General features: G+C 67.8%; 40 protein-coding genes, 1 tRNA gene and 1 pseudogene. 16 read left to right on the forward strand and 26 right to left on the reverse strand.

Annotation, left to right across the window (positions count from 1 at the left end):
* Nucleotides 1-59 precede the first annotated feature (59 nt).
* The 9 genes from AC1RQF_RS26295 to AC1RQF_RS26335 form a co-directional block, all read right to left on the reverse strand.
* Nucleotides 60-1094, reverse strand: a complete 1035-nt coding sequence (locus tag AC1RQF_RS26295; RefSeq protein WP_273996403.1) for an alpha/beta hydrolase family protein — start codon at nucleotides 1092-1094, stop codon at nucleotides 60-62.
* Between the two features lie 36 nt (nucleotides 1095-1130).
* Nucleotides 1131-1499 (reverse strand): VOC family protein, encoded by a 369-nt coding sequence (locus tag AC1RQF_RS26300; RefSeq protein ID WP_273996404.1) that lies wholly within the window; start codon nucleotides 1497-1499, stop codon nucleotides 1131-1133.
* A gap of 164 nt (nucleotides 1500-1663) precedes the next feature.
* Nucleotides 1664-2773: a glycosyltransferase family 4 protein gene (locus AC1RQF_RS26305; protein WP_273996405.1), complete on the reverse strand. Its 1110-nt coding sequence runs from the start codon at nucleotides 2771-2773 to the stop codon at nucleotides 1664-1666.
* Between the two features lie 68 nt (nucleotides 2774-2841).
* Nucleotides 2842-3594, reverse strand: coding sequence for a hypothetical protein (locus AC1RQF_RS26310; protein ID WP_492873293.1), 753 nt, complete (start codon nucleotides 3592-3594; stop codon nucleotides 2842-2844).
* 580 nt (nucleotides 3595-4174) lie between these two features.
* The gene (locus AC1RQF_RS26315; RefSeq protein WP_492873294.1) at nucleotides 4175-5095 is read right to left on the reverse strand and encodes a DMT family transporter; all 921 of its coding nucleotides are present in this window, start codon (nucleotides 5093-5095) and stop codon (nucleotides 4175-4177) included.
* Nucleotides 5096-5156: 61 nt separating this feature from the next.
* Complete coding sequence (locus AC1RQF_RS26320; protein ID WP_492873295.1) at nucleotides 5157-6077, reverse strand: AEC family transporter; 921 nt, start codon at nucleotides 6075-6077, stop codon at nucleotides 5157-5159.
* A gap of 142 nt (nucleotides 6078-6219) precedes the next feature.
* Nucleotides 6220-7104 carry a LysR family transcriptional regulator gene (locus AC1RQF_RS26325; protein WP_273996410.1) on the reverse strand — a complete coding sequence of 295 codons (885 nt, stop codon included), beginning with the start codon at nucleotides 7102-7104 and terminating at the stop codon, nucleotides 6220-6222.
* 101 nt (nucleotides 7105-7205) lie between these two features.
* Nucleotides 7206-8000 (reverse strand): family 1 encapsulin nanocompartment shell protein, encoded by a 795-nt coding sequence (locus AC1RQF_RS26330; protein ID WP_273996411.1) that lies wholly within the window; start codon nucleotides 7998-8000, stop codon nucleotides 7206-7208.
* The gene (locus tag AC1RQF_RS26335) at nucleotides 7993-9030 is read right to left on the reverse strand and encodes a Dyp-type peroxidase (protein WP_273996412.1); all 1038 of its coding nucleotides are present in this window, start codon (nucleotides 9028-9030) and stop codon (nucleotides 7993-7995) included. The genes AC1RQF_RS26330 and AC1RQF_RS26335 overlap by 8 nt, the downstream gene beginning before the upstream one ends.
* 270 nt (nucleotides 9031-9300) lie before the next feature.
* Here AC1RQF_RS26335 and AC1RQF_RS26340 point away from each other — a divergent pair, with 270 nt between their 5' ends.
* Nucleotides 9301-10044, forward strand: coding sequence for a GNAT family N-acetyltransferase (locus tag AC1RQF_RS26340; protein ID WP_273996413.1), 744 nt, complete (start codon nucleotides 9301-9303; stop codon nucleotides 10042-10044).
* Between the two features lie 44 nt (nucleotides 10045-10088).
* Here AC1RQF_RS26340 and AC1RQF_RS26345 read toward each other — a convergent pair whose 3' ends face one another.
* Together AC1RQF_RS26345 and AC1RQF_RS26350 are read right to left on the reverse strand one after the other, a co-directional pair.
* A complete protein-coding gene (locus AC1RQF_RS26345) occupies nucleotides 10089-10862 on the reverse strand; it encodes a CDP-diacylglycerol diphosphatase (protein ID WP_492873296.1) in 774 nt (257 codons plus the stop codon).
* A 283-nt stretch (nucleotides 10863-11145) separates the two neighbouring features.
* Nucleotides 11146-11316, reverse strand: a complete 171-nt coding sequence (locus AC1RQF_RS26350) for a hypothetical protein (protein ID WP_252985715.1) — start codon at nucleotides 11314-11316, stop codon at nucleotides 11146-11148.
* On the opposite strand from AC1RQF_RS26350, the gene AC1RQF_RS26355 reads away from it, so the two are divergent.
* From AC1RQF_RS26355 to AC1RQF_RS26370, 4 genes are all read left to right on the forward strand, one after another.
* The gene (locus AC1RQF_RS26355) at nucleotides 11315-11572 is read left to right on the forward strand and encodes a YjhX family toxin (RefSeq protein WP_273996415.1); all 258 of its coding nucleotides are present in this window, start codon (nucleotides 11315-11317) and stop codon (nucleotides 11570-11572) included. The genes AC1RQF_RS26350 and AC1RQF_RS26355 overlap by 2 nt on opposite strands.
* A gap of 196 nt (nucleotides 11573-11768) precedes the next feature.
* On the forward strand, nucleotides 11769-12284 hold the full coding sequence (locus AC1RQF_RS26360) for a GNAT family N-acetyltransferase (RefSeq protein WP_273996416.1): 516 nt from the start codon (nucleotides 11769-11771) through the stop codon (nucleotides 12282-12284).
* 90 nt (nucleotides 12285-12374) lie between these two features.
* The gene (locus AC1RQF_RS26365) at nucleotides 12375-13577 is read left to right on the forward strand and encodes a multidrug effflux MFS transporter (RefSeq protein WP_273996417.1); all 1203 of its coding nucleotides are present in this window, start codon (nucleotides 12375-12377) and stop codon (nucleotides 13575-13577) included.
* A 60-nt stretch (nucleotides 13578-13637) separates the two neighbouring features.
* A complete protein-coding gene (locus tag AC1RQF_RS26370; RefSeq protein WP_492873297.1) occupies nucleotides 13638-14399 on the forward strand; it encodes a class I SAM-dependent methyltransferase in 762 nt (253 codons plus the stop codon).
* Between the two features lie 643 nt (nucleotides 14400-15042).
* Here AC1RQF_RS26370 and AC1RQF_RS26375 read toward each other — a convergent pair.
* Complete coding sequence (locus AC1RQF_RS26375) at nucleotides 15043-15198, reverse strand: hypothetical protein (RefSeq protein ID WP_273996419.1); 156 nt, start codon at nucleotides 15196-15198, stop codon at nucleotides 15043-15045.
* On the opposite strand from AC1RQF_RS26375, the gene AC1RQF_RS26380 reads away from it, so the two are divergent.
* Together AC1RQF_RS26380 and AC1RQF_RS26385 are read left to right on the forward strand one after the other, a co-directional pair.
* Nucleotides 15197-16789 (forward strand): S53 family peptidase, encoded by a 1593-nt coding sequence (locus AC1RQF_RS26380; RefSeq protein WP_273996420.1) that lies wholly within the window; start codon nucleotides 15197-15199, stop codon nucleotides 16787-16789. The two genes, AC1RQF_RS26375 and AC1RQF_RS26380, sit on opposite strands and share 2 nt — an antisense overlap.
* Nucleotides 16790-17302: 513 nt before the next feature.
* Nucleotides 17303-19177: an alkaline phosphatase family protein gene (locus AC1RQF_RS26385; protein WP_492873298.1), complete on the forward strand. Its 1875-nt coding sequence runs from the start codon at nucleotides 17303-17305 to the stop codon at nucleotides 19175-19177.
* A gap of 397 nt (nucleotides 19178-19574) precedes the next feature.
* On the opposite strand, the gene AC1RQF_RS26390 is transcribed toward AC1RQF_RS26385, so the two are convergent.
* The gene (locus tag AC1RQF_RS26390; RefSeq protein WP_273996422.1) at nucleotides 19575-20504 is read right to left on the reverse strand and encodes a LysR substrate-binding domain-containing protein; all 930 of its coding nucleotides are present in this window, start codon (nucleotides 20502-20504) and stop codon (nucleotides 19575-19577) included.
* Nucleotides 20505-20614: 110 nt separating this feature from the next.
* Between AC1RQF_RS26390 and AC1RQF_RS26395 the strand changes: the two genes are divergently transcribed.
* From AC1RQF_RS26395 to AC1RQF_RS26410, 4 genes are all read left to right on the forward strand, one after another.
* Nucleotides 20615-21787, forward strand: coding sequence for an acyl-CoA dehydrogenase family protein (locus tag AC1RQF_RS26395; RefSeq protein ID WP_492873299.1), 1173 nt, complete (start codon nucleotides 20615-20617; stop codon nucleotides 21785-21787).
* Nucleotides 21788-21856: 69 nt separating this feature from the next.
* On the forward strand, nucleotides 21857-22708 hold the full coding sequence (locus AC1RQF_RS26400) for an HTD2 family dehydratase (protein ID WP_273996423.1): 852 nt from the start codon (nucleotides 21857-21859) through the stop codon (nucleotides 22706-22708).
* 8 nt (nucleotides 22709-22716) lie between these two features.
* On the forward strand, nucleotides 22717-23907 hold the full coding sequence (locus tag AC1RQF_RS26405) for a CaiB/BaiF CoA transferase family protein (RefSeq protein ID WP_273996424.1): 1191 nt from the start codon (nucleotides 22717-22719) through the stop codon (nucleotides 23905-23907).
* A 3-nt stretch (nucleotides 23908-23910) separates the two neighbouring features.
* A complete protein-coding gene (locus AC1RQF_RS26410; protein ID WP_492873300.1) occupies nucleotides 23911-24762 on the forward strand; it encodes an HpcH/HpaI aldolase/citrate lyase family protein in 852 nt (283 codons plus the stop codon).
* A 106-nt stretch (nucleotides 24763-24868) separates the two neighbouring features.
* On the opposite strand, the gene AC1RQF_RS26415 is transcribed toward AC1RQF_RS26410, so the two are convergent.
* From AC1RQF_RS26415 to AC1RQF_RS26425, 3 genes are all read right to left on the reverse strand, one after another.
* Nucleotides 24869-25630 carry an IclR family transcriptional regulator gene (locus tag AC1RQF_RS26415; RefSeq protein WP_492873301.1) on the reverse strand — a complete coding sequence of 254 codons (762 nt, stop codon included), beginning with the start codon at nucleotides 25628-25630 and terminating at the stop codon, nucleotides 24869-24871.
* 33 nt (nucleotides 25631-25663) lie between these two features.
* Nucleotides 25664-26533 carry an IclR family transcriptional regulator gene (locus tag AC1RQF_RS26420; protein ID WP_273996427.1) on the reverse strand — a complete coding sequence of 290 codons (870 nt, stop codon included), beginning with the start codon at nucleotides 26531-26533 and terminating at the stop codon, nucleotides 25664-25666.
* 343 nt (nucleotides 26534-26876) lie between these two features.
* Nucleotides 26877-28028 carry an acyl-CoA dehydrogenase family protein gene (locus tag AC1RQF_RS26425; protein ID WP_273996429.1) on the reverse strand — a complete coding sequence of 384 codons (1152 nt, stop codon included), beginning with the start codon at nucleotides 28026-28028 and terminating at the stop codon, nucleotides 26877-26879.
* Nucleotides 28029-28271: 243 nt separating this feature from the next.
* Here AC1RQF_RS26425 and AC1RQF_RS26430 point away from each other — a divergent pair, with 243 nt between their 5' ends.
* Both AC1RQF_RS26430 and AC1RQF_RS26435 read left to right on the forward strand, forming a co-directional pair.
* The gene (locus AC1RQF_RS26430) at nucleotides 28272-29147 is read left to right on the forward strand and encodes a MaoC/PaaZ C-terminal domain-containing protein (protein WP_492873302.1); all 876 of its coding nucleotides are present in this window, start codon (nucleotides 28272-28274) and stop codon (nucleotides 29145-29147) included.
* 23 nt (nucleotides 29148-29170) lie between these two features.
* Nucleotides 29171-29920, forward strand: coding sequence for an SDR family NAD(P)-dependent oxidoreductase (locus AC1RQF_RS26435; RefSeq protein WP_273996431.1), 750 nt, complete (start codon nucleotides 29171-29173; stop codon nucleotides 29918-29920).
* Between the two features lie 234 nt (nucleotides 29921-30154).
* On the opposite strand, the gene AC1RQF_RS26440 is transcribed toward AC1RQF_RS26435, so the two are convergent.
* Complete coding sequence (locus tag AC1RQF_RS26440; protein WP_492873303.1) at nucleotides 30155-30985, reverse strand: oxidoreductase; 831 nt, start codon at nucleotides 30983-30985, stop codon at nucleotides 30155-30157.
* Between the two features lie 94 nt (nucleotides 30986-31079).
* Here AC1RQF_RS26440 and AC1RQF_RS26445 point away from each other — a divergent pair, with 94 nt between their 5' ends.
* The 3 genes from AC1RQF_RS26445 to AC1RQF_RS26455 all read left to right on the forward strand — a co-directional run bounded on the left by AC1RQF_RS26445 (nucleotide 31080) and on the right by AC1RQF_RS26455 (nucleotide 33707).
* Nucleotides 31080-32051: an AraC family transcriptional regulator gene (locus AC1RQF_RS26445; RefSeq protein WP_492873306.1), complete on the forward strand. Its 972-nt coding sequence runs from the start codon at nucleotides 31080-31082 to the stop codon at nucleotides 32049-32051.
* A 295-nt stretch (nucleotides 32052-32346) separates the two neighbouring features.
* Nucleotides 32347-33033, forward strand: a complete 687-nt coding sequence (locus AC1RQF_RS26450; RefSeq protein ID WP_273996433.1) for a hypothetical protein — start codon at nucleotides 32347-32349, stop codon at nucleotides 33031-33033.
* Nucleotides 33034-33104: 71 nt separating this feature from the next.
* A complete protein-coding gene (locus AC1RQF_RS26455; RefSeq protein WP_273996434.1) occupies nucleotides 33105-33707 on the forward strand; it encodes a hypothetical protein in 603 nt (200 codons plus the stop codon).
* A 247-nt stretch (nucleotides 33708-33954) separates the two neighbouring features.
* Here AC1RQF_RS26455 and AC1RQF_RS26460 read toward each other — a convergent pair.
* From AC1RQF_RS26460 to AC1RQF_RS26500, 9 genes and pseudogenes are all read right to left on the reverse strand, one after another.
* Nucleotides 33955-34050 (reverse strand) — tRNA-Sec (locus AC1RQF_RS26460).
* A gap of 25 nt (nucleotides 34051-34075) precedes the next feature.
* A complete protein-coding gene (gene selB, locus AC1RQF_RS26465) occupies nucleotides 34076-35998 on the reverse strand; it encodes a selenocysteine-specific translation elongation factor (protein WP_492873304.1) in 1923 nt (640 codons plus the stop codon).
* Entirely contained in the window at nucleotides 35995-37452 is a 1458-nt protein-coding gene (selA, locus tag AC1RQF_RS26470; RefSeq protein WP_492873307.1) for an L-seryl-tRNA(Sec) selenium transferase, read from the reverse strand. Before selA ends, selB begins: the two co-directional genes overlap by 4 nt.
* Complete coding sequence (gene fdhE, locus AC1RQF_RS26475; protein ID WP_273996436.1) at nucleotides 37449-38390, reverse strand: formate dehydrogenase accessory protein FdhE; 942 nt, start codon at nucleotides 38388-38390, stop codon at nucleotides 37449-37451. The genes selA and fdhE overlap by 4 nt, the downstream gene beginning before the upstream one ends.
* Nucleotides 38391-38536: 146 nt before the next feature.
* On the reverse strand, nucleotides 38537-39163 hold the full coding sequence (locus AC1RQF_RS26480) for a formate dehydrogenase subunit gamma (RefSeq protein ID WP_252987206.1): 627 nt from the start codon (nucleotides 39161-39163) through the stop codon (nucleotides 38537-38539).
* Complete coding sequence (gene fdxH / locus AC1RQF_RS26485) at nucleotides 39160-40074, reverse strand: formate dehydrogenase subunit beta (protein ID WP_273996437.1); 915 nt, start codon at nucleotides 40072-40074, stop codon at nucleotides 39160-39162. The genes AC1RQF_RS26480 and fdxH overlap by 4 nt, the downstream gene beginning before the upstream one ends.
* A gap of 10 nt (nucleotides 40075-40084) precedes the next feature.
* Nucleotides 40085-43156, reverse strand: coding sequence for a formate dehydrogenase-N subunit alpha (fdnG, locus tag AC1RQF_RS26490; RefSeq protein WP_273996438.1), 3072 nt, complete (start codon nucleotides 43154-43156; stop codon nucleotides 40085-40087).
* A gap of 743 nt (nucleotides 43157-43899) precedes the next feature.
* Complete coding sequence (locus AC1RQF_RS26495; protein ID WP_492873305.1) at nucleotides 43900-44868, reverse strand: ABC transporter substrate-binding protein; 969 nt, start codon at nucleotides 44866-44868, stop codon at nucleotides 43900-43902.
* Nucleotides 44868-45713, reverse strand: a pseudogene (locus AC1RQF_RS26500) (amino acid ABC transporter ATP-binding protein); the annotation flags it as partial. The gene AC1RQF_RS26495 and the pseudogene AC1RQF_RS26500, both read right to left, overlap by 1 nt.

The following is a 45713-nucleotide window of genomic DNA, read 5'->3' on the forward strand; positions in this document are numbered from 1 at the left end:
TTCGGCGGCTCGCGGCCGGCGGACCGAAGGTCCGCTGCCTGCCGCCGCCGCGCGGCCGCTCAATCCGCGAACCCGCGTTCGCGCAGCCAGGTCGTCATGTCGGCGGCTACGCGCGCCATCTGGCTGACGCCGTCGGGCCCGCGCAGGCGATGATCCAGCCCGGGGTAGACCACCAGGCGGACGTTGTCGCGCCCCGCCCTCGCGAGCGCGACGGCAAGTCGCCGTGCGGCGGCCGTCGATGCCGCCTCGTCCTCCGCGCCCTGGATCAGCAGCACGGGCGTACGCACCTCGCGCAACACAGCCAGCTGATCGGTGCCGAACACGGTCCGCCACCATGCGACGCCGTGGCCGCTCATCGCGGGCACCGGCTCGCCATCCGCGATCGACCGGGCCAGCGCACGCATGCCGCCGACGGCCTGGGCGCGCTGCGCGGCAGGCAGATCGGAGACTGCGATGCTATGCAGCACGTCGTCGAGAAACCAGCGGCCGCCGCCTCCGAACGCGATCGTCGCGTCGACGAGCGTCGAGCGCGCCGTCAGCAGGTTCGCGACGACCCCGCCCTCGCTGCCGCCGATCGCCACGACCTTCGCGTATCCGTTCTCGGCCGCCAGCCGCGCAACGACCGCCGCCGCGTCGCGCGCGCGCCGCATGGGCGTGTCGTGCTCCACATGGGCGGCCGGGCAATCCGGCCGGTCCGGGTCCGCGCTGTAGGGCAACGCCGCCGTGATGCCGTACTTCTCGATCGTCAGCAGATCCGCGTCGGGCAGCACGCCGGCCAGATCGCGGCGGATCGCCTCGACTTGCCTGACGCTGTTGCAGTCCGAACCCTGCAGCACCACGAGCAAGGTGCCGCCGCGCGCGGACGGCGCGCGGCGTTCGAGGTAGTAATCGATGCGGCTGTGGTCGTCCCGTTCGATCGGAAACGGCGACAACAGCGCCTCGGCCGACGCGGCGGGCGTCGCGGGTAGCGCAATCGCCGCGCCGAGCGCGCCGGCAAGCAGCCAGCAGGCCGCACGCCGACGCAGGCGCGCCGCGCCGCCGCCCACGCGCGGCGCGGCGTCGCCCTGTTGTCGTTGCCCCACGTCGCCCTTCATGCCACGCCTCCTGGTTCGATGTGCACGCCGGCCGTGCTATTTGTCCGGGGTGCAGACCCGCAGCCGGTGCCCGTCCGGATCGAGCGCGACGAACGTGCGCCCGAACACCGCCGCCATCGGCGCCTGCTCGATCGTCACGCCGAGCGCGCGCCATGCCGCGTGGAGCCGGTCCACCTCGGCCTCGGTGTCGGCCAGGAACGTCAGTTCCGAGCGATGCCCCGTGCCGCCCGATACGAAATTCTCCGCGCGCGTCGACCACAAACCGAGCTGCAAGCCGTTGTCGAAGGCAAAGGCCACGTAGGTCGGGAATACGGCCGCCGGCGCGCGGCCGGACAGTTTTTCATAAAATCCGGCGCTGCGCAGCGGATCGTCGACGTAAAGAATCACGAGATTGGGTGCGGTCATCGTTGTCCTCCTGACACGAAAATGACGACGCCGATCCTACGCGTCGTCACTGTCAGAATCTGTCAGCAGAGTGCGATGAGGTGAGGCGAACGGGAGATCGTCATCGAATCGCCTGTTGAGAACGGGCCTGTCCGTATCCAGCCCCATTCATTCCGTCCAGCGGACTAGGCGAGAACGGCATCCAGCCAACCGACCCAGGATCCCGCCAAGGACGGCCAGGAGAAACGTTGACGCACGGCTTCGATACGCGCCTGCCGTCGGATCTGACTCGCCTCCGGCTCCGCGAGATCCCTCTCGAGGCTGTCGATCACGAGCGCACTGTACAGAGGCGCCCATTCCCGATGATCCGAGGGCAGGTCCATGAACGCTCCGTACTCACCGAACAGGGATGGCAGCGCCCCCCAGTTGGTGGTCAGCAAACTTGCGCCACTGGCCAATGCCTCGGCCGCCGCGATGCAGAACGTTTCAGCGAAAACGGACGGATAAGCCAGAGCGGCGCATTGCGACAGTTCTTTTGCCAGCGCCGGCTGGCTGATCGCGCTGACATACGTGACGCCCTCCATTCGACGACAACGTTCATAAATGTCCTGGTACTCATCCTGCTCAGGAGCGACGTTGTAGACGGCCATACTGGAAAAGACCTTCAGACGAACATTCGGAACCGCATCGCGGATGGCCGGAAACGCGTCGAGGAGATGGGAAAGCCCCCTGAAGGGCGTGCTGGTGTACGCGAGTACGGGATCGCGTCGCCCGGCATACCAGGGCAAAGAGACGGCTTCGGAGGCGAACGCAGGGGCGATCCCGTTGTGAATGACCTTGCCCTTGTCGGGCGGGATCGAAAATGCCCTCTGATAGGCGGCGGCCTGCCACTGGCTGACAAATGCAAAGCCCCGCCAAGCCGCGCGCTCCTGACTCTGCCGCAGTTGCGCCACGGCTTGCTGGTCGGACGCATGGCCGGTCCACAAGACAAGGGGGACTTTGATTCCCAACGTGTCTCGCAACGTGTTGCCGACAGCCAGATTCAGCACAATGACCGCATCAAAGCCGTTCATCAGCGTCGTGTCCTGAAGCGCATGAAGATACGAGAGAATTCGTACGCCATTCGCATCTCGCCCCGGCTCGCTGGCGCCGTTGATAATCGAGACGTCTTGGCCCTGCCTGGCCAGCTCGGCCGCCAGATAGCACAAAGCCGATTGCGAGCCTCCGAGTGGACGGAGCAAGGGCGTCTCCGTGTCGTAGTCCCAAGACATCGGATCCAGAAAAGCCAGCTTCATTGAAAAACCCCCATGTGGCGCCGCCCACGCCCGATGTCGATATTCCAGATCCCTTCCACGCCAAATGATCAGGATAGCGACATAATCGACGGAAAATCCCCGATGAAATCGCATGTCCCCGTATGAACGACATTGGGCCACGCGCATCCATAGACCGTCCGGCCGTGCTCCCTCACGAGATTGCAGAAGTAGAAATCCTCGCCGACGAGCCGGTCGTCGATGACTTTCTGGCTGAAGAATTCATGGACGGGAAAGTCCGTCGCGCCGCCGGGTTTGGCGCTGGGAATATTCTGTTGCGCCAGATGCTCAAGACACGCACGCGCAATCAGCATGATGCCGGTGCCGGTTTCGCGCACCGGCATCGGCGCGTCGAGCGCGCCCGCCGGCGTATCGCCTTCCCGCAGGAACGTGTGCATGCCCCCGTACTGGCCGGCTATCTGCGGCAACAGCGCGGGGTCGATCTCCGGATGCGCCAGTACGGCCTCCTTGATCCGGGTCCAGTCGATCTCCTTGCGTGGATACATGGCGGCCACCACGTCGTATTGATGCCAGTCGAGCATGCGCATGATGTCGTCGACATTGAAGCCCATGTCGTCGTCGAGAAACAGCATGTGGCTGTAGTCGGTCTTGTAAAGAAAGAAGCTCGTAATGATGTTTCTCGCCCGGTCGACCAAGCTCTGATTGGTCAACGTCAGGAGTTCGACACGTATCCCGCGAGCGAGGCAGGCTTTCTGGAGCCCCCAGACGCTGCGGACATAGGACGTGGTGAAGAGCCCTCTATGCGAGGGCGTGGCGACGGCAAGCGAAAATGTGTCGGACATGAACGGTTCCTTGTTCTCCATGTGAGCGGGAGGCGCCGCCGTCGGCGCTGCGCGAACGGGCGCGCCGACGGATACCTCGTCCGCCGCGCGGCGGCGGATCGGGATCGCATGCTCCTGTGCCCGACAGCATACCGCTCATCGGAGCGATCGAGTTCGATGTGCTGACGATCCGCTTCTTTTCCTTACAATCGGAAAACCATGCCTGTCGGTACGCGCAGGCAAAGCGCGAAAACGCCGAAGCCGTCCGCGTCGCTTGGGTGGAAGCGCCACCGCGGGCTCCACCCGGACAGGGAACCGCGCCGACCGCGGCGCGGGTTGCAGTCGCTCGCGCTCGCGTGTTGCTGGATCGGTTCTTCCGATTTCACCAGCCGGCCTGCGCCGCGCGTGACCGAAACCCGGTAGGTCCGCACTGCGCCGGCACCTCGGAGGCAGCACCGCTGCCGACAATCGAATGGGCGCGCGGATACGCGGCGACGGCTCAAAGCGGATTCGCGTTGCCTCTCCCGCTCCCGCCCGACGGCCGGCCACCGCCACCCGCGTCGCCCACGCTCCGCGCCGCCTCAGCGCGCCCCGCGATTGGTCAGCGCGCTCCGCGATTGGTCAGCGCGACCCCGGCGATGACGAGCGCCCCGCCCGCGAGCATCGACAGGCTCAGCGTCTCGCCGAGCAGCCCGACCGCGAGCAGCACGCCGAACACCGGCACGAGATTGGTGAAGACCGCCGCGCGCGCCGGCCCGAGCGCGCGAATGCCCTGGTAATACCAGACGAACCCGACCACCGTGCCGATCGCGCCGAGGTACAGGATCGCGACCGCCGCCTGCCAGCCGATGCCCGCGCCCTCGCCCGTCGCGGGCGTCAGCAGATGCGCGCCGACCAGCAGCGCGAGCCCCCACAGCGTGGCGTAGGTCGTCGCGGCCAGCGGCGAAAGCCCCTTGAGCGCGTGGCGGCCGATGATCGTATACGCGCTCCAGCTCGCGACCGCGCCGAGCATGTAGCACTCGCCCGCGCCGAAGGTGCCGCGCAAGTCGCTGAACAGCGCGAGCAGGTGCCCGCGACCGATCACGAGCAGCGCGCCCGACAACGCGATCCCGATGCCGATCCAGCGCGTCGCCGACATCCGCTCGCGCAGCAGGCCCGCCAACAGCAGCGCGGTGACGATCGGCGTCAGCGCGACGAACAGCGCGGTGCGGCCGGCCGGCATGCGGGCCAGCGCGGCGAAAAAGCACAGGTTGTAGGCGAAGATGCCGGTCAGCCCGAGCGCGAAGGTCGTCGCGACCTGGCGCGCATCGAGTCGCGGCAGCCCGCCCTCGTACCGCCACGCCAGCAACACCAGCAGCACGGCGGCGACGCCGAAGCGGCCCATCGCCGCCTGCGACGGCGACATCGCGCCGGCCAGCAGGCGGCCGGCGACGAAGGTCCCGCCCCAGAACAACGCGACCAGCGTCAGCTTCGCATAGATGGCGGCGCGCGCGGGCGCATCGGGTGCCGATGACGATGCCATCGCTTGATCGAGGGGAGACGGGGCGGTTCGGGTATGCATGAGATCGAGTCGAGAGGAACAATCAGCGCCAGCCCGGCCACGCGTCGAGCGCGCCGACGACGAGCGGCACGGCCGCCATCGCGGCGAGCGTCTGGAGCGCGGTGATGCCGGCCATCAGCGGCGCGTCGCCGCCGAGCTGGCGCGCCATCAGGTAGGACGCGGAGGACGTCGGCAGCGCCTGGAACAGCAGCGCGACCGTCAGCGCCGCGCCGCCCAGGCCGAGCGCATGCCCGACCAGCCATGCGGCAGCGGGCAGCGCGACGAACTTGCACGCCGAGGCGACCGCGACCGGCCCCGCCCAGGCGCGCAGCGCGCCGAAGCGCAGCGCGGCGCCGACGCACATCAGGCCCAGTGGCATCGACGCCGCGCCGAGCGCGCGCACGACCGGCGCGATCACGGGCGGAAAGCCGACGCCGGCCGTCTGCAGCGCGATGCCGAGCAGGCAGCCGAGCACGAGCGGATTCGCGAGCACATGACGCGTGAGCGCGCGGGCGTCGGGACGCAACGCGCCGTGGCAGGCGAACACCGCGACGCAGATCAGGTTCACGAGCGGCACGATGATCGCCACGCACACGGCGGCGAGCGCCCCGCCCTGCGCGCCGAACAGCGCGACCGCGACCGCCGCGCCGACGTAGTTGTTGAAGCGGATCGCCCCCTGGAACACCGACGTGAACGCGGCTCCGTCGACGCGGACGAGCGGACGCGCCAGCGCGAGCCCGCCCGCGACCAGCGCGGTGGAGCCGACCAGCGTGAGCGCGAGCGGCGCGACCGGCAGCGACGACAGACGCACGCTCGCGAGATGATCGGCGAACAGCGCGGGCAGCAGGAGGTAATAACAGAGCCGCTCGGCCTGCGACCAGAACGCGGCGGTGACGACACCGCCGCGCGCGAGCGCATGGCCCAGCGCGACCGGCGCGAGCGCCAGCACGATGGCGGCGCTCATCGTCGCGCCCCGCTGCCGTGCGGCTCACGATGTGCCGCGATGGAAACCCGCCCTCGGTACGACATGGTGACGCTCGTTGAATGGACGACGTCGCCAAGTTAGCACGTTGAACCCACGGAAATAATGGTGAATTCTCGGGCGATCAATAAGAAATTCTCATGCCAGATTCGGCGACCTGGGCGGCGAAGGCCTGCGCGAAGCGCTGCGCGGGGCGCGACTGGTGTTCGAGCAGCACGACCGGGCGGCCCATCTGCGGCTGCCCGAACGGCAGCCGCGCGACGGGCGGCAGGCGCGCGAGCGTTGCGTCGGGCAGCGCGACGATCGCCGCGCCGAGGCCGTTCGCGACCATCCGGACGATCGTCTCCGCGCTGTCGAGCACCATCTCCTCGCGCACCCGCACGCCGAGCCGACGCAGTTCGGCGGCGATCATCCGGCCCGCCCATGCCTGCGCGTCGAAGCGGATGAACGGCAGCGCCTCGAGCAAGGCGCGCGCATCGCGCGTCGCGTATTGCAGCGGCGCGAGCAGCCAGAAGCGATCTTCGTACAGCGTCGTCCACGCGAGCCCGGCCGGATACGGCCGGACCGGCTGGGTCGTGACGGCCGCGTCGAGTTCGCCCGCCGCGACCCGATGCGCAAGCTCGATCGACATGCCCGCCGACACGTGGATGCGCAAGGACGGATGCGCGCGCCGGATCGCCAGCAGCGCGTCCGGCAGCGGGCCGGACAGCGCCGTCTGGATCGCGCCGACGCGCAGCCGCCCGACCAGCCGCTGTTCGTCGCTGAGCGCATCGGGAATCCGGTCGTACAGCGCGAGCACCTGCTCCGCCTGCGCGAGCAGGATGCGGCCGGCCTCGGTCAGCATCGGCTGCCGCCGCGTGCGGTCGAACAGCTGCACGTTGAATTCGCTTTCGAGGGTCTTGATCTGCAGGCTCACCGCCGACTGCGTGAGGCCGATCGCCTCGCCGGCGCGCGCGAAGGTCTGATGACGGGCGACGGCGACCAGGGTTCTCAGGGCGCGGAGTGACATGGCGGGATGAGGAAGATGCCCCGTGTCCGCCTGCTGGCGGCGCGGGGCCGGAAGAAGGAGCGCGGGCGGCGCGCGGCGGACCGGCCGGCGCCGCGGGCAGGTCAGCCGACCCGGACCGAGGCCTCGCCCGTCAGCATCAGGAACGTGAAGGTTTCGCGCAAGTAGAGCTTCACGAGCTTGTCCGTGTGGCTTTGATATCCGATCGACAGATCCTGGCCGAGATGCAGCTCGAAATCGCCGCCCCGGGTCGACAACACGCTGCCGCCCGTGAGCGCGGGCGCCCACACGATCTCGCCGTTGACGATGCGCTTGATGTGCTCGACGACCGGATAGCCCTGGTCGCTGGCCTCGTTGAGCGCGGTGTACGCATCGGCGCCGAGCAGCACCGAATACGGACCGTCGACGCCCGCGAGCTTCAGCGCTTCGAGCGCGCCGCTGATCGCGGCAGGGTAGTCGGCGACGCTCTTCGGCAGCGCGACCTTCGGATTCGACGCGCCCTCGCGCACGCCGACGATCCCGGCCGCCTTGTAGCCGTCGAAGATCGCCCGGTCTTCCGCGAACGCCAGCGCCTTGGCCGCGTCCTTCGCGGGCTGCCAGTCGGAATCGTTGGAGCCGCGCTCGACATCGTCGATCGCCTCGCGCTGCAGCTCGAACGGCACCGTCAGCTCGACCACCCCGCGATAGTCGCGCAGCCGCGCGCCCACGCCTTGCTGGGGCGCCGTGATCGCACGCTGGTGACCGGTGCCGACGCCCGCGAACGCCGCGCCGTTCGGCCCCTTGACGTCGACCACGCGGCGGCCCGCGACGGAACGCCTGAAGGTGCGCGCGACCTCCTCCTCGATCTGCGACCAGGCGGCGGCCGAAATGGGCGCGAGTTCACGATGCAGGTTATTCATGGTGCGTTCCTTTGAGTGAGCCGATGTTCAGGGAGCCGTCGCCGACCTCGGCAACGGGCGCGTCGGAAGCGGGCGCGGCCGCGTCGGGCACGCGCTCGGCAAGCGTTTCCAGCAGCGTCGCGGACGGCACGAAGAACAGCCCGCCCGTCACCGCGCGGCTGTAGTCGAGCAGACGATCGTAATTGCCGGGCGGCACGCCGACGAACATGTTCTCGAGCATCTGTTCGATCGGCGCGGGCGTGCGCGCGTAGCCGATGAAGTACGTGCCGAACTCGTTCGCGCCGGGGCGGCCGAACGGCATGTTGTCGCGCAGGATCTTGACCTCCTCGCCGTCCTCGACGATCGACGTCAGCGCGTTGTGCGCCCAGCTCGGCTTGGCCGTGTCGTCGAGTTCGATGTTGTCGTGCTTGGTGCGGCCGATGATGCGTTCCTGCATGTCGACGGGCAGCGCGTTCCAGGCGGCCATGTCGTGCAGGTACTTCTGCACGATCACGTAGCTGCCGGCCGCGAACCCGGGATCGTCGGCGCCGATCTCGGTGAAATGCGCGGCCTCGCGGCCGACCGGATTCTCCGTGCCGTCGACGAAGCCGACCATGCTGCGCTGATCGAAATAGCGGAAGCCATGCACCTCGTCGACCACCGTGACGGCGTCGCCGAGACGCGCGAGCAGTTGCGTCGCGAGTTCGAAGCACAGGTCGGCCGCGTCCGCGCGGATATGCAGCAGCAGATCGCCGGGCGTCGCCGCCGCGACGCGCCCGCCCGCGCCGAACTCGCGGAACGGATGCAGCGCGGCGGGGCGCGGCGCGCCGAACAGCGAGTCCCAGGCGCCGGAACTGAAGCCGCACACGCACGACAGGTTGCCGGCCGGCACGCGCGAGCCGACCGCGCGGACCAGCGCCGCGACGTCGGCGCACCAGGCGCGCACGGTGCCGGCCTGGGCCGCGCCGGCGGCGAGGGTGGCGACGATGAAGATGGCGCTGCGGGTGACGGGGCTGGAAACGGCTTGCGGTTCGGGGAGATCGACGGGCATCGGCGCGCGCTCTTCTGGGGGGGCGGGGGGCACTCATTCTTATATGCAGCGTCGTCGATTGTCAACGCGACGCGGCCGCGCGCAGCGTGCGGCGCGGCCCCGCGTCCCGCCTGATCGAGGCCGGGGGAGCCGCCCGGCCGCGGCGCCTGCAAGGCCGATGCGCATCGGTTACGATCGTGTGTCGCTTGGACGCGCCGGACGCGCCGCCGATACCCGGGCGGGCCGCCGGCGGCCCGCGCCCCGTCCATCACGCCACCACCGAACGACACGATGACCGACCGCCCGGCCCCTCGCTTCTCGACCACGATCTCCAACTTCTGGAATGCGTCGTTCCTGAGCGGCGAGATCCTGTACCGCGACGCGCGCTTCACGCTCGCCGCCAATCCCGATCTCGACGACGATTCGCGGGTCATGGTGCTGACGCGCCCCGACGGCCTGGCGATGGCGGTCGTCACGCCCGAGCTGGCCGGACGCATGGGCCTGCGTGAACTGCGCAAGCCGTCGGCGGACAGCTTCCGCCGTCGCCTCGCGGACGCCAACCTCGTCCTGCATGGCGCGGATTACCTGCTCTACTTTTCGGCGGCGGAAAAATACGCGCTGCTGGCGGAGCCCGAGCCTCCCGGCGTGCGCGCGCTGACGACGCGCGATGCCGAGGCGTTTGCCGCGTTCGAGTCGTGCGCATCGGAGCAGGACCTCGACGACGCCTACGTGGAACTGGCGCACCGGGCGGTATTCGGTGCGTTCCAAGGCGAGCGGCTCGTCAGCGCGGCCAGCATGTACGCGTGGGAAGACTCGCGCCTGGCCGACCTCGGCGTGCTCACGCTCGCTCACGCGCGCGGGCACGGCCACGCGCGCAAGGTGGTGCGCGCGCTCTGCCGGCATGCCTATGCGCAGGGATGCGAGCCGCAGTATCGCTGTCAGCTCGACAACGCCGCATCGGTGGCGCTGGCGCGCTCCGTCGGCCTGACCACGTACGGCACCTGGGAAGTCGTGTCGCCCGATTCCGACGTGTGAGCGCGGCGCGCTCGCGCGGGAACGCGGCAGGCGGTGGCGGGCGCTTACTGGTGCGCGGCCGCGCCGCCGACCACCGCGCACGTGAAGTCCTGGATTTCTTCCGCGGAGCCCCAGTTGAAATCCGGGATGACGTCCAGTCGATTCGCCAGCAAGGCCATGCCGCCGTCCCGCAGCCTGACCACGGCGAGGCCGAACTTCGCGATGCTGTCCTCGCGGCGCCGCGCATAGGCGTCGACGATCCTGAACGGATTCTCGCGGACCAGGTCGTCCGAACCGAGGCGCTTCGCCAGATAGACGTGCCCGTTGATCCGCTGCGCGAGCGGCGCCCAGTCCGGGCCGATGTCGCGCTGCGCCCCTTCCAGCAGGTGATAGACCTCGGGCTTCAGACAGGACACGTGGATGTGCAGCTGATCCTGCGAGCGCCCGTATTTCGAGTTGATCGCGAACGACAGATAGGCATCGTCGATCGGCCTGCCGAATTCCTGCGCGAGGCGGCCGCGTTCGTTCCACGCGGCCGCGAAGAAACTCGGCGCGCCGGCCGCCTGAAGCAGCGGCGACTCGATGCCCGTCACGCGGTGGGTCGGCATGACCAGGTCGTGATACGGGCCGCGCAGATCCTTGAGCACCACGTACTGCGCGGCGAGATCGACCTTCAGGCACGGATCGGGTTTGTCGTTCGCGGTCTGGTCCGGCACGCACCGCTGGCTGACGATCTCCCACAGCGCATGGGGATTGCCGCGACCATACAGGAAATACGCCGCGAGAACCGCGACCAGCAGCACAACCGGCACGAGGGAAAACGTGATTTTCCGATTCATCGACACCTCGACAATTGACAGGGCCCGCATCGCAGCACGCATGATAAGAGCGTGACGGGCCGGAGGGAAACCGGCGTCGCGAGCCGTCGCCGCCGAAGCCGTCGCGACGGGACGCCTCGACGCGCGCGACGTCTGCCTTGAGCGCGTGCGCGCGCCTCGCGCCAGCGGCCGCCGGCTTTTCGCTGCGCCGCCGATGTGCTATCCTCCCGACCTCGATATTTCAGGTGCGGCGCTGGCACGTTGCCCGGCACCTGCTGATATCCCGGCCCTCGAAGGGCTTCCTTTACGTTGCATTGAACAAGGCCTGTATGTTGGAGATTGCGGTAATCCGATAACCCAAACCCTGCGCAAGCAAGGTGTTTCGGTTATCGATGGGCAAAAAAGCTTGGCGGGCACCCGTTTTTGGTGCGCGCTGGTTATGCACATTCAGATTACTGCGTTCGAATTCCAACATGAACCTCTCCAGGCCCGAGCAACGGACCCTCCACGTCCTCGCCAAAGGTGGCTGCATCGTGCTGACGCGCGACGCGGCCGGCAACATCACATCCGCCCAGTGTTTCACCCGCGACGGGTACGTCCTGTCCGACTGCACGCTGAGCGTTTTCACCCGGCTCAAGACCAAACGGCTGATCCGGTCCCAGGACGGCCGGCCGTATCGGGTCAATCCGGCCGGGCTGCGCGCCGTGCGTTCGCAAGCGGACAACCGCTGACGCGCGCGCGCCCACGTCGCGACGATGCGCGCCCGATACGCGCGGCGGCCGGCGGCAGGCCCGGAACGGGCCGTCGTCAGCCGCCGGGCTTCGCGGCCCGACCGATCGCGGCCCGACCGACCCCGAACGACGACCCGACACCGACGGAGGGCGCACCCGCCCTCCCTCATTCATCGAGCAAGACAGGCAAACCGACATGAAACACGCATCCATCACCATTCGCCCCGAGCGCGACGCCGACCTCGACCGCATCCACCGGATCACGGAAGCCGCGTTCCGCGATGAAACGCATTCGAGCCATACCGAGCAGTTCATCGTCGACGCGCTGCGACGCGCGGGACAGTTGTCCCTCTCCCTCGTCGCGGAACACGACGGCGCGGTCGTGGGCCACGTCGCGATCTCGCCCGTCGCGATCGCATCCGGCGCAGCCGGCTGGTACGGTCTCGGCCCGGTTTCCGTGCAGCCCGACCAGCAGGGTCGCGGCATCGGCTCGCTGCTGATCACGGCCGCGCTCGACGCATTGAAAGCGCACGGCGGCCACGGCTGCGTCGTGCTCGGCAATCCCGCGTATTACGGGCGCTTCGGGTTCCGGACGCATCCGGGCCTGACGCTGCCCGGCGTCCCGCAGGAATATTTCCAGGCGCTGCCCTTGACGGGCGACGTCCCCGCCGGCGACGTGCGGTACCACGCGGCCTTCGAGGCAGTCGAATAAACCGGCGACGCGGGGGCGCGCCGCGCGCCCCGCTCCGCATACACCCCGCGCGCGGGCCCGATGTCCACGCGCCATTACCGAGATGAATCGATGAATCACCGTTTCTACAGAGTCGCCGTGATCCTGGGCCTGATCTCCGCGATCGGGCCGTTCGCCGTGGACATGTACCTGCCCGCGCTGCCGGTCATCGGCCGCAGCCTGGGCGCGGACATGGGCAGCGTCCAGTTGAGCCTCACCGCGTTCTTCGTCTCGCTCGGCATCGGCCAGCTGTTCTACGGCCCGGTGTCGGACATGGTCGGGCGCAAGCCGCCGCTCTATGCCGGCCTCGCGCTGTTCGTCGTCGCGAGCATCGGCTGCGCGCTCGCGACCCGCATCGAGACGCTGGTCGCGCTGCGCTTCGTGCAGGGCCTCGGCGCGGCCGCCGGCATGGTGATCCCGCGCGCCGTCGTGCGCGACCTGCATACCGGCAACGACGCGGCGCGGCTGATGTCGCTGCTGATGCTGGTGCTCAGCGTCTCGCCGATCCTCGCGCCGCTGGTGGGCAGCGTCGTGATCGCCCATACCAGCTGGCGCGGCGTGTTCTGGGCCGTGACGTTCGCGGCGGTGGCCGGGCTCGCGCTGGCCGCCGGCATGCTGGCGGAAACGCGCAACGCCGACGCGCGCGTCGAAAGCAGCCTCGGCAGCGTCCTGCGCGCCTATGCGCAGCTGCTGCGCGACCGCCATTACCTCGGCCTCGTCTTCATCGGCAGCTTCGCGTTCGCGATCTTCTTCATCTACCTGGCCAACTCGCCGTTCGTGCTGATCGAGCACTACGGCCTGTCGCCCACGCTCTACGGCATCGCCTTCGGCGTGAACGCGGCTGCGTTCTTCGGCGCGGCCCAGCTCAACGGGCCCTTGTGCGAACGCTTCGGCATCGCGCGGGTGATCCGCTTCAGCGTGCTCGGATGCAGTGTCGCGCTGCTGGCCCTGCTCGCGCACTATCTCGCGGGCGGCGACCGGCTGTGGGTGCTGCTGACGCTGTACTTCTTCGCCAGCGCGTTCATGGGATGGATGATTCCCACCACCTCGGTGCTCGCGCTCGACACGCACGGCAGCATCGCCGGCACGGCTTCCGCGCTGCTCGGCACGCTGCAGATGATGACGGGCGCCGTGGCGACCGGCCTGATGGGCCTGTTCTCGAGCGACAGCCCGCTGCCGATGGTGGCGGGCATGACCCTGAGCGCGCTGCTGGCCCTCGTCCTGACGCGCTTCACGCTGGGCGGCCGGGCGGCGGCCCGCGCGTGCGCGCCGTAATCCATCCGGGAAGGAGGCCGAATCGGCTCCCTTCCCGATACTCGACGTTCTTCATACTCCGTGGAAAACCAGACCCTCCTCCAACAACGTATTTTCGACGCGCTGCACGGCGACCTTCCGCGCGAAGGGCCCGGCAGCCTGGGCACCGCCATGCAGGCGCTGACACTGACGCAGCCGCTGCCTGACGACGCGAAGGTGCTCGACATCGGTTGCGGCACGGGCGCGCAGACCGTGGACCTCGCGACGCTGCTGCCGAACGCGCGCATCACGGCGCTCGATTGCCACGCGCCGTTCCTCCGCGCGCTCGAACGCAAAGCCGCGGCACGCGGATTCGCCGAACGCCTCGACGTCGTCCGGGGCGACATGAACGCCCTCGCCTTCGAGCCCGCGAGCTTCGACCTGATCTGGTGCCAGGGCGCCGCGTACGTGATCGGCTTCGAGCGGGCACTGCGGGAATGGCGATGCCTCCTGAAACCGAACGGCATGCTCGCCATCGCGGAGCCTGTCTGGCTCAGGAACGATGCGCCGACCTCCGTGCGCGATTTCTGGTCCGTGTATCCGGCGATGCGAAATATGGATTCCCTGCGGAAAATCGCCGCCGAATGCAATTATTTCGCGCGCGGCGATCTGATTATGAAACCCGAGGATTGGTGGGACGAGTATTACACGCCACTCAGCAGAAAGATCGACGATCTCCGGATTTCATTTATCGATAATCCGGAAGCGCAATTCATTCTTGACGATCATTTTAATGAAATCGGTCTTTATGCCAAATACGCCGATTTCTACGGATATGCATTTTTCGTGCTGGAATCGATCTGACTGCGCCTCGCCGGGATGCGCGGCGCGCCGGTTCGGTTCGGCCCATCATCACCCCGTCGCGCCTCCGATTGCTGCACAGCCACCTCAGGTCCGCACCGGCCCGCGCGCCATGCGATCCGGCGTAAACCACGCCGGATCGCGCACCCGACTGGTACCGCGCGCCGCATCGCGGCCGAATTCTCCGTCTCGACCACCGCGTCACGCCGGCCCCTGGCTTACAGCCCAACTGTCATTGCGTAAGCATGCGGTCATACATCCCCGGCGGCCCTTCCCCGCCTGAAGCCCGCAATCCCCTGAATCAATATATTTCCCGCGAAAATCCCCGCGACGCCTTACAAAAAAATAACCAGACAGAATTGAAAGACAACGTGTCTTCAAGAGCATCTCAAATTACACGCCGCTGATTCCGCCCTACCATTTTTCGCAGTAGATCGTCAAAATTAATTCAATTAGCTTCTAGCCACCGCATCAATTTCTTTTCAATTGACTTACCCAGTCAAAAAAATTAATGCGGCGCAGCAGATGACATTTCGCACCACGAACTTCATGGCGTTTATTTAAAAACAACCAAGCATCATCAGGTGTCTGAACGTAGTCCGTTTGAGAAGTGATTATCCAATATCGCGGCGAACACAATTCGCTCTCAACTCATGAGGTGGCTACTGATGAACCGTTTCGACGATACCAAGAACGTTTTCTCCCGGAAATCATCCGGCCTGGCCAGGACGGCGATCTCGCTCTCCATCGGCATGGCGATGGCATGCGGCTTCGCGGCGACGGCGCAGGCCGCGGCGGTCATGACGCATCACGTGCGCGCCGCGTCGAAGGTGGCGATGGCGACGAGCAGCCTTGCCGAGACGCAGACGATGAAACTCGACGTCGTGCTGCCCCTGCGCGACAAGGCCGGCCTGGATGCCTTCGTGGCCGACGTGACCAACCCCGCCAGCCCGAACTTCCGCCACTACATCACGCCGAAGCAGTTCACGGAGAAATTCGGCCCGACGCTCGCGGACTATGAGGCCGCCGCCCAGTATCTGGTCAAGTCCGGCCTGACGATCGTGGGCGGCAATCGCGACCGCATGGACATCCAGGTCTCGGGCCCGGTCGCCTCGGTCGAAAAGGCCTTCAACGTGAAGATCCGCACCTACCAGCATCCGACCGAGAACCGGACGTTCTACGGCCCGGACCGCGAACCGACCACCGCGCTCGAAAAACCGCTCTGGCACGTCTCGGGCCTCGACAACTACTCGATCCCGCATCCGCTGTACGTCAAGCGGAGCGCGGTCGCGAAGACGCTCGGCGTCACCGCCGACGCCGTTTCGCCGCGCGCGACGACGGGCTCGGGCCCGTCGGCCTCGTTCCTCGGCAGCGACATGCGCGCCGCGTACTACGGCGGCACGGCGCTGACGGGCGCCGGCCAGAACCTGGGGCTGTGGGAATACGAGGGCACCGATCTCGACGACCTGACCACCTACTACAACAACGTCGGCCAGACCAACAACGTCCCGATCACGCTGACCTCGACCGACGGCACCAGCACCTCGTGCACCGAGGACCAGAACTGCGACGACGGCGAACAGACGCTCGACATGACGCAGGCGCTCGGCATGGCCCCCGGGCTCGCCAGCCTGACCATGTACGTCGGCAACACCGACACCGCGATCATCAGCGCGATGACGACCGCCAACCCGCTGCCGACGACCATCGGCTGCTCGTGGGGCTGGACGCCGGCCGACAACACGACGCTGGACCCGTACTTCGAGCAGATGGCCGCACAGGGCCAGACGTTCTTCGCGGCGTCGGGCGACAGCTCGACGTGGTCGTCGTCGAACGAGGCGTGGCCGGCCGACGACGCATATGTCGTGGGAGTAGGCGGCACCGACCTGACGACAGGCTCGGCGGCGGGCGCCTGGAAGTCTGAAACGGCGTGGGTCGACAGCGGCGGCGGCATTTCGCCGGACGGCATCAAGATCCCGTCATGGCAGGCGGCCACCGGCATCATCACCTCGACGAACAAGGGCTCGAAGACGTTGCGCAACGGGCCGGACGTCGCCGCGAACGCCAACTTCACGTTCTACGTGTGCTCGGACCAGACCGACTGCACCGCCAACGAGTACGGCGGCACGAGCTTCGCCGCGCCGATGTGGGCGGGCTTCATCGCGCTCGCCAACCAGCAGGCGGCCAACAACGGCAAGGCGCCGGTCGGCTACATCAACCCGGTGATCTACGCGAACAACGAGGTCAAGGGGGCGCTCAGCACGACGTATAAGTCGACCTTCCACGACATCACGAGCGGCAAGTCCGGCAGCTTCTCCTCCACGACCGGCTTCGACCTCGTGACGGGCTGGGGCAGCCCGCAGGCCAACCTGATCAACGTGCTGACGCAGTAAAGCAGCCGCGCACGTCGCGCACGAGGTCGATCGCCCCGGGTCACCCGGGGCGATCTCATTGGACCTGATGCTTGGCTCGCGCGACGCCGCCCATTGATTCCCAATCCGAAACAAAATCGCCGGCCAATCCGAAGCGTCGATCATTTCCGACTCTTCAATCGTCGCCATCATCGATGCGCTCGCGCATCGTCACCCGGCGTCGCCCCGGAGCGACGCCATACGGCGCGAGCCGCATGCGCCGCCGAGCCAACCTCGCCGACAAGCGCCATCGGGTCGGTTCCACGCACCGCCGTCGGTCGCAATTGGACAGGATTCCGTCGGATCCTGTCGGCACGCCCGCTTTTTGATTTCACACTCTCCAGTTATCCCACCCGCCGCGTCATACGCCACGCGACAGGCGTTCGCTATCGCGTTGTCATCTTAGTCTCATGCAGCACGGCTATCGTCCTGCGTGCCTTCGACGAGCACGATGAAGTCCCCCGCAATCGCTGGATAACTCGAGTCGGACTCCCCATGACCTCAAAAAAACGCCGCGACTTCCTGAAGCTGGGCACCCACACGCTGGCGGCGGCCGGCGTCGCATCGGTGCTGCCCCCCGCGATCCGCAACGCGCTCGCCCAGACGACCCAGCCGACGACGCTGGCCGGCATCGAGCACATCATCGTGTTCATGCAGGAGAACCGCTCGTTCGACCACTACTTCGGCATGCTGCCCGGCGTACGCGGCCTGTCGGACCCGTACCCGACGCCGCTGCCGAGCGGCAAGCCGGTCTGGTATCAGCCGAACCTGTCGTCCGGCAGCTATGCGGCCAAGGACCCGTCGGGGAAGATCGTCGCCAACGTGATGCCCTACCCGCTCAACCCCGGGACCTCGACGCCCGTCAATTACCAGGGCGTCAACCTCGATCACTCGTGGAAGGGATCGCAGCAGACCTGGAGCAGCTGGAACGCGTGGGTGCAGAAAAAGGGCTACTGGACGATGGGCTATCTGAAGCCCGCCGACCTGCCGTTCTACTACGCGCTCGCGAACGCCTTCACGATCTGCGACGCCTACCACTGCTCGCTGTTCGGCCCGACCAATCCAAACCGCCGGTTCCTGTGGACCGGCACCTCGGGCGGCGGCACGATCACCAACCCGCTCTGGAAGCACTACATCGTCGAGAACGACGATCTGTGGGAAAGCAACACCACGTCGGACATCGCGAAGGACAGCGGCAGCCAGAACGGCTGGACCTGGCAGACCTACGCCGACGTGCTGGAAGCGAACAAGGTCAGCTGGAAGGTCTACCAGGGCTACGGCAACTACGGCGACAACGGGCTCGCCTATTTCAACAACTTCCGGCGCGGCGGCGACGCCGGCAAGATCGCGAAAGCGCGCAGCTACGCCGGCAAATCCGGCGACGACGACGCGCATTCGGCCGATGCGCTGATCGCCTCCCTGCAGGCCGACCTGCAAGGCAAGGATGCGCAGGGCAAGAGCACGTTCCCGGCCGTATCGTGGATCGTCGCGCCGTACACCTACTGCGAGCATCCGACCGCCACGTCGAGCGCGGGCGAGACGTTCGCCGAACGCGTGATCAACACGCTCATCGGCAGCAGGGACGTCTGGGGGAAATGCGCGATCTTCATCACCTACGACGAGAACGACGGCTACTTCGACCACGTGCCCGCGCCGATTCCGCCGCTCGCCGGCTACGGCAAGCACAACCTGACGACCGCGGGCGGCGCACCCATCGATCTCGGCGACGAGACCTACGGATCGGAGCCGATCGGCCTCGGGCCGCGCGTGCCGATGATCGTCGTGTCGCCGTGGAGCAAGGGCGGCCGCGTCGCATCGCGGCTGTCCGACCATACGTCGATCGTCCGCTTCCTCGAAACCTGGCTCGCGGCGAAGGGATATCCGGCGAGCGCGGTCCAGTGCGCGAACATCTCGGCCTGGCGTCGCGCCGTGTGCGGCGACCTGACGGAGACGCTCAACCTCGCGTCGCCGAGCAACACGCCGAGCGACACCGACGTCACCGGCTGGAAGATCACGGAGCCGAGCAACGGGCCCAACTCGGTGTACGCGCCCTATCCCTACACGGACGCCAGCACGTTCTCGCCGGGCGTCGGCGCCGGTACGCGGCCGGCCGCCCCGCTGCCCTACAACTACAAGGTCACGGCCAGCCGGAGCGGCACCTCGATCACGCTGAACTTCGACAACTCGAAATCGGCCGCGACGTCGACCTTCATCGTCTATGCCAACGCGCTGACCCCGGCCCAGAAGGTGTATCACTACACCGTGGCCGCGGGGACCACGCTCTCGGATTCGCTGGTATTGAGCGCGGGCAACAGCCCATGCCAGGTCTTCGGCCCGCAGTCGGCGGCGGGGTATGCCTGGACGTTCTGAGCCGCTTGCCGCCCGGCGCCTCCCGCGCATCCGGGCCGAACTGAACCGGGTCGAGCGCCCGCGTTCAGTTCGAGCCTTCAGGTGCTGACGCCCTGGCGCAAGACGTTCGAGGGCTGCCACCTCTACGAGGCGAATCGACGCCACGCGTCGTCCGCCTTCTCGCTGCTCGTCGACGCACTGACATATCGAAAGCCGTCACGCGCGCGACGCCTCCACGGAAAAGCCCCGCGCGACACGCATCCGGACACCGGACCGTCACGCGCCCCGCACATCGTCCGCTCGATCCGATGCACGTCGGACCAGCGCATCGCGCCACGCTTCGCTCCGGCAAGCGTCCGTCCGCACGCGGAACCGCCCCGATGCGCGAACCGTCGCGGCCCGGCGGTCGGACCATCGCCTAACCGAGCCAGCGCGCATCGGGCCAGCAGCCCGCTTCGAACGTGTGCTTCACGCAGTCGAGCAGCACGCCGACCACGCAGCGCACGGGCGCCGTGGCCTGTCGGCTGCTGGGCGCCGCCAGCACGATCGTGCGCCGCACGCCCGGGGGCGCCAGCGGCGCCGCGCTCAGTACGCCGCGCTCGACCTCCTGCGTCACGCCCACGGCCGGCAGGATCGTCCAGCCGTGGCCTTGCGCGACGAGTTCCTTCTGCACGCTCAACGCATTGGTCTCGGCGAACACCCGCAAGGTCAGCCCCGCCTCGGCCACGGCGTGCTCGATCGCGGCGCGCAGGCCCTGTGGCGCGGCGGGCAGGATGAACGGCTCGCTCGCGACGCGCGCAAGCGCGAGCGGCCGCTTGCGCGACAGCCCGGCGGACGGCGCCGCCACGGCCCACAGGCTTTCCTCGATCAGCGCCTTGACGTGCAACGCGGGCGTCTCCTTCTGCCCGTACAGCAGCGCGGCGTCGACATCCCCTGCTTCGAGCCAGTCCTGCAGATGCCCGGCATAGCCGATCGTGAGCCGCAGGCGGATGTGCGGATAGCGTCGCGCGACCTCGCCCGCCAGCCGCGTGGCCAGCAGGTCCGACGTGCTGGCCAGCAGGCCGATGCTGACGATGCCCGCCACCGGCCCCTCGGTGGGCTGGATCTCGGCCTTGGCGCGCGCCACCTCGTTGAGGATGCGGCGCGCGTATTCGAGCATGGTCTTGCCCGACGGCGTGAGCTGCATGCCGTGGCGGCCGCGCTCGAACAGCTCCGTCCCCATGTCGTCCTCCAGCAGGCGCAACTGGCGCGACACGGCGGGCTGCACGAGATTCAACAGGGCGGCGGCACGCGTGACGTTGCCGGTCTCGGCCACGGTGACGAAGGCGCGCAGTTGCTTGAGATCCATCGCGGATACCTCGATACCGAAAACTGATACATCGATCAGGAAATTCTATTTTTTCAGACATCCATCAATACTTATTATGGACCATCCCCGCCAATGACGAGACAGGGTTCATGAGCGCCTCCATTTTTTCCGCCCCCGACGCCTATCAGGAGATCCGCGACGCCGTGCGCGGCCTGTGTCGTCAATTTCCGCCCGAATACCATCGCAAGATCGACGAGGAACGCGGCTACCCCGAGGCGTTCGTCACCGCGCTCACCGAGGCCGGCTGGCTGGCCGCGCTGATCCCGCAGGACTACGGCGGCCCGGGCCTGTCGATGGCCGAAGCGTCGGTCATCATGGAAGAGATCAACCGCGCCGGCGGCAATTCGGGCGCGTGCCACGGCCAGATGTACGTGATGAACACCATCGTGTTCAGCGGCACCGATGCGCAGAAGGCGCGCTATCTGCCCCGCATCGCGTCGGGCGAGCTGCGCGTGCAGTCGATGGGCGTGACCGAGCCCACCACGGGCAGCGACACCACCAGGCTCACGACCACGGCCGTCAGGAAAGACGGCCGGTGGGTCGTCAACGGCCAGAAAGTCTGGATCTCGCGGGTCCGGCACAGCGATCTGCTGATCCTGCTCGCGCGCACCACGCCGCTCGATCAGGTGCGGAAGAAAAGCGACGGCCTGTCGTGTTTCATCGTCGAGCTGGAGCAGGCGATCGGCAATGGCCTCACGGTGCAGCCCATCCTCAACATGGTCAACCACGAGACCAACGAGTTGTTCTTCGACAACCTGGAGTTGCCGGAGGACGCGCTGCTGGGCGCCGAAGGCAAGGGCCTGAAGGTGATCTTCGAAGGACTGAACGCCGAGCGCACGCTGATCGCGGCCGAGTGCATCGGCGACGGCTACTGGTTCCTGGAAAAGGCGCGCGACTACGCGGTCGAGCGCAAGGTGTTCGGCCGCCCGATCGGGCAGAACCAGGGCATCCAGTTTCCGCTGGCCGAATCGTTCATCGAGCTGGAGGCCGCGAACCTGATGCGCTGGCGCGCGTGCGAGAAAATCGACGCCCGGCAGAACGCAGGGGTCGAGGCCAACATGGCCAAGTACCTGGCCGCCAAGGCCAGCTGGGAAGCCGCCAATGCCTGCCTGCAAACGCACGGCGGCTTCGGTTTCGCCTGCGAATACGACGTGGAGCGCAAATTCCGCGAGACGCGTCTGTACCAGGTCGCGCCGATCTCCACCAACATGATCCTGGGGCATGTGGCCGAGCACGTGCTGGAGTTGCCCCGCTCCTATTGAGCGCGACAAGGGCGACCGCAAGCGCCCGCGACACGCCCGACGCCTGCCCTCATCGATGAGCGAAACGACATGAGTCTCGACAATCCCGATTCCTTCGATGCCTGGATCGGTCGCTGCGAAACGCGCGCGGACCGGATCACGCCATCCCCTGTCCGCCTCATGCAGGCCACGCTGGACTACGCGCAGGACGCCACGCCGCCCGCGACCCTGCCGCCGCTGTGGCACTGGCTGTATTTTCTCCCGGGCGAGCGCCAGTCCCACCTCGGCGTCGACGGTCATCCGCAGCGCGGCGGCTTCCTGCCGCCCGTCACGCTGCCGCGCCGCATGTGGGCCGGCGGACGGCTCGCGTTCCTGCGCCCGCTGGACATGGATGCGCCGGCCGAACGACGCTCCACGATCACGAACGTGAAGAGCAGGTCGGGCCGCAGCGGCCGGTTGGTCTTCGTGACCGTGCGGCACGAGGTCGGCGACGCGCAAGGCGTGGCCATCCGCGAAGAACAGGACATCGTGTATCGCGACGCACCGCCTCCCGCCGCGGCGGACGCGCCGCCTCCGCGGCCCGCGCCGGACGACGCGCAATACTCGCACGTCATCACGCCCGATCCGGTGTTGCTGATGCGTTTTTCGGCGCTGACCTTCAACGGCCACCGGATCCACTACGACCGGCCCTACGCGACGCAGGAGGAAGGCTATCCGGGCCTCGTGGTGCACGGTCCGCTGATCGCCACGCTGCTGCTGGAAGCGCTGCGCCGCGCGCACCCCGACCGAACCATTCGCAGCTTCGCGTTCAAGGCGGTCAGCCCCTTGTTCGACACCGCGCCGTTCACGGTGAACGGCGCGCTCGAGACACACACCGCCCGCTTGTGGGCATGCGGCCCGCAGGGCCAGCTGGCCATGCAGGCCAGCGCCGAACTGGAGTAGCACCGACCATGCAAGCTCGACCCGGCCCCCTGAGCGGAATGACCGTCGTCACGCTCGAACACGCGATCGCCGCGCCTTTCTGCACCCGCCAGCTCGCCGACCTGGGCGCGCGCGTGATCAAGGTGGAGCGCCCGGGCGTGGGCGACTTCGCGCGCGCCTACGATCACCGCACGCGCGGCCTCGCCTCGCACTTCGTCTGGACCAACCGCTCGAAGGAAAGCCTCACGCTGGATCTGAAACAGCCCGCCGCCCAGGCCGTGCTCGGCGAGCTCACGGCCCAGGCAGACGTGCTCGTGCAGAACCTCGCGCCCGGCGCGGCCGCGCGCATGGGCCTGTCGTTCGAGGCGCTGCACGCGAAGCATCCCCGGCTCATCGTCTGCGACATCTCGGGCTACGGCGCCGACGGCCCCTATCGCGACAAGAAAGCCTACGACCTGCTGATCCAGAGCGAAGCGGCGTTCCTGTCGGTCACGGGCACGCCCGACGAGCCCAGCAAGGCCGGCAATTCGATCGCGGACATCGCGGCCGGCATGTATGCGTACACCGGCATCCTCAGCGCGCTGCTGCAACGCGGCCTCACCGGCGTGGGCTCGCACGTCGAGATCTCCATGCTCGAAGCGCTGGGCGAATGGATGGGCTTTCCCTTGTACTACGCATACGACGGCCAGCCGCCCCCGGGCCGCAACGGCGCGGCGCACGCCACCATCTACCCTTACGGCCCGTTCAAGGCGGGCGACGGCCGGGTGGTGATGCTGGGCCTGCAGAACGAACGCGAGTGGAAGGCGTTCTGCGACACCGTGTTGCGCAACCCCGCGTTGGCGACCGATCCGCGCTTCGACGCCAACGTGCGCCGCTCGGAACACCGCGCCGAGCTGCAAGCCGTGATCGAACAGACGTTCGCCGACCTCACCGCGCAGGAGGTGATCGCGCGCCTGGACGACGCGCAGATCGCCAATGCCGCCGTCAATCAGGTCGGCGATCTCTGGTCCCATCCGCAACTCCAGGCCCGCCGGCGCTTTCGCACCATTGATTCGCCCGCCGGCGAGCTGCGCGCGCTGCTGCCGCCCGCCACGGTCGACAGCTTCGATGCGCGCATGGACCCTGTCCCCGCGCTGGGCGGGCACACCGCGCAGATCCTCCGCGAACTCGGGCGCAGCGAGGCCGATATCGAACGATTGCGCGCCGCAGGCGTCATCTGAACCATGTCCACCGCCCGCTCTCCCGTCCGTCACGCACGCAGCCTGCTGTTCGTGCCGGCCAACCGGCCCGAGCGTTTCGCCAAGGCGCTCGAATCGGCGGCCGACTGCGTCATCATCGATCTCGAGGATGCCGTCGCCGCGGACGGCAAGGACCGCGCACGCGCGCAGCTCGCGCAGCACCTGCCGCGGCTGACCTCCGGACAACGCTGGCGCACGCTCGTGCGCGTGAATGCCGTCGACACCGCCTGGCACGCGGCGGACCTCGCGCTGCTGCGCGACTGGACAATGCACGGCGTCACAGTGATGCTGCCCAAGTCCGAAGACGCGCACGCGCTGCGCCGCGTCGCGGAACAGCTTGGGGCGCACGCGCGGCTCGTGGCGTTGGTCGAATCGCTGGCCGGGCTGGACGCGGCCGACACGCTCGCGCGCGACCCGCAGGTGGCGCGCCTCGCCTTCGGCCACCTCGATTTCCAGCTCGACCTGGGCATGCGCGCCTCGCCGGACGAAGCGGAGCTGGCCTTCGCGCGCAACGCGCTGGTGGCCGCCTCACGGCGCGCCCGCCTGCCCGCGCCGATCGACGGCGTGACCACCCGCACCGACGACGCCGAGCGTCTCGCGGCCGACGCCCGGCGCGCCCGCGCGTTCGGGTTCGGCGGCAAGCTGTGCATCCACCCGGCGCAGGTCGCCGGCGTCAACGAGGTCATGGGCTATTCGGCGGACGAGCAGGCCTGGGCGCACCGCGTGATCGAGGAAGCCGCGCGGCACGGCGGCGCGGCGTTCAGCCTCGACGGACGCATGGTCGACCTGCCCGTCATCCGCCTGGCCGAGACGATCGTGGCCGGCGCACGGGCCTGAGCGCCGGCCGGGTCGGCCTCGCCGCAGCCGCCGCCGAGCGCGAATCCGCGCCGGGTGCGCGCTACGCGACCCGGTCAATCCCGAGTGAACCCGGCATGTCCCGGCATCAAAGCGCGCAGTCGACGTCGCGCAAGATGAAGGACAGGGTTTCCGCCATCGCCTTCAACTCGGGAATCACGCGCGCGCGGATCGCCGCCACATCCGGCTCCGGCTCCACCGCACCGCAATTCAGCGCCATCAACGTGCGCGTGCGGCCGATCACGATCGGCAATGCAATGCCGTAGGCGTCGCGCTGATAGCCGCCGACCGACATGCATACGCCCGACCGCCGCAGATCCTCGAACGCCGCCTCGAGGTGCTCGCGAACCCTGTCCGCCTCGTCTCCGGCCGCGTCGAGCAGCTCGGCCACCAACGGCGCGCGCGCCTCGCCCGGCAGCCCATACAGATAGGCGCGCCCGACCGCGGTCGATGCGATCGGCAACAGCGAACCGACGCCAAGCCGCAGCGTGGCGATCCTGGCGCCCGCGCGCGACGCGATATACACCATGTCGAGCCGGTGCGGCACCGCCAACGCAACCGAGAAGCTCAGCTTGTCGGCAAGCTGCTGCATCACGGGCGTGACCAGGCGCGTGACGGGATTCGCTTCCAGATACGCATGTCCGATGCGCAATGCGCCGGCGCCGAGTTCGAACAAGCGCCCGCCGCCCACCCTGCGCAGATAGCCGATCGAGATCAGGGTCGTCGTCAGGCGGGACACCGTCGCCTTCGACAAACCGGTGCGCCGCACCAGTTCCGCATTGGACAGCGGCGTGCGGGCCCCGCGAAATGCGTGGAGCACGTCGAGCCCGCGTTCGATGGTCAGCGTCATGCTGCTTGCCTGTCGGTCTCGCCCATGTGCGCGTCAGTCGATGACGGCGGACTGCGCCTGGACATGCCGCGCGGCCGCGACCAGCCTGGGCCCGAGTTCCCGCTCGACCCGCGCGCGCCCCAGCCTCGCGCTGCGTCCGATACAGGCCAGCACGAGCGGCGCGTGATCCTGAACCCGCAGCGGAACGGCGAGAATCGTCAGGTCCGGCTCCCATTCGCCGAGCGACATGCAATAGCCGACGTCATGCACCTGGGCAATACCCCCGCTGATCCGGCGGCGCTGGCCGGGCCAGTCGCGTCCCGCCTTGCGTTCGATGTTGCCGAGCAGGTAGAAGCGTTCGAGTTCCGGCAAGGCCGCCAGCAGGGCCCAGCCCATCGGCGACGACGCGATGCGCAGACGCGTGCCCGCGTCCAGCTTGAGATCGACCGACGCCGGTTCGCTCGCGCACGTGTCCAGGACGATCACGTCGAGGCGATCCCGCGTACCGAGCATCACATAGGTTTCGCTCGCGTTCGCGAACGCCTGCATGTCGAGCCGCCCGAGCAGCGGGACGTTGGCATGCGCGATCGCGGCGTAGCCGAGCGACAGCACGGGGGCGGCCAGCCGATACCGGCGGCGCTGCGGCGAATAATGCAGGTAGCCGAGCGCGACGAGCGAACGCGCCATCCGCGTGATCGTCGGCGCGGGGATGCCCGTTTCGAGCACGAGGTCCTGATTGCCGAGCCATGGCTCATGCGGCGAAAACGCGGCCAGGATCGCGAGACTCCGCGCCAGCGGAACGACCATCGCCTGCGATGCGGGCCCGTCTTCCGCCCGCTCGCCGCCGGCATCCGGCGCATCGCGCCCCCTCGCGTCCTGCTGCGCCGGCAGGGACGGCGTTGCCCGGTGTGCATGCGGCGGCATCGATTGCTCCGTTTGCCTCGATTCGGCTGTGAACGCGGCGCTGAACCCGGCTCCGGGCCGCCGCCGCGGCGCGCCGCGCGACATGGCGGCACGCATGGGATGAGTACGTCCGATGCCTCGCATTACACGGGCCAACCGCCAGCGAGTCAATGGTCGCGCCAGGTTGTTCCGTACTCTGGAATCGCTGCGGGCATGGAAATGACGCACCCAGGGCGGGAGACAGCCGGCTCCCGATCGTTTCCTGGCGGAACGGCTGCGCCGGAACAGGTCAATGTACGGAACAGGACATCGCTTGCGCGAAGCGCATGACGAGGAGCGGCCGCCGCCTCGACGCCCCGGCGCGTCACTGCGCATCGCGGATCATGTTGCGGGCGATGACCAGCTGCTGGATCTGGCTCGTCCCTTCGTAGATGCGGAACAGGCGCACATCGCGGTAGAAGCGCTCGATCGCGTATTCGGCCATGTAGCCCGCGCCGCCGAAGATCTGCACCGCACGGTCGGCCACGCGGCCGCACATCTCGGACGCGAACAGCTTCGCGCACGACGCCTCGGTGCCGACGGGCTGCCGGGCGTCGCGTCGGCGCGCGGCGTCCACCACCATGCAGCGGGCCGCGTAGATCTCGGCCTTGCTGTCGGCCAGCATGGCCTGCACGAGCTGGAACTCGGCGATGGGCTTGCCGAACTGCCTGCGCTCCAGCGCATAGGTCAACGCCATCGACAGCATGCGCTCGGCCACGGCCACGCACACCGCGGCGATATGGATGCGGCCCTTGTCCAGCACCTTCATCGCCGTCTTGAAGCCCTGCCCCTCCTTTCCGCCGATCAGGTTGGCGGCCGGCACGCGCACGTTCTCGAAGATCACGTCACAGGTATGCGCGCCTTGCTGCCCCATCTTCCGGTCGCGTTTGCCGAAGCTGATACCGGGCGTCCCGGCGTCGACGATGAAGGCCGAGATGCCGCCCGCGCCCTTGTCTTGCGGATTGGTGCGGGCCATCAACGTGAAGATGCCCGCATGCGGCGCGTTCGTGATGAAACGCTTGGTGCCGTTGACCACGTAGTCGTCGCCGTCCCGAAGCGCCGTGGTGCGCAGCGAGGCCGCATCGGAGCCGGCTTCCGGTTCGGTCAGCGCGAAGGACGCGATCAGTTCGCCGGTCGCGAGGCGCGGCAGGTACTGCGCCTGCTGTTCGGGCGTACCGTCGAGCACGATGCCCTGCGAGCCGATGCCGACCGTCGTGCCGAGCACCGAGCGAAACACCGGCGACGCGCGGCACAGCTCGAACACCGCGAGCACCTCTTCCTCCATGGTCAGATCGAGGCCGCCGAAGCGCTCGGGAATGGTGAGGCCGAACAGGCCCATCGCCTTCATGTCGGCGACGATCTCCTCGGGAATCTCGTCGGTTTCGGCGACCTGCGCCTCGTTGGGCAGGAGGCGCTCGCGAACGAATCGAGCGATGGAGTCGAGCAGGCCATTGAGCGTTTCCGGATCGCGAATCATGTCGACGCGCCTTGAAAGAGAGTGGAATCGACGCAATAGTGCGCCGGCCGCCGGCGCGAAACAACCGCCTCGCGGAGAACGTTCCGGAAGATGAAAACGCGCCGACGCGGCGGGTATTGGCGACGGCGCGGCCCGACCCGCCCCGGCTGCTGCCAAGGTACGGAACACTGTGCGCCCATCCGTTGACGGCATGCCCGGCGCGGTTGCATCGTACGAGCCGGGTCCACTGCCGTCACGTACGCCATGCCGCTCCAAGCCGATTCGCTGCTGGCCCGCCCCTTTGCCCCCATCGAGCATGCGTATTCGCTGCGCGATACGCAGTTGTACGCGCTCGGCCTGGGGCTGGGAACCGACCCGCTCGACGCGAGGCAACTGCGCTACGTCTACGAAGGCGAGGACGGTCGATCGCTGCGCGCGCTGCCGACCATGGCGAACGTGCTCGCCTACCCGGGTTTCTGGGCGCGCGAGCCGGACACGGGCATCACCTGGCAGCGGATCCTGCACGCCGGGCAGGAGATCCGGCTGCACGCGCCCTTGCCGGCCAGCGGCCGCGTCACGGGCGCGACGCGCATCACCGGCCTGTGGGACAAAGGAGAAAACACCGGCGCGCTTCTCCAGCAGACGCGCGACGTCACCGATGCCGACACGGGCCGCCTGCTTGCCACCGTGGTGCAACTGAGCCTGTTGCGCGGCGACGGCGGTTTCGGCACAGGCGGCGGCGCCGGCGCGCCGCCGACGCCTCACGCCATGCCCGACGGCCCGCCCGATCGCGTGTGCGAGCTGCGCACGCCCGCGCAACTGGCGCTGATCTACCGCCTGAGCGGCGATCTCAATCCGCTGCACGCCGACCCCGCCGTGGCCGCGTCGGCGGGCTTTCCGCGCCCGATCCTGCACGGCATGGCGCTGATGGGCATAGCCGCGCACGCGGTGCTGCGCACGGTGCTCGACTACGACGACGAGCATTTCGCGGGCATGCGCGTGCGCTTTACCGCGCCGGCCTGGCCCGGCGACACGCTGCGCACCGAGATGTGGGTCGACGGCCGCGCGGTTTCGCTGCGCGTCACCGCCGTCGAACGCAACGTGGTGGTAGTGAACAACGCGCGGGTCGACCTGCGCTGAACGGTTCTTTTCAGGAGATACGCATGGATCTGGGTTTGACCGGCAAGGTCGCCATCGTCACCGGCTCCGCGCGCGGCCTCGGCGCGGCCACGGCGCGCCGGCTCGCGCAGGAAGGCGCGCACGTCGTCGTCACCGACATCAATGCCGAACTCGCGCAAGCCACGGCCAAGGCGCTGCGGGACGACGGCCTCGCCGCGCACTGCATCGTGGGCGACATCACGCGCGAAGCCGACGTGCGACGCCTCGTCGACGAAACGGTCGCGGAATTCGGCGGCGTGCACATTCTCGTGAACAATGCGGGCGCGCCGCGCGACACGTACCTGGTGAAGATGAGCGAGGACGATTGGGATTTCGTCATCGACGTGATGCTCAAGGGCGCGTTCCTGGCCGCCCGGGCCGTCATGCCGCACTTCATCGAGCAGGGCTGGGGACGACTGATCAACATCAGCTCGCGCGCCTACCTGGGCAACCCCACGCAGGCCAACTACGCCGCCGCCAAGGCCGGCCTGATCGGCATGGCCAAGGCGCTGTCGCTGGAGGAAGGCCGCTACGGCATCACCTCGAACTGCGTCGCGCCCGGCTTCATGGAAACGGAAATGGTGCAGGCGCTCCCGACCTACGAGGCGATCAAGGCGCGCGCGCTGGCCGCCCAGCCGATCAAGCGCGCCGGTCGCCCGGAAGACGTCGCCGACGCCGTGGCCTTCCTCGCCAGCGAGCGCGCCGGCTTCATCAGCGGCGAAGTGCTGCACGTCACGGGCGGGCGCTACGGTTGATCCTGTACCGACGTCGCAGGAACGACAACCGCCGTCGCGAAACAAGCGCGGGCTGGCGATAGACGGCATCCAGGAAGCCGAGCCCGATCGATGAATGCGCAAACGAACGCCGGGGGCCAAGATCGATGCCAGGGCGCAATCCCGACGCTGCCGCTCCACGCTCGACCCGCGGCTATCCCGGTCACGCGGCGGCGCGGACGCCTCCACGATCCGGGCCATCCCTTGCTTGCGCGCTCAACCATCCGTCGAGACCGTCACGGCCTCCCACGCACCGATTTCATGCGCCAATGCCGACAGCTTGTCCCGCACGAGCCCGAGCGCATCGCTGCCGAGCAGCAGATGCGCGGGCGGGCGCTCCGCGGCGATGACGTCGAGCATCGCGCGCGCGGCTTTCCGGGGATCGCCCTGTTGCTTGCCGCTCTTGTCCTCGCGGGCCTTGCGGATCGGATCGAAGAGCGCGTCGTAGTCCGCGATCGAGCGCGGCGTGCGCGCCATCGAGCGGCCTGCCCAGTCGGTGCGGAACGAACCCGGCGCCACGGCCGTCACGGCCACGCCGAGCGGCTCGACTTCCTTGCCCAGCGCTTCGGAAATCCCCTCCAGCGCGAACTTGCTGCCGCAGTAGTAGGCAATCCCGGGCATGGTGATGAAGCCGCCCATCGACGTGATGTTCAGGATGTGCCCGCGGCGGCGCTTGCGCATGTGAGGCAGGACGGCCTTCATCATCGCCACCGCGCCGAACACGTTCACATCGAACTGCTTGCGCATGTCCGATAGCGCCGATTCCTCCATGATGCCCTCGTGGCCGTAGCCCGCGTTGTTGACGAGAACATCGATGGGGCCCACATCGGCCTCGATGTCCGCGACGACGCCGTCGATCGCATCGAAATCGGTCACATCGAGCACGCGCCCCCGGGCCTGCCCGGACAGGGATTCGAAGTCGCGCCTGGCCTGCGCGCTTCGCACCGTGCCGACGACCGTGTGCCCCACCGCCAGCGCTTCGTGCGCGAGCGCGCGGCCAAAGCCGCTGCTGACGCCCGTGATGAGCAGGATTTTGCCGGATGCCATGAGCCTTTCTCCCGAATGTCGATTGGAGAATGCATGTTAGTCTGGCGAACCGCATCGGATAAGCCAAGATCCGCTGATTATCTTGCCTAAAACTATGAGCCTGAAGCGCATCTCGAACCCGCCTCCGGATCTGCCCCGTCGCAGCCGGGCGCGCATGGTCGCCCTGCTGCGCGCGCTGGCGCCCGACGAGGGCTACAACCTGACGGCGCTCCCGAGCGTGCGCCTCCTGCGCTCGGACCGGGCGCTCTCGCGCACGCCGGTTCTGTACGACCCCGGCATCGTGATCGTGTGCCAGGGCCGCAAGCGGGGCTACTTCGGCGACCGGCTCTATCTGTACGACGAGCGTCACTATCTGGCCGTCTCCGTGCCCGTGCCGTTCGACATGGAAACCGACGCCACGCCTGAGCATCCGCTGCTCGCGCTGTATCTTCACCTCGATTTCACATTGGCCGCCGAACTCGCGGCGCAGATCGACCGCGCGGGCGGCATGGCGCCCGTGCACGCCCCCCAGAGCATGATGTCGACGCCGATGGACGATGCGATGCAAGCCTCGGTATTGCGCTTGCTCGAGGCGCTGCATCGACCGCTCGAAGCCGCCGTGCTAGGCCCGGGCCTGCTGCGGGAGCTGTACTTTCGCGTACTCACCGGCGCCCAGGGCGGGCCGATGCGCGAGGCGCTGGCGATGCGCGGCCAGTTCGGCCGGATAGGCCGGTCACTGCGCCTGATTCATGCCGGCTACGCGCAGCCCCTCGACGTCACGCAACTGGCCGAGGAAGCGGGCATGAGCATCCCGAGCTTCCATAGCCACTTCAAGACGATCACGCGGGTGTCGCCGATGCAGTACGTGAAGTCGACGCGGCTGCATCAGGCCCGCTTGCTGATGATCCGCCAGGATCTGACGGCGGAGGCCGCGGGACACGCCGTGGGCTACGGGAGCGCGTCCCAGTTCAGCCGGGAATTCAAACGCCTGTTCGGGTTGACGCCGGCGGCGGAGACGAGACGGATGCGCGAGCGTTTCGCGTTGCCGGAGACGCTTGCCGATGCGATCTATGTGTCGTCGCATTGAATTGGGCATGAGCTGAAGCGACAGCTTCGTCCGCGATCAATGGGTGGGCGACCGTCCTGGAGATGCTTGACGCGATCGATGACTCCACGCGGGCATGTTTGGCGCCCGCGCCATCTCCGTCGCGACGAGGGTCGACCATGACGCGCGTTCGACAAAATTTTAATTTCCGCGTCATCGAAATAGAGTTTGGCCGCCGCCATACTAAACGCGAATTTTGATGCCCATATTAAACGACAATACCATCAAGATTCTTGCTACCAAGCACCGGGATATTTAATTTAAACTGGAGCATGCCATGCATCGCAAAGTTAAATCAAATCTCATTCGCCTGGTGTTGAATTTTTACTTTATTGCAGCTGGCGCAATCACGGCAACCACCCTGACCTATCCCATCGCATCCTCAGCCAATCCCAATGACGTCATCACCTCTCAGAGAGATTTGAAAGATGGATACAGTGGATACCACGGCGTGACCTACGGGAATGTCGACTCAGTGTTGAACGGAATAAAACGGACGCCAACAGGCGGAAACGACAGTCCGGAATGGAAGGCCTGGTATTTGGGCGAGAGCCAAGATGTCGCAGCGGCATACGCTGGCGCGCCGGACTCCATGTGGGAGAGCGATCCCAGGAAAGCAGACAAAGTCGCCGGAGCAGTCACGCAAGCCAAGATTCCCGGCAAAGTCAGGGAGATCACCATTAACCTGGATGCCAAAAATCCCAACGATATAAAAAAGGCACTGGGATTGGACGTCAACAAGCCGCTTATGGATCAGCTCGGCGATAAAAATGTCTTGAGAAAATGGGGAGTAGATGCTGCGGTTCTGCGTGTTCCATTAGTCGATGGTGGATTTGAAGTTGCCGTTCCGTGGTCCACGGCCGAAGGAATCAGGCCGACGGTGATCAAGAGATTCGATGGCAATGACATGACCGGCGGGCGAGATCTTCAAAAATATGTGCAAAGTCTCGGAAACAAATGCTGAGCATGCGTGCCGAATCAAAACGTCGATTGAGTTTCGCCACCCAAAGATCCCATATCACTGTGAGGCACAAGATGAACAGCACATCCATTTTCAAACAAGCCATTTCGGCGAGCAAGATCAGAACACTGGCGTGCATCGCCATCATTTTTTCATTATCCGATGCCTCGATTGCTCAAAGCGACCCATACAAGGTAGTCAAGAAATCCAGCAGCGGCGACTGGATCGTCGGCGGGAAGCCGCTCTCTCAGTGCACGATGACGGCCGCGAATTATGGATCCGGCACCGCAATATACGACGACTGCCCGACAAAGGGTTACCAGGTGACAAGCCCTGCCTATCGAGATCCGTTCGTCAATACGGATGCCGAAGTAATGGATATTTTTAACGTTGTGACAGAGGCCTTTTCAGTCGTGATGGGGATAGCGGAGGTCCCTGGTGCCATCAATCAAATCATGAATTCGAGCATCTCCACGCGTGGCATCGTGGCTCAGGCGGCCAACGCGGCCAGCAAAGGGAAAACAGCCGCTGGAGGCGCCGCAGCCGACGCCAATGCAGCCGCAGCTGCAATATTCGTACGAGCGTCCAAGATCTCAAAGAAATCAATGGAGGCCGGCACAACCCCGCACAGCGTAGAGACGTCAGTGAGACGAGCCGCACTGAAGAGCTGCAGCTAATCAGCCACCGAGATCCGCTTCGCGCGGATCTCATGCCGGGTGGTGTTGTCAGGTCGGTCGACCGCTGACGCGCGATTGCGGAGAAGGTCACCCACTTCAAGGCGATCGCGCAGGCGTCGCCGATGCCGGTACATGAGTCGATGCGGCTGCATCAGGGCCGGGGCCGCCGGGATCTCGGCAGAGGCCGCGGGGCTACGCGAGTGTTCGCGTTGCCCGGGGCGTTTGCCGAGGCGATCTACGTGCCTCATGGCGGAAGGCAGCCGGAGTCGAACCGACCTGGGAGCGGTAGACGCCCCCAACTGGGTTTGAGGCCCAGCCGCACCACCGGATACGCATGCCTTCCCGGGGAACGTGAAACATGCGCGCGACTACGACGAACCGAGCAGCCGGCTGTCCGCGCGCAACAGATGTAAATCGCGATGGAAGCGAGTATACCCAACCCGGTCGAAGAATTCGAGGATCTGGATCGCCCGCTTGCGTCCGAGCCCGGTCGCATCGCGGAACGTCGCCGCGTCGACCGCGCCGCCGCGCGCCTCGGCCAGCGTCGCGATCACGCGCGCCAGCTCGGCGATCACGTCGCCGTGATAGAACAGGTCGCGCACGACCTGATGCACGTCGCCGCGCCGCGCGAGCTTGCGCAGCAGCGTGCGCACCGGCTCCTCGCCCGCGCCGGTGGCCGAGCCGAGATCGCGCACCCACGGCGGATCGTAGCGCCCCGCCTGCACGAGCGGCAGCAATTGCCGCGCCAACGCTTCCTCGCGCGCATCGAAGCTCACCGCATGCGACGGCAGGTGCAGCCACGGCCCGCTGCGCACCACCTCGCCGCCCGCGACCAGCGCGTCGACCAGCGCGCGCCACAGCGCATCGTCGGCGAGCGGCGCGGCCATGCGCCGCAGGCGCGCGACGTCCGGCCCCTGCTCGTCGGGCGAGCGCGCGTGAAACGCCTGCAGCGTCGCCAGCACCTTCGCGCGCAGCGCATCCCAGTGGCGACGCGCGACCAGCAGCGCCGCATCGCCGGACTTGCCCGGCAAGGCCACGCGCACCGCGTCGGCGGGCACGGCCAGCGCCTCGTGCGGCAGCCCGGTCAGATGCACGAGCGTCGCCGTGCCGATCCCGAGCGGCGCCTCGTCGAGCAGCGCGTCGAGCCGGCCTTCATCGAGCCAGGCCGCGAGCGCATCGAGCCACGCGTGCCGCGCGGGCGTGCGCCGCTTGCGCGCCGGACCGAACGGATCGAGCACGCGCCCGCCGCCCACCGTCTGCGTCGCCTGCGCATTGCGCACGATGAAGCGGTCGCCCGGCACCGCGAACACCGGTTCATCGAAAATCAGCTGCACCCGCGCGCGCTGTCCGGCCGCCAGCGTCTCGCCGTCCAGCAGCGCGACATGCGCCACCCGATGCAGCGTGCCGAGATGCACGTGCAGCGGCGCCCAGTGCGTGAGCGTGAGCGCCGCATCGGGCAGCAGCGTCAGCTCGACGTCGAGACGCGGCGACGCCTCGCCGAGCCGCGCATCCGCGATCGTGTCGCCGCGCGCGAGCGCGGCCTTGTCGATGCCCGCGAGGTTGAGCGCGCAACGTTCGCCCGCGCGGCCCGCGTCGGTCGCGCGATTCTGCGCATGGATGCTGCGCACGCGCACCGCTTCGCCGCTGCGCACCACGCTCAACGTGTCGCCGGTGCGCACCTGTCCCGCGAACGCCGTGCCCGTCACGACGGTGCCCTGCCCCGTCAGCGTGAACACGCGATCGACCGCGAGCCGGAACAGCCCATCGTCGCGGCGCGCACGCCACGCGCGCGCCGCGGCGCGCAGGTGCGCGTTGAGCACGGCCACGCCCGGATCGTCGGGTTCGGTCGCGCGCGTATCGAACAGTTCCGCCTGCGCGAGCGCCGTCGGCGCGAGCCAGGCGCGAATCTCGTCGCGCACCTGCGCGAGCCGGGCCGCGTCGACCCGGTCACACTTCGTCACCGCCACCGCGCCATGCGCGACGCCGAGCAGCTGCAGGATCGCCAGGTGCTCGCGCGTCTGCGGCATCACGCCGTCATCGGCCGCGATCACGAGCAGCGCGAAGTCGATCCCGCACGCGCCGGCCGCCATCGTATGCACGAGCTTCTCGTGGCCCGGCACATCGATCAGCCCGAGCACCTCGCCGTTGTCGAGCGGCGCATACGCATAGCCCAGCTCGATCGAGATGCCGCGCGCCTTCTCTTCCTTCAGGCGATCGGTGTCGACGCCCGTGAGCGCGCGCACCAGCGTCGTCTTGCCGTGATCGATGTGTCCTGCCGTACCGACGATCATGCGTGCGACCCCGCCTCGCGCAAGCACTGCGCGATCAGCTCGGCCTCGTCGGCCGCTTCCAGGCAGCGCAGATCGAGGCGCAGCGCGTCGTCCGCGATCCGCCCGATCACCGCGCGCGGCCATGCGCGCAGGCGCCGCTCCAGCTGCAACAACGCGCGCCCGCTGCGCTTGCCGTCGGCCGCGCGCACGACGAGCCCGCAGCTCGGCAGCTGGTCGACCGGCAGCGCCCCGCTGCCGATCTGGCTGAACATCGGCTCGACGCTGACCGCATAGGCCGCGCCGAGCGCCTGCTGCAACGCCGGCCGCAGCCGCTCCGCCGTCGCCGCGATCTCCGCCTGCCCACGCGTGAGCAGGCGCAGCGTGGTCAGGCGCTCGCGCAGCAGCTCCGGCGCGCGATACAGGCGCAGCACCGGTTCGAGCGCCGCGAGCGTCAGCTTGCCGACGCGCAGCGCGCGCTTGAGCGGATGCTTCTTGATCTTCGCGATCAACCCCCGGCGGCCGACGATGAGCCCGGCCTGCGGGCCGCCCAGCAGCTTGTCGCCGCTGAACGTCACGAGGTCGGCGCCCGCCTCGACGGTCTCGCGCACCGTGGTCTCCTTCGGCAGGCCCCACTGCGTGAGATCCGCGAGCGTGCCGCTGCCGAGGTCGACCGCGACCGGCAGGCCGCGCTCGCGCGCGAGCGGCGCCAGTTCGTCCAGCGTGACTTCCTTCGTGAAGCCGCTGATCGCGTAATTGCTGCAATGCACCTTCATCAGCATCGCGGTGCGCGGCCCGATCGCCTCGGCGTAGTCGCGCAGATGGGTGCGGTTGGTCGTGCCGACCTCGCGCAGCTTCGCGCCCGCGCGGCTCATGATGTCCGGAATCCGGAACGCGCCGCCGATCTCCACCAGTTCGCCGCGCGACACCACGACCTCGCGACGCGCCGCCAGCGCGGACAGGCTCAGCAGCACGGCCGCCGCATTGTTGTTGACGACGGTCGCCGCCTCCGCGCCGGTCAGCTCGCAGATCAGCGCGTCGATCAGGTCGTCGCGATCGCCGCGCCGCCCGGTCGCCAGATCGAACTCGAGATTCATCGGCTGCGTAAGCGCCTGCATCACCGCGCGCACCGCGTCGTCGGGCAACAGCGCCCGCCCGAGATTGGTGTGCAGCACGGTGCCCGTCAGATTGAACACGGCGCGCAGCCGGCTCGCGTCCTGCGCGGCGAGCCGCGCGCGCACGTCGGCGGCGATCGAGCCGTCGTCGAGCGGTGCGGCATGCGCGGCATCGCGCCGCACGGCGTCGCGCCACGCGTCGAGCGACGCGCGCACGGCATCGAGCACGCGCGTGCGGCCATGCTCGGCGACGAGCGCGGCGCACGCCGCCGACGACAGCACGCGCTCGACCGACGGCACGCGCGCGAGCAGCGCCTGCCGCCCGTCGGCCCCGGCTGCGCCCACGTCCGGCCCGCCCGTCATGCGTCGGCCGGCAGTTCCGGCCACAGCAGCGGGTTCGGAGTGCTGCGCTGGTAACCGGCCTCGTTCATGAGCAGGTCGAGCGTGAGGCTCGCGAGATCGTCGGCGAGCGGCTCGAACTCGTAATCCTTGTCCTGGTAGCCGATCTTCCGGTACGTATGGCACTCGTCGCACGACTCGGCCTTCACCGCCTCGCTGCCGCCCTCGATGCCGTGATAGGCGATGCCCTTCGTCGAATCGCAGTGCGAGCACTTGGCGCGCACCACGTGCCATTCGGTCGTGCACAGCCCGCATTGCACGAAGCGGTAGCCCTGATACTGGCCGCCCACGCGCACGACGCTCGCGACCGGATGCGAACCGCATACCGGGCACAGGCCCGGCTGGTCGAGGTACGGCACGTCGGCGGGCTTGATGCGGGTCGCGTAGTCGGTCCACACGACCTGCAGCGCCGCCATGATGAACGGCGCCGTCGCCGGCTCGACCTCGGCGAGCCGCAGCGCGGCGATCGCGTCGGCCTGCGCGTCGAGTTCGGCCGGCGTCTTGAGCCGCAGCCCGTCGATCAACTTCGCGAGCGGCGGGTTCACGAGGCCCGCGCGTTCGACGTGATCGAGCACGCGCTGCAGCACCTCGCGCCATTGCGGATCGCGTTCGCCGGCCAGCGCGGGCGCGAGCGGCATCGAATGCTGCTGCGCCTGGCGGATCGATTCTTCCGACGGCATCCGGCCGTCGAGCGTCTGCAGCGCTTCATGCTGCGCGTCGACGACGGTCGCCATCAGCCGCAGGTAGCCGCTGATCGGGTTCAGGTCGGCGAGCTTGCGCAGGCGCGCCGCGCGCGCGGCGAATGCCGTGCCGCGCTCCGGCAGGCGAAAGCGCGGAATGGCCGAATGATCGAGCGTGGCGATTTCATTCGGATCGAGAATCTTCTGTGTCACATTAGTCACGAGCGTGCCCTAAAAAAACAAGCGCCGAACAATCGGCGCCCTGATCGCGGCGGCCGGCCGCGCGGTGCGCCGCGAGGCGCCCGGCGCGGCCGGCCCGGCCGCCGCATCGGCCCCGGCGCGCAATGGCCGGGACGCGGAATGCGCGCTTACTTCACGTTTTCGCGGAACCACTTCGGATGGTGCTTGCGCGCCCAGCCGAGCGTGACCGTGCCGCGCACCATCGCGCCGATCGAGCCCTTCACCCACAGGGCCGCGTAGATGTGGACGATGATGCTGGAGATCAGCACGAAGGCCGCCGCCGCATGCACGACCGCCGCCGCGCGTATCACCCCGATCGGGAAGTAGAACGAAAAATAGCGCCGCCAGATCACGATGCCCGACAGCAGCAACAGCAGCAGACAGGCGACCAGCGTGAAGAATAGCAGCTTCTGTCCGGCGTTATAGCGGCCGACGGGCGGCAGGTTCTCCTCGTGGTTCGTGAGCACGTCGTCGATCTGCTTGAGCCACTGGCGGTCGTCCGCGTCGAGCAGGTTGTGGTGCCAGTAGCGCACCACCATGATCGCGAACGACACGAACATCACGACGCCGACGAACGGATGCAGGATCCGCGTCCACTGCCCGCCGCCGAACAGCGCGGTCATCCAGAACATCGACGGATGAAACAGCGCGAGCCCGGACAGCGCGAGCAGCACGAACGTGATGGCCGTGATCCAGTGATTGCTGCGCTCGTTCGGCGTGTAGCGCACGATCAGGTTCGGGTCTCGCTGGCTCATTTCACGTCCTCCTTGATGCGGCGCGCCTCGTCGCGGGCGGCGGCTTCCTCGTCGTCCGTCACCTCGTTCGGCCCGACGCGCGTGTAGTGGAAGAAGCCCGCCAGCGCCGACAGCGCGATGCCGGCGACCGCCAGCGGCTTCGCGATGCCCTTCCAGAACTTCACCATCGGGCTGATCGACGGGTTGTCGGGCAGCCCGTGGTACAGCGACGGCTTGTCCGCGTGATGCAGCACGTACATCACGTGGGTGCCGCCCACGCCTTGCGGGTCGTACAGCCCGGCGTGCTCGAAGCCGCGCTCCTTCAGGTCCTCGATCCGCTCGGCCGCGTGCTGCTTCATGTCCTCCTTGGTGCCGAACACGATCGCGCCCGTCGGGCAGGTCTTCACGCAGGCCGGTTCCTGGCCGACCGCGACGCGGTCGGAACAGAGCGTGCACTTGTACGCGCGATGGTCCTTCTTCGAGATGCGCGGCACGTTGAACGGGCAGCCCGTCACGCAGTAGCCGCAGCCGATGCAGTTTTCCTCGTGGAAATCGACGATGCCGTTGTTGTACTGCACGATCGCGCCCGGCGACGGGCAGGCCTTCAGGCAGCCCGGATCCTCGCAGTGCATGCAGCCGTCCTTGCGGATCAGCCATTCGAGGTTGCCGTCCGGATTCTCGTATTCGGAGAACCGCATCACGGTCCACGAATGCTCGGACAGGTCGGCCGGGTTGTCGTACACGCCGACGTTCGTGCCCACCTCGTCGCGCAGGTCGTTCCACTCCATGCACGCGGTCTGGCAGGCCTTGCAGCCGATGCACTTCGACACGTCGATCAGTTTCGCCACGCTCCCCGTCACCGGCTCCCGCACCGTGGGCGGCGGGGTGGTGGTGGCGGAGACCCGTTTGATATCAAGCGATTGCAATGCCATCTCGTTCCCCTTACGCCTTTTCCACGTTCACCAGGAACGACTTGAATTCCGGTGTCTGCGAGTTGCCGTCGCCGACGGACGGAGTCAGGGTGTTCGCGAGATAGCCGGGCTTCGTCAGACCCTTGAAGCCCCAGTGCAACGGAATGCCGACCGTCTGTACCTTCCTGCCGTCGACCATCAGCGGCTTGATCCGCTTCGTGACGAGCGCGACCGCGATGATGTAGCCGCGCATCGACGACACCTTCACGCGATCGCCGTGCACGACGCCCACGTCCTTCGCGAGATCCTCGCCGATCTCGACGAACTGCTGGGGCTGCACGATCGCGTTCAGGCGCGCGTGCTTCGTCCAGTAGTGGAAGTGCTCGGTGAGCCGGTAGGTGGTCGCCGCGTACGGGAACTTGTCCGACTTGCCGAACATCTTGCGATCGTCCGGGAACACGCGGGCGGCCGGATTGTTCAGCGCCTGCGGGTTGTTCGGATGGAACGGGTTCGCGGCGAGCGGCGTCTCGAACGGCTCGTAGTGCTCGGGGAACGGACCTTCGTTCATCCCCGCGCGCGCGAAGAAGCGCGCGACGCCTTCCGGATTCATGATGAACGGGCCCATGCCGGTCTCGGGCGGCTCGTCCGCCTTGAAGTCGGCGACGTCCGGGCCGCTCCAGGTCTTGCCGTTCCAGCCGATCAGCTTGCGGGTCGGGTCGAACGGCTTGCCGCTCACGTCGCACGAGGCGCGGTTGTACAGGATCCGCCGGTTCGCGGGCCACGCCCACGCCCAGCCGAGCGTCTGGCCGATGCCGGTCGGGTCGGAATTGTCGCGCCGCCCCATCTGGTTGCCGGCCTGCGTCCACGCGCCGCAGAAGATCCAGCAGCCGCTCGCGGTGCTGCCGTCGTCCTTGAGCTGCGCGAAGGCGGCCAGCTGCTCGCCCTTCTTCACGAGCGTCTTGGTCGCATCCTTCGGGTCGGGCAGGTCCGCGAGCGCACGGCCGTTGAACTCCATCGCGAGTTCCTCGGGCGTCGGGCTTTCCGGGTCCGCGTACGGCCAGGTCAGGTTGACGATCGGATCGGGGAACTTGCCGCCGTCCTTCTTGTAGGCCTCGCGCATCCGCAGGAAGATCCCCGACATGATCTCGAGATCGCTGCGCGCCTGGCCCGGCGGCTCCGCGCCCTTCCAGTGCCATTGCAGCACGCGCGACGAGCTCACCAGCGAGCCGCGCTCTTCCGCGAAGCAGGTGGTCGGCAGGCGGAACACCTCGGTCTGGATCTGCGACGCGTCGACGTCGTTGTAGTCGCCGTGGTTCTTCCAGAACTCGGACGTCTCGGTCGCGAGCGGATCCATGATCACGAGCCACTTCAGCCTGGCGAGCGCAGCCGCCGTCTTGACCTTCGACGGGGCCGCCGCGAGCGGGTTGAAGCCCTGGCAGATGTAGCCGTTCATCTTGCCGGCCGCCATCAGCTCGATGGTCTGCAACAGGTCGTACGGCTTGTCGAGCTTCGGCAGGTAGTCGTAGCCCCAGTTGTTGTCGACCGTGGCCGCGTCGCCCCACCACGACTTCATGAAGCTCACGTGGAACGCGCGGTAGTTCTTCCAGTAGCTGAGCTGGTTCGGCCGCATCGGCTGCTGCACGCGCTTCTGGATATAGCCTTCGAAATCCTGCTCGCCCTGCGACGGCAGCGTCATGTAGCCCGGCAGCAGGTTCGACATCAGGCCGAGGTCCGTCAGGCCCTGGATGTTCGAGTGGCCGCGCAGCGCGTTCATGCCGCCGCCCGCGATGCCGATGTTGCCGAGCAGCAGCTGCACCATCGCGCCCGTGCGGATGATCTGCGCGCCGATCGAGTGGTGGGTCCAGCCGAGCGCATACAGCACCGTGCCGGCGCGGCCGGGAACGGCGGTGGTCGCGAGCATCTCGCACACCTTGAGGAACTTGTCCTTCGGCGTGCCGCAAACCTTCTCGACCATCTCGGGCGTATAGCGCGAGTAATGCTGCTTGAGCAGGTTGTAGACGCAACGCGGATGCGCGAGCGTCGGGTCGACCTTCACGAAGCCGTCCTCGCCGCGCTCGTAGTCCCAGCTCGACTTGTCCGGATACGCGTGCTTCTCCGCGTTGTAGCCGGAATAGATGCCGTCGTTGAAGGTGAAATCCTCGCGCACGATGAACGAGAAGTCCGTGTAGTTCTTCACGTACTCGTGCTGGATCTTGTCGTTCGTCAGCAGGTAATTGATGATCCCGCCGAGGAATGCGATATCCGAGCCGGTGCGAATCGGCGCGTAGTAGTCCGCCACGGAGGCGGTGCGCGTGAAACGCGGGTCGACCACGATCAGCCGCGCCTTGCGGTGCGCCTTCGCTTCGGTCACCCACTTGAAACCGCACGGGTGCGCTTCGGCGGCATTGCCGCCCATTACCAGGATCACGTCAGCGTTCTTGATGTCGACCCAATGGTTCGTCATCGCGCCGCGGCCAAACGTCGGGGCAAGACCTGCCACCGTCGGGCCGTGTCAGACACGCGCCTGGTTGTCGAATGCAAGCATCCCCATGCTGCGCACGGTCTTGTGCGTCAGATAGCCCACCTCGTTGCTGCCCGCCGACGCGGCGAGCATGCCCGTGGTCAGCCAGCGGTTGACCTTCGCGCCGTCTTCCGTCGTCTCGACGAAGTTCGCGTCGCGGTCTTCCTTCATCAGCTTCGCGATGCGGTCGAGCGCATCGGTCCACGAGATCGGCTCCCACTTGTCCGAGCCGGCCGCGCGGTATTCCGGCTGCGTCAGGCGGCTCGGGCTGTGGATGAAGTCGATCAGGCTCGCGCCCTTCGGGCACAGCGTGCCGCGATTGACCGGGTGATCGGGATCGCCTTCGATGTGGATGATGCTCGGCTGCGCATTCTTCGCGCCGTCGCCGAGGCTGTACATCAGGATGCCGCAGCCGACCGAGCAGTACGGACAGGTGTTGCGGGTTTCAACTGTACGCGCCAGCTTGTATTGACGCACCTCGGCGAGCGCTTCGGCTGGCGAGAAGCCCATCAGGGCAAGACTCGAGCCGGCGAGCGTCGTGGCGGTCACCTTCATGAACTGGCGCCGGGACATGTGTAGCATGGTGGTCTCGGCTGGTGTATTAGGGGGACACTTAAAACTACGGTGCCGGCCGGATTCTACGACGGCTGCGCGCTTGCTGCTGCGCTTCGACGAAGTTCCAGGCCGTGCAGCCTGGGCTGCGGCGGGCCGCCGGCACTTTCGCCTGCACGCCCTTCTGTTATATGACAACAGGGGCACGATGGCTAGGAACGGCGGCCTTACAGGGCCGTAAGCTTATCAGATGCGGGTGCGAAATTTCGCCTGGGCACGCTGAATCGGACGAATCCGGAGCATTCGGCGGGGCGAAATCGCGGTGTCGGCGCAGGCAGGAATTGATGCGTGACCGACGCCTCATTTCTGCTTCGCGTCGGTAGACGCCGGCTACACACCCGCCGACGCGGAAAAGATGAAAACGGCGCTCGATGCCGGCAGCGGTGAGACCGAGGTGTCGAAGCAGTCGATCGGCGATCTGCAATTGAAGGTGTCGGTGCGGCTGGAAGGCATGGCGTACGGCGCGCACGAGTGAGACGTGATGCTCATGGCGACGGGACCGCCATATAGGCGAAGCCCCATTCAACCTCAATCTCGGCCAATCACCCCGTCCGTCCCGGAATTCCCTCGCCATCGCCGACCTGGGCTTCTGCGGATATGGATAATCGCCTCAACCCCAAAACACAACATTGCAAACGCCAGGAGCCCTCCGCACCGCTTCGAACCCGGACGTCGAATCCGAGTGCCGATGAGCGGCTCGCTCGCCCCTCCCCTCAAAACCTCGGCAAGCCCGGCGGATTCGTCTCCGACTTCGCCACCGCCTCGTCCTGCAAGCCCCATCGCGCGAGCGCGCGCCCATACCGGCCGTCGCGGATCAGGTCGTTGGTCGCGATCGTCAGCGCGTCGGCCAGACCGCTGCCCTTGCGCGTCGCGATCGCGACATCCGCGTTCGCCGGCCAGCCCGCGTTCACGCCGCCCACGCGCCGGATGCCCGCGCCCTGCGCCGCCGCGTACGCGAGCGACGCATCCGGATTCAGCTCGGCGTCCGCGCGCCCCGTCAGCAGCGCGACCCGCGCGACCGCATCATCGTCGTAGTACTGCAGCACGGCCGGCCGCAGCCCCTGCGCGGCGTTGCGCCGGTTCCACTCGAGCAGGATCCGCTCCTGGCTCGTCCCCGCTCCGGTGATGATGCGCAGGCCCGCCACGTCCGCCGGCCCGGCGATCCGCCTGACCGGGCTCGCATCGCGCACGTAGAAGCCATGCAAGCCGAGCCGGTAGGTCGTGAAATCGAACTTCTCCTTGCGCTGCTCCGTCACGCCGACATTGGAAATCACCGCGTCGTACTTCCCGGAACTGAGGCCGAGCGGCCAGTCCGCCCACGCGATCGGCAGCAGCCGCAGCGTCCGGCCGAGCGCGTCGGCGATCAGTTGCGCGTAGTCGGCGTCCGCGCCGACCACCGTCCGCGCGTCCGTCGCGTAGGTCGCCACGGGCGGCGCATGCGGCGCGATCGCGACCGTGAACGCGCCCGCCGCCGCCCAGCGATAGCCGCGCGCCGCGTCGATCGCACGCGGATCCGGTTCGGCGCGCACCCGGCCCGCCTGGCGCGGATCGAGGTCCACCGCACGCGCGCCCGTCGCCGCCGCCCACGCCGACGCCGACGCGACGCCCGTGGCGAGCAGCGCCGCCAGCCACGCGCGCCGGCGCGGCTGCGCAGGCTCGGCGGCCCCGGTCGCGCGCCGCATCACAGCACCTTCGACAGGAACGCGCGGGTGCGCGGATGCGCGGGCGCGCCCAGCACCTGCGCCGGCGTGCCGGATTCGACGATGCGCCCCTGCTCCATGAACAGCACGGTATCGGCCACCTCGCGCGCGAAGCCGATTTCATGCGTGACGATCACGAGCGTCGTGCCGGAGCGCGCCAGTTCCTTGATCACGTCCAGCACTTCATTGACCAGCTCCGGATCGAGCGCCGACGTCGGTTCGTCGAACAGCAGCACCTTCGGCCGCAGCGCGAGCGCGCGCGCAATCGCGACCCGCTGCTGCTGGCCGCCCGACAGCTGGCGCGGATACGCGTCGGCCTTCGCCGCCAGCCCCACCCGCGCCAGCAGCTCGCGCGCGTCGCGCTCGGCGTCGTCACGCGTCGCGAGACCCAGCGCGACGGGCGCCTCGATCAGATTGCCGAGCACGCTCAGGTGCGGAAACAGGTTGAAGCTCTGAAACACCATCCCGACGTCGATGCGCCGCCGCCGCACCTCGCGCTCGCTCAGTTCGTAGAGCGTGTCGCCCTCGCGCCGGTAGCCGACCAGTTCGCCGTCGATGTCGATGAAGCCGTCGTCCACGCGCTCCAGGTGATTGATCGTGCGCAGCAGCGTCGACTTGCCGGACCCGGACTGCCCGAGGATCACCGTCACGCTGCCCGGCGCCGCGACGAACGAGAGGTTGTCGAGCACCTTGTGCGAACCGAAGCTCTTCGAGACGCGATGGATCGCGACCTGTCCGCCCGGCCGCCGCGCGCCGGACTGCCAGCCCGACCCGCGCGCGGGTGTCGCTGTCTCTTATCCACACCTGACGCTGCCGACGATCGGCGG

The sequence above is a fragment of the Burkholderia sp. GW821-FHT14F03 genome (genome assembly GCF_058803765.1).

What these genes read in the sequence shown, in the direction of transcription:
- AC1RQF_RS26295 (WP_273996403.1), bottom strand. Translation starts at nt 1,094, where the DNA reads ATGAAGGGCGACGTGGGGCAACGACAACAGGGCGACGCCGCGCCGCGC.
- AC1RQF_RS26300 (WP_273996404.1), bottom strand. Translation starts at nt 1,499, where the DNA reads ATGACCGCACCCAATCTCGTGATTCTTTACGTCGACGATCCGCTGCGC.
- AC1RQF_RS26305 (WP_273996405.1), bottom strand. Translation starts at nt 2,773, where the DNA reads ATGAAGCTGGCTTTTCTGGATCCGATGTCTTGGGACTACGACACGGAG.
- AC1RQF_RS26310 (WP_492873293.1), bottom strand. Translation starts at nt 3,594, where the DNA reads ATGTCCGACACATTTTCGCTTGCCGTCGCCACGCCCTCGCATAGAGGG.
- AC1RQF_RS26315 (WP_492873294.1), bottom strand. Translation starts at nt 5,095, where the DNA reads ATGGCATCGTCATCGGCACCCGATGCGCCCGCGCGCGCCGCCATCTAT.
- AC1RQF_RS26320 (WP_492873295.1), bottom strand. Translation starts at nt 6,077, where the DNA reads ATGAGCGCCGCCATCGTGCTGGCGCTCGCGCCGGTCGCGCTGGGCCAT.
- AC1RQF_RS26325 (WP_273996410.1), bottom strand. Translation starts at nt 7,104, where the DNA reads ATGTCACTCCGCGCCCTGAGAACCCTGGTCGCCGTCGCCCGTCATCAG.
- AC1RQF_RS26330 (WP_273996411.1), bottom strand. Translation starts at nt 8,000, where the DNA reads ATGAATAACCTGCATCGTGAACTCGCGCCCATTTCGGCCGCCGCCTGG.
- AC1RQF_RS26335 (WP_273996412.1), bottom strand. Translation starts at nt 9,030, where the DNA reads ATGCCCGTCGATCTCCCCGAACCGCAAGCCGTTTCCAGCCCCGTCACC.
- AC1RQF_RS26340 (WP_273996413.1), top strand. Translation starts at nt 9,301, where the DNA reads ATGACCGACCGCCCGGCCCCTCGCTTCTCGACCACGATCTCCAACTTC.
- AC1RQF_RS26345 (WP_492873296.1), bottom strand. Translation starts at nt 10,862, where the DNA reads ATGAATCGGAAAATCACGTTTTCCCTCGTGCCGGTTGTGCTGCTGGTC.
- AC1RQF_RS26355 (WP_273996415.1), top strand. Translation starts at nt 11,315, where the DNA reads ATGAACCTCTCCAGGCCCGAGCAACGGACCCTCCACGTCCTCGCCAAA.
- AC1RQF_RS26350 (WP_252985715.1), bottom strand. Translation starts at nt 11,316, where the DNA reads ATGTTGGAATTCGAACGCAGTAATCTGAATGTGCATAACCAGCGCGCA.
- AC1RQF_RS26360 (WP_273996416.1), top strand. Translation starts at nt 11,769, where the DNA reads ATGAAACACGCATCCATCACCATTCGCCCCGAGCGCGACGCCGACCTC.
- AC1RQF_RS26365 (WP_273996417.1), top strand. Translation starts at nt 12,375, where the DNA reads ATGAATCACCGTTTCTACAGAGTCGCCGTGATCCTGGGCCTGATCTCC.
- AC1RQF_RS26380 (WP_273996420.1), top strand. Translation starts at nt 15,197, where the DNA reads ATGACGCATCACGTGCGCGCCGCGTCGAAGGTGGCGATGGCGACGAGC.
- AC1RQF_RS26375 (WP_273996419.1), bottom strand. Translation starts at nt 15,198, where the DNA reads ATGACCGCCGCGGCCTGCGCCGTCGCCGCGAAGCCGCATGCCATCGCC.
- AC1RQF_RS26385 (WP_492873298.1), top strand. Translation starts at nt 17,303, where the DNA reads ATGACCTCAAAAAAACGCCGCGACTTCCTGAAGCTGGGCACCCACACG.
- AC1RQF_RS26390 (WP_273996422.1), bottom strand. Translation starts at nt 20,504, where the DNA reads ATGGATCTCAAGCAACTGCGCGCCTTCGTCACCGTGGCCGAGACCGGC.
- AC1RQF_RS26395 (WP_492873299.1), top strand. Translation starts at nt 20,615, where the DNA reads ATGAGCGCCTCCATTTTTTCCGCCCCCGACGCCTATCAGGAGATCCGC.
- AC1RQF_RS26400 (WP_273996423.1), top strand. Translation starts at nt 21,857, where the DNA reads ATGAGTCTCGACAATCCCGATTCCTTCGATGCCTGGATCGGTCGCTGC.
- AC1RQF_RS26405 (WP_273996424.1), top strand. Translation starts at nt 22,717, where the DNA reads ATGCAAGCTCGACCCGGCCCCCTGAGCGGAATGACCGTCGTCACGCTC.
- AC1RQF_RS26410 (WP_492873300.1), top strand. Translation starts at nt 23,911, where the DNA reads ATGTCCACCGCCCGCTCTCCCGTCCGTCACGCACGCAGCCTGCTGTTC.
- AC1RQF_RS26415 (WP_492873301.1), bottom strand. Translation starts at nt 25,630, where the DNA reads ATGACGCTGACCATCGAACGCGGGCTCGACGTGCTCCACGCATTTCGC.
- AC1RQF_RS26420 (WP_273996427.1), bottom strand. Translation starts at nt 26,533, where the DNA reads ATGCCGCCGCATGCACACCGGGCAACGCCGTCCCTGCCGGCGCAGCAG.
- AC1RQF_RS26425 (WP_273996429.1), bottom strand. Translation starts at nt 28,028, where the DNA reads ATGATTCGCGATCCGGAAACGCTCAATGGCCTGCTCGACTCCATCGCT.
- AC1RQF_RS26430 (WP_492873302.1), top strand. Translation starts at nt 28,272, where the DNA reads ATGCCGCTCCAAGCCGATTCGCTGCTGGCCCGCCCCTTTGCCCCCATC.
- AC1RQF_RS26435 (WP_273996431.1), top strand. Translation starts at nt 29,171, where the DNA reads ATGGATCTGGGTTTGACCGGCAAGGTCGCCATCGTCACCGGCTCCGCG.
- AC1RQF_RS26440 (WP_492873303.1), bottom strand. Translation starts at nt 30,985, where the DNA reads ATGGCATCCGGCAAAATCCTGCTCATCACGGGCGTCAGCAGCGGCTTT.
- AC1RQF_RS26445 (WP_492873306.1), top strand. Translation starts at nt 31,080, where the DNA reads ATGAGCCTGAAGCGCATCTCGAACCCGCCTCCGGATCTGCCCCGTCGC.
- AC1RQF_RS26450 (WP_273996433.1), top strand. Translation starts at nt 32,347, where the DNA reads ATGCATCGCAAAGTTAAATCAAATCTCATTCGCCTGGTGTTGAATTTT.
- AC1RQF_RS26455 (WP_273996434.1), top strand. Translation starts at nt 33,105, where the DNA reads ATGAACAGCACATCCATTTTCAAACAAGCCATTTCGGCGAGCAAGATC.
- selB (WP_492873304.1), bottom strand. Translation starts at nt 35,998, where the DNA reads ATGATCGTCGGTACGGCAGGACACATCGATCACGGCAAGACGACGCTG.
- selA (WP_492873307.1), bottom strand. Translation starts at nt 37,452, where the DNA reads ATGACGGGCGGGCCGGACGTGGGCGCAGCCGGGGCCGACGGGCGGCAG.
- AC1RQF_RS26480 (WP_252987206.1), bottom strand. Translation starts at nt 39,163, where the DNA reads ATGAGCCAGCGAGACCCGAACCTGATCGTGCGCTACACGCCGAACGAG.
- fdxH (WP_273996437.1), bottom strand. Translation starts at nt 40,074, where the DNA reads ATGGCATTGCAATCGCTTGATATCAAACGGGTCTCCGCCACCACCACC.
- AC1RQF_RS26495 (WP_492873305.1), bottom strand. Translation starts at nt 44,868, where the DNA reads ATGCGGCGCGCGACCGGGGCCGCCGAGCCTGCGCAGCCGCGCCGGCGC.